Consider the following 55,700-nt stretch of genomic DNA (forward strand, 5'->3'; position numbering starts at 1 on the left):
CTCGCCGGTGCCCGCGCCCCGGGCGTCGGCGGCCAGCGCCCGGAGCATCCGCAGCACGCGCCGGGCATGGGCCGCCGCCCGCTCCCCGCCGGGCGTCGGCCGGGCGCCGAACCGGCCGCGCTCGAAGAGGACGACGCCCAGCTTGCGCTCGATGCCGCGCACGGCGTGGGAGACGGCGGACTGGGTGGCCCCGAGCCGGGCGGCCGCGGCCGAGAAGCCGCCCTCGTCGGCCACGGCGACGAGGATCCTCAGCTCCTGCGGGGTAAGGTCGGCTGCTGTCACTCGGGGCTCCCACCTGCGTCTATGAGGGCGATTCATGGATCAACGCGTTCCATGAGCGCAACCCTCTGCCCGGCCTGGGCATTCCTTCCTACGGTCCCTGCCATGACCGAGATCGCGCTCACCGTGCAGCAGACCGCCCGCCCGACCGGCTTCCCGACCGCCGGCCACTTCCGCTTCGTCGAGTCCCCCGTCCCGGAACCGGCCCCGGGTACGGCTCTGCTGGAGAACCTGTACTGGTCCGTGGACCCCTACCACCGCGAAATGATGGACAGCGACTTCGAGTTGAACGCCCCGCTGGAGGGCCGCACCCTCGGCCGGGTCGTCGCCTCCCGCACCCCGGCGCTCCCCGAGGGCGAGATCGTCTTCCACCGGCAGGGCTGGCGCACGCATTCCGTGGTCCGCCCCGAGGAGGTCAGGCGGCTCCCCCACCACGCGGGCGTGCCGCTGTCGGCCTACTTGAGCGTGCTGGGCGGCACGGGCCTGACCGCCTATGTCGGTCTCACCCGGATCGCCGAACTGCGCGAGGGCGCCGACGTGTTCGTCTCCGGCGCGGCGGGCGGGGTCGGCACGGCCACCGGCCGCTTCGCCCGGCTGCTGGGCGCGGGCCGGCTGATCGGCAGCGCGGGATCGGCGGAGAAGGTCAAGTACCTGACGGAGGAGGTCGGTTACGACGCCGCCTTCGACTACCACTCGGCCCCGGTCGCCGAACTCCTCACCGCGGCTGCCCCGGACGGCATCGACCTGTTCGTCGACAACGTCGGCGGCGACCACCTCGGCGCGGCGATCGGCGCGCTGCGGGAGCGGGGCCGGGTGGTGCGGATCGGCACGATCAGCACGTACAACACCCCGGACGCGCCACCGGTCGTCTTCAACCACTCGGACGTCGTGGAGAAGAGCCTGCGCATCGAGGGCTTCCTGGTGAGCGGCTACCGGGACGTGCAGGAGGAGCTGTACGACTTCGCCGTACCGCATCTGCGCAGCGGGGCGCTCGCGCTGGACGAGACGGTGGTGGACGGGTTCGAGCTGATCGTGGAGGCGTTCCTGCTGATGCTGCGGGGCGGCAACACGGGGAAGATCCTGGTCCGCAAGGTGTGATGTGCCGTCAGGCGATGTCCCCGTCACGCCAGTCGAGGACGAGGGCGTGGGCCGGGTCAAGGGGTCCGGCGAGTGCGGGCCTGACGTAGACGTCCCCTTCCTCCTCCGGCAGACGGACGATTCCGTCCGGCGAGAGGGCGCACACGTGACCGCTCCACCGCTGCCAGCCGCGAGCCGTGTACAGCGGGGCGCCGTCCTCGCTCGCGGAGAGCGCGCCGAGGTCGTAGGCCCGGTCGACGATCCGCTCCAGCTCGGCCATCACCCGCCCGCCGAGCCCGGTGCGGCGCACGTCAGCCCGTACGGCGACGGCCTCCACGTATCCGGTGCGCAGCCAGCGCCCCTGGTGCCGTATCCGGCGCATCACGACCGATCCGTGCGCGGCGAGACCGGCGCCGTCGTGGACGAGGGCGTGCATGCCGCCGAGGCCGTGGTCCCAGTCCTGGTCGGCGAAGTCCCCGTCGAAGGCCTCGTCCAGGAGGGCGCGGGCGGCGCGGAGGTCGGCGGGGTCGAGGTCGGCCGTGTGGGCGGTACGCAGGCGAAGGGTCATGGAGCAAGGATCGCACCTGATCTCTCATCTCTAACCTTTCAAAGTCTCTTGACTGGTTAGAGGTGGCCGTGGTGCACTGCTGTCATGTCGATTCACCAGGTTCACCACCGCACCGTCACCGTCCGCGGCCTCGACGTGTACTACCGCGAGGCGGGCCCGGAAGACGCCCCCGTCCTGCTGCTTCTGCACGGCTTCCCGAGTAGCTCGCACATGTTCCGCGAGCTGATCCCACTCCTCGCCGACAGCTACCGGGTGATCGCCCCCGACCACATCGGCTTCGGCCGGTCGGCGACCCCGGCGGCCACGGAGTTCACCTACCGCTTCGACGAGCTGGCCGCGATCACCGGCGAGTTCACCGAGCAGCTGGGACTCAAGGAGTTCGCCCTCTACGTCCAGGACTACGGCGCCCCGATCGGCCTGCGCCTGGCCCTCGCCCACCCCGACCGGGTGACGGCGATCGTCACGCAGAACGGCAACGCGTACGAGGAGGGGCTGGGCGAGCAGGCCTGGGCGCCGGTGCTCGCGATGATCGCGGAGCGGACGCCGCAGACCGAGGAACCGGTCCGGGAGCTGATCAGCCCGGACGGGATCAAGTGGCAGTACGTGCACGGGGTGCCGGACCCGTCACTGGTCAGCCCGGACGCGTACGAGCACGACACGGCCCGGATGGCCCGGCCCGGCCAGACGGAGATCCAGCTCGACCTGATCTCCGACTACGGCTCCAACATCGCCCTGTACCCGGCCTTCCACGAGTACTTCCGCACCAGCCAGGTGCCGCTGCTCGCGGTCTGGGGCGCACACGACGCGATCTTCGTGCCCGCCGGCGCGCTCGCCTTCCAGCGGGACCTGCCGAGGGCCGAGGTGCACCTGCTCCCGGCCGGGCACTTCGCCCTGGAGACGCACGCGGACCAGATCGCCGCGCTCATGCGGGACTTTCTCGGCCGAAATCTGCCCACTGCCACCACTGCCTGAGCGCCTCCCGGAAGCCCTTCGGGTCCTCCGCCCACGGCAGGTGCCCGGCGTCCGGGAGGATCACCCGGCTGGCACGGGGCAGGGCCTCGGCGAGGGAGTCGACGGCCGTGCGCGGCCGGATGTCCCGGGCGCCGTCGATGATCAGCACCGGCACGTCGAGCTTCCGGCAGGCGGTGTACAGCTCCGGGGTGCCCCAGACGCGCTTGCGTTCCTCGTTGAGCACCGTGTTGGACTCGGAGTTGATCCCGAACCATGGGTCGGCCATGCGCCCGGCGGGCTCCAGGGCCCCGTCCCGGTCCTCGAACTCCACGGACCACTGCAGGACCGCCCGCTCCCGCTCCTCCTCCTGCGTGCGCTCCGCGAGGGCGGTCAACTCCCGCCAGCGGGCCAGGCGTTCGGGGTGGTCGGCGAGGCGGGTGAGGAAGTTGCGGTGGAAGGCGCCGTACCAGTCGGAGTCCGGGCCGATGCCCGTGCCCGCGACGTACACCAGCGAGCCGATCCGGTCCGGATGCGCCAGGGCGTAGCTCAGCGCCAGCTGCGCACCCCAGGAGTGGCCGAGCAGCGCCATCCGCTCCAGCCCGAAGTGCCGTCGTACGGCGTCCAGGTCCGCGACGAACCGCTCGCTCGTCCACGGCCCGTCGCACCGCTCCGACCGCCCGCAGCCGCGCTGGTCCCAGCGGATCACCGGGGTCACGTCCGCGAGCAGCCCGGCCACCTCACCGAACATGTCCCACAGGCCCGGCCCGCCGTGGCACAGCACCAGTGGATCACCCGCACCGCCCGACCGCTGCGCCCACAGCCGTACTCCGTCGTCCGTCATGACCGTCATGACCGTCATGGGTCCAGTGTGACGGGGCGGGAGGACGGGACGGGAGAATTGGAAACGGGCCGGGAAGCCTGCTCGGATGTCAGGCTTCCCGGCCCGTCGTTCGGGGGGCTGAGGGTCAGCCCATGTGCGGGTACGTGTAGTCGGTCGGCGCGACCAGCGTCTCCTTGATGGCGCGGGTCAGGGTCCAGCGCATCAGGTTCTGCGGGGCGCCGGCCTTGTCGTTGGTGCCGGAGGCGCGGCCGCCGCCGAAGGGCTGCTGGCCGACGACGGCACCGGTCGACTTGTCGTTGATGTAGAAGTTGCCCGCCGCATAGCGCAGCTTCTCCATCGTGTGGGCGGCCGCGGCGCGGTCGTTGGAGATGACCGAGCCGGTCAGGGCGTAGTCGGAGACCGACTCCATCTGCTCCAGCATCTCGTCGTACTTGTCGTCCTCGTAGACGTAGACGCCGAGGAACGGGCCGAAGTACTCGGTGCGGAAGACCTCGTTCTCCGGATCCGTGGAGACGACGACGGTCGGGCGGACGAAGTAGCCGACCGAGTCGTCGTAGGTGCCGCCCGCGACGATCGTGCAGGTCGGGTCCTCCTTGGCGCGGTCGATCGCGGCCTTGTTCTTGGCGAAGGCACGCTCGTCGATCACGGCGCCGATGAAGTTCGACAGGTCGGTGACGTCACCCATGGTCAGGTAGTCGACCTCGGCCGCGAACTCCTCCTTGAAGCCCGAGTTCCAGATGGAGGCCGGGATGTAGGCGCGGGAGGTCGCGCTGCACTTCTGGCCCTGGTACTCGAAGGCACCGCGGGTCAGGGCGGTCTTCAGGACCGCGCGGTCCGCGCTCGGGTGGGCGACGAGGAAGTCCTTGCCGCCGGTCTCGCCGACCAGACGCGGGTAGGAGCGGTACTTCTCGATGTTGTTGCCGACCGTCTTCCACAGGTACTGGAAGGTCTTGGTCGAGCCGGTGAAGTGGATACCGGCGAGGTCACGGTGCTCAAGGGCGACCTTGGAGACCTCGATGCCGTCACCGGTGACGAGGTTGATGACGCCCTGGGGCAGGCCGGCCTCCTCCAACAGCTGCATGAGGAGGACGGCGGCGTGGGTCTGGGTGGGGGACGGCTTCCACACCACGACGTTGCCCATCAGCGCGGGCGCGGTGGGCAGGTTGCCCGCGATGGCGCTGAAGTTGAACGGCGTGATCGCGTAGACGAAGCCCTCCAGCGGGCGGTGGTCCATGCGGTTCCACACACCCGGGGAGTTCGCCGGGGGCTGCTCGGCGAGGATCTGGCGGGCGTAGTGGACGTTGAAGCGCCAGAAGTCGACCAGCTCACAGGGGCTGTCGATCTCGGCCTGCTGGGCGGTCTTGGACTGGCCGAGCATGGTGGAGGCGGCGATGGTCTCGCGCCAGGGGCCGGCCAGCAGCTCGGCGGCGCGCAGGATGATCGCCGCGCGGTCGTCGAAGGACATCGCGCGCCAGGCCGGCGCGGCGGCCAGGGCCGCGTCGATGGCGTCCTGCGCGTCCTGCTGGGTGGCGTTGCGCAGGGTGCCGATGACGGCCTTGTGGTTGTGCGGCTGGACCACCTGGATGGTCTCGCCGCCGCCCATCCGCCGCTCGCCGCCGATGGTCATCGGCAGGTCGATCGGGTTCTCGGCCAGCTCCTTGAGCTTGGCCTCCAGACGGGCGCGCTCGGGCGAGCCGGGGGCGTAGCCGTGCACCGGCTCGTTGACGGGGGTGGGGACCTGGGTCACAGCGTCCATGGGTTACCTCTTCCGAGTGATTCCCGGGCTTCAGCCGGGCGAAGCTGAAGCGGTTGCGTATGGTGAGCAGCGGTCAGGGCTTGACCGTCACGGACTCGCCGCGGCGAGTTCGCGAGAAGCCCCCTCGGGGGCGGAGTCACGAGATCCGTAACTCCTTTCCGGATCTGGGTCCGGCTCAGCCGGCCACGGGGCGGCGGCTGTCGGTTTCCGAGCACCGCTCGGCGACGGACAGCCGCGGCTCATCCAGCGCATCACCCCTTGCTGATCATCGAGCGGACGAAGAAGCGCAGGTTCGCCGGCTTCTCCGCGAGACGGCGCATGAAGTAGCCGTACCAGTCGGTGCCGTAGGCGGTGTAGACGCGCATGCGGTGGCCCTCGGCGGCCAGGCGCAGGTGCTCCTCGCCACGGATGCCGTAGAGCATCTGGAACTCGTACTCGTCCAGTTTGCGCCCGGCCTGGTGCGCCAGCTCCTGGGCGATGGCGATGAGGCGCGGGTCGTGGGACCCGATCATCGGGTAGCCCTCGCCCCCCATCAGCGTCTTCAGGATGCGCACGTAGGCCTTGTCGATCTCGTGCTTCTGCTGGTAGGCGACCTCGGCGGGCTCCTTGTAGGCGCCCTTCACGAGGCGGACGCGGCTGCCGGCCTCGGCGAGGCGGCGGGCGTCGGCCTCGGTGCGGAAGAGGTAGGCCTGGATGACGCAGCCGGTCTGCGGGAAGTCCTTCCGCAGCTCCTCGTGGATGGCGAACATCGAGTCCAGGGTGGTGTGGTCCTCGGCGTCCAGCGTGACGGTCGTACCGATGGCGGCGGCGGCCACGACGACGGGGCGGACGTTCGCGAGGGCCAGCTCGTGACCGCCCTCCAGCGCCTGCCCGAACATGGACAGCTTGACGGACATCTCGACCTTCTCACCGAGCTCCAGCTCGCGCAGCCGGTCGATCAGCAGCAGGTAGGCGTCCCGGGCGGCGCCGGCCTGCTCAGGGGTGGTGATGTCCTCGCCGACGACGTCCATCGTCAGCTCCAGGCCCTTGGCCGTCAGGTCCCTGATGATCGGGACGATGTCGTCGACGGTCTCGCCCGGGATGAAGCGGTCGACGACCTGCTTGGTCACCGGGGCCGCCGAGATCAGGCGTCGCATCCGGTCGCTGCGCGACGCGGCGAGAATCACGGGACCCAGCACGGGGCACCTCCACAGACAAGCATCAAAAGGGCCGCCACCCGACGATTCGGGTACGGCACGGAGAACCACCGTGAAACCTAAGGATCTCTCCGATCGTCGGCCATCGACAGCTGTCACGCATCCGTGCACTGGATCTCAGACAGATGTATGAAGGCGGCGCGGAAATGCGCGAGAATATCCGAGTGGCGGCGGAATTCAGAGCTGATTACCAGGAGCTGGTGGACGAGATCTCGGAGCTGCTGGGGGCGCCCGCGACCCTGGAGAACCGGGACTTCGAGCTGATCGCCTTCGGTGCGTACGACAGTGAGGGCGACCTTGATCCCTCGGCGCTGGACCCGGTGCGCACCCGATCGATCCTGACCCGGCGCTCCACGGCGACGGTGCGGGCGTGGTTCGAGGGCTTCGGCATCACGCGCGCGTCGGGGCCGGTACGGATCCCGCCGACCCCGGAGGCAGGCGTCTACCGCGGCCGCATCTGCCTGCCGGTACGCCATCGGGGTGTCGTCCTCGGCTACGTCTGGCTGCTGGACTACGACCCCGGCCCCACGGATGCCCAGCTGACCGCCGCCATGCAGGTGGCGGGCCGGATCGGCGCGCTGCTCGCCGACGAGGCGCAGGCGGGGGCGGGGCTGAGCCGGGAGCTGCGGGCGGTGCTGACCGCGGAGAGCGGGTGGCAGCGGGACTCGGCGGTGATGGAACTCCGCACCGCCCTCGGGACCCGCGCGGACGCCCCCCACACAGTGGTCTGCATCGCCCCGTGGCCCTCGGCCGACCCGGAGCAGGCCCCGTCACCGCGTACGGTGCCGCACGCCACGGCCCTGTGCACGGTGCCGTGGGGGACGACAGGTCAGAGCCTCGCGATCCTGGTGCGGCTGCGCTCGACGGATGTCGCGGTACCCGCGCTGACGGCGGCCTCCCGGCTGCTCAAGGAGGCGGAGGGGACGCGGTCGGGTGCGGCCAGGGCCGCCGCCGGTGTGGGCGAGCCCCGCAGCGGACTCGCCGACCTGGGCACGGTCTGGCAGGAGGCCTCCGCCGCCGCGCGCGCCGCGCTGGCCGAGCCGAGGTTCGGGCCCGTGGCCGAGTGGCGGCGCATCGGCCCGTACCGCCTGCTGACCGCACTGTCCGCGGAGGCGCCCCACGACCCGGCCGTCGCTCCCCTCCTCTCCCCCGCCCACCAGGAGCTGGCCCGCACGGCCGAGGTGTACCTCGACTGCGCGGGCCAGGCCGGCCGCGCGGCCGCTGCGCTGGGCATCCACCGGCAGACGTTGTACTACCGCCTGTCCCGCGTGGAGCAGCTGACCGGCCTCGACCTGGACGACGGCGAGGACCGGCTGCTGCTGCACATGGCGCTGAAGAGGGCGCGGCTCGATGGAAATCCCGATTGAGGTTGTCAGCGACCGACAGGAAGGGCCTCGACGGAGTTCAGCGCTGTGAAAGACGTGTCGTTCAAGCCGCCGAGGGCGTACATGCAGGTGCGGACGCTCTTGGCGCTCTTGGGGCACGGAGCGGTCGCGGCAGCCGGCTCGAAGCGGGCGGTGGCCAGGTCGGGCAGGGGGCTCCAGTCGTTCGCGGCCGGCGTGAAGAACTCCGCCGTGTCCGTGGCGAAGTCCGTGAAGTTCGTGAAGCCGGCGATGGCATGGACACAGGTCGCCCCCGCCTTACCGGCGGCTGTGGGGCATGGGGCTGAGGTCGCCCCCAGAGCGACCCGCGGGGCGTCCATCGCGGCCACCGTGTGCCATGAGTTCGTCGCCGGACTGTAGGCCTCCACCGAGTCGAGGACGCCGTCAGTGGGGTTGAAGCCGCCCACGGCGTACACGCATGCACCGCGCAAGTCCGCGACGGCCCGGGGACAGGGCGCGGTCGCCGCACCGGGAGCGTCGCGGCGGGTCTGGAGGGAGGGGAGCGAACGCCACACGTTGGTGACCGGGCTGTACGCCTCCACCGTGGCGCTGAGGGCGCCGCCGACGGCGTACACGCACGAGCCGCGCAGTCCCGCGACCGCCGGGGGGCACGGCGCGGTGGTCGCCGCCGCGAAGCTGCGAGTGGTGGGCAGCTGCGGCAGCGTCCGCCAGGTGTTCGTGGCCGGGCTGTACGCCTCCACCGTGCCCACGTCGTGCGCGGGGTCGGGCCACTGGGTGCCTGTGAAGCCGCCGATGGCGTAGACGCAGGTTCCCGCGAGCCCTCGCACTGCCTGCGGGCATGGCGCGGTCGTCGCCGTCACCGCGTAGCGCGGGGTGGGCAGTTGAGGCAGTGATCGCCAGGTGTTGGTGGCCGGGCTGTACGCCTCTACGGTGCCCAGGGCGGGCGAGTTGGCGTTCTGGCCCCCGATGGCGTAGACGCAGGTTCCTCTGAGCCCTTCCACCCCCTTGGGGCACGGTGCGCTCGTACCCCCGAGGCCGTTGCGGGCGGTGGGCATGTGAGGCACCGCGACCCAGGCGCTCTGGGCATGGGCCTGCGCAAGCGTGGCGGTCAGCGCGAGCAGCGGCGACAGCAGGACAACGAGCAGCCACCGCGTCCGACCGCGTCGCCCCCAGTGCGCGGCACCCGCATGCGTCGACAAAGTCTTCACCCGTGCTCCTTGCTCTCATACGCCGCCCGCTGTCCGTCTCTCACGCTTCAGCGGCACACCAGCCGGACGTTTGTGACGCTAGGTATCCGTACGGCCCGGCGCACCGCGGCTGCGGCAAACGGCCGAGCGCGCGGACTTCGGCCGGCGACCGCCGCCATGACCTGGTCTCGGTGAGAGTGACGCGGAGCGGACCTACCTGTCCGCCCGCCCGTCGCGGCAGGACGAGTTGGGGCGGTGCGAGCGCCCGTGACGCCCGGCAGCCGCTCATGCCGTACAGGCCGACGCGCCTGCTGCACATGGCGCTGAAGGGGTCCCGGCTGTAGCCGCCGGTGCCGTCAGGACGAGGTCTGGTCAGCCTTCCGGGCCTGCGGGGACGGCAGGCGGAACAAGCCTCTCAGCCTGTGCAGAGCCTCCTCGTCGCCGGATGCCGACGCGACACCGGTCTCGATCGCCTCGGCGAACGTGAGGCCTTGACCGGTCAGGCGGAGGAATGCCTCCTGGCTGATCACGACGGTCGCGTCCGGGTGCTGGGCCGGTCCGTGCAGCGCCTCGATCGCCCCGTCGTCGATCCGGGCATGGAACAGTTCGTCGTCGATACGGAATTCGTACACCGCGTGCAGTCCGGCGGCGGCGGCGGTGTCGAAGCAGGCTCGCAGGCCGAGCACCGCCCAGCCCGGATGGAACGTCTCGCTCGGGCGCCGTTCGCCCATCGCCCACTTCAAGCCCCACCGGGCCAGTTCGAGGATGGCCGGTCCGAGGTCCTCGCCTGCCTCGGTGAGGGCGTATGCGGGGGTCCGGGCGGGCGGGGGGAGCGTGATCTTGTGGGCCAGTCCCTCGCGTTCCAGGTGTTTCAGGCGGGCGGCCAGCAGTCCGGTGCCGAGGCCGCGCAGGCTGGCCTGCAGGTCGCCGAACCGTTTGGGTCCGGTCAGCAGCTCGCGGATCAGCAGCAGCGTCCAGCGCTCGCCGACGAGGTCGAGGGTGCGCGCGGTCGCGCAGTACTGGTTGTACGTTCGCTGTTCCACTTCGTCATTCTAGACTTCGCGCTTCCGCTTCTTGAATGAAGCAGGTGTCGAGGAGTAGAGGAGCACGTCGAGGAGCATTCGGGCGAGCGGCTTCGGATCGGTCAGCATCACGTCGTGCGGGCCGTCCAGGGCGTGTGTCCGGTATCCGAGGGCTTCGCCGAACCGGTCGAACGGGTAGGTCTGCGGCCGGCAGTAGACGGCGGTTCCGGGAATGCGGTCGACGGCCCCGCTCAGCCGAGTGGGCTCGGTGAACGAGCGCAGCGGTTGAGGGCGCATGCGCGCGGCCAGCCAGGCCGCGTGGTCGGTGTCGACGATGCCGAACGCCGCCGGGGGCGGGGCCGGGATCCGCCGACCGTCCCCCAGCGTCTCGGCCGCCGTACGGACCGCGTCGACGAAGGAGTCGGGGGCCAGGCTGAACATGCTGGCGCCGTCCGACCCCGCCCATCCGTCCACGAGGACGACATGGCCGATGGCATCGGGCCGTGCGTCGGCAGCCTCACGTACGACCAGGCCCGCGTAACTGTGCCCGACCAGCACAAGCTCGCCCTTCTCCGGCACGGCGTCGAGGGCGGCGACGACCGCCTCGGCGTGGTCGTGGAGCCCGTGGTCCCCAGCGGTGCCGAGGTCCGGGGTGAGCGTGTGCGCCCCGGCGGCATGCAGCAGCGGGACGATCCGGTCCCAGGCCCACGGGCCGTGCCAGGCGCCGTGGACGAGTACGAACGTGGTCATCGGTGGTCCTCCGCACGCGGTAGGGGCAGAACCCGGTCGTCGTGAGGTTCCCGACTGTATGCCATTGACTTCTCATTTTTGAAGTGACAGGTTCATTTTTTGATAGCAAAGAAGGGAGTTCACGATGACCAAGGCGCTCTACACGGCGCAGGCGCACGTCGCCGGAGGCAGGAACGGCCACGGGCGCACGAACGACGGACGGCTGGATCTGGACCTGCGGCAGCCCAAGGAGCTGGACGGGGACGGTGAGGGCGTAAACCCCGAGCAGCTCTTTGCGATCGGTTACGCCGCCTGCTTCGGCGCGACGCTCACTCTGGTCGGGCAGCGCGGCAAGCTGAAGGCGGACGACGCGGAGATCGACTCGTCCGTCTCACTGATCCCCGTCGACGGCGGCCGCTTTCAGCTCGGCGTCGAACTGCAGATCTCACTGCCCTCGGTCACCGACGAGGAGGCGGTCCAACTGGTCAGGACGGCCCACCAGGTCTGTCCGTACTCCAGGGCCACGCGCAACAACATCGACGTAGTGCTGGTGGTCAACGGAACCCGGCTGTGACATCGTCCCGCTCCCCTCGACGAGGGGAGCGGGACGGCAGGGTCAGCTCTTCGTGGCAGCCTCGATGACCTGGCGCAGACCTTCGGTGAGCGCGTCCCCGTCGGGTGCGGTCTTCGCGTCGAACGTCCACTGGGCGATCAGCCCGGTCATCAGCGTCAGATAGAAGCGGCCGAGCGTGTCCGCGGTCTCGTCGGAGACCTCCTCCTCCGGCACCCCCATCAGCAGCGACACCAGGCCGCGCCCGCCCTCGCGCTGGGCGCGGGACAAGTGATCGCACACCTCGGGCAGTTCGAGGGTCATGACCTCCATGCTGAGCCGCCAGACCGAGCCGGGCTCCCGCATGGTGGCGATGATGTTCGACCAGACCCATCGGAAGCGTTCCAGCGACCCGGGCGCGCCCTCCGGTTCGACGGCCCCCTCTTCGCCGAAGGCACCGGACATGTTCTCCACGAGCGCGACGTAGGCCTGCGCGAGCAGCGCGTCCTTCGAGCCGTAGTGGTAGCCGATGGAGGCGAGGTTGGTTCCCGACTCCTTCACGATGTCGCGCGCCGTCGTCCGCGCGAAGCCCTTCTCCAGCAGGCAGCGCTTGGCGCCTTCCAGCAGATCTTCACGGTGTCCCATGCGGGCCAGCCTACCGCCGCTTCATACAACCGTCCTAGACGAATGAATTATACAAACGTTCTAGACAAGCGTTTAAGACGCCCGTACAGTCACCGGTATGACGAACTCGACGAGCACCAACTCCCCCGCCGGGCGCGCCGGTCGGCGCGAATGGACCGCGCTCTGCGTGCTGATGCTTCCGCTGCTGCTGGTCTCCATGGACGTCTCGGTCCTCTACTTCGCCATCCCGGCGATCAGCGCGGACCTGGAGCCGAGCGGCACCCAGCAGCTGTGGATCTTCGACATGTACGGCTTCGTCCTGGCCGGCCTGCTGATGACGATGGGCGCGCTGGGCGACCGCATCGGCCGGCGCCGGCTGCTCCTGTTCGGCGCCGCCGCCTTCGGTGCCGCCTCCCTGGTGGCGGCCTACGCCAACAGCGCCGAGACCCTGATCGCGGCCCGCGCGGTCCTCGGCATCGGCGGGGCGACCCTGATGCCCTCGACGATGGCGCTGGTGCGCACGATGTTCACCGACCCCAAGGAGCGCGCGAAGGCGGTCGGCATCTGGTCCGGCGTGATGACCGGCGGCATCGCCCTCGGCTCCGTGCTGAGCGGAGTCCTGGTCCAGTACTTCTGGTGGGGCTCGGTCTTCCTGGTCAACCTGCCCGCGATGGTGCTGCTGCTGGTCCTCGGCCCGATCCTGCTGCCCGAGTCGAAGAACCCGCAGCCCGGCCGCTTCGACTTCGTGAGCGTGCCGCTGTCGATGGCGTCGGTGCTCCCCGTCATCTACGGCCTCAAGGAGATCCCGTCCGAGGGCTGGCACGCGCAGTACGTCGTCTCGATCACCGTCGGCCTGCTCTTCGCGGCCCTCTTCGTCCACCGCCAGCGCACGGCGGCCTCGCCGATGATCTCGCCGGCCCTCTTCCGCGGCCCGGGCTTCGCCCCCGCGGTCGTCCTGAACCTCGTCTCCTCGCTGGCGATCACGGGTTCGGCCTTCTTCACCACGCAGTACCTGCAGTCGGTGCTCGGCAAGAGCGCGATGGAGGCGGCCCTGTGGTCGCTGCTGCCGTCGGTGCCGATCGGGATGGCCGCCCCGGTGGCGACGGCCCTGGTCCAGAAGGGCGTCAACCGCGCCTACGTGGTCACCGCGGGCTTCGCGATCTCCGCGGCGGGCTTCGGCATGCTGGCCCTGGCCGGCACGGACTCCCTCTGGCTCGTCCTCGCCGCCTGCGGCGTCCTGTCCTCCGGCGTCGTCATGGTGATGTCGCAGATGACCGACCTGGCCATGGGCGCCGCCCCGGTGGAGCAGGCGGGCGCCGCCTCCTCGTTGCTGGAGACGGGCGCGGAGTTCGGCGGCGCGCTGGGCATGGCGGTCCTCGGCTCCATCGGTACGGCGCTCTACCGCCACGAGATGCCGTCCTCGGCCCCGGCCGAGGCCCGCGAGACCCTGGGCGGCGCGCTCGCGGTCGCCGGCCGGCTGCCGGGGCGCACGGGTGACGCCCTGGCGACGGCGGCCCGGGAGGCGTTCACCAGCGGCATGCACGGCGCGGCGATCGCGGGGGCGGTGCTGCTGGTTCTCGCGGCCGTCGGGGCGGCGACCACGCTGCGCCGGATCCACGTCCGGGAGACTCCGGCAGTGGAGGCCGTCGCAGCAGCGGAGGAGGCCGCGGCCTGAGCCTCACGCCTGCGGCACAAAAGCGCCGGGCGGGCTGAGAACTCCTCAGCCCGCCCGGCGCTTTGCGCAACGGAAACTCAGACCAGGTTCACCGAGCGGGCGGACGTCGCCCCGATCTCGGAGGCGACCTCGGCCAGAACCGCGGAGCCCACCGTGTCGTCCACGGTCAGCACGGCCAGCGCCTCCCCGCCGACCGCCGCACGGGCGACCTGCATGCCGGCGATGTTGATGCCCGCCTCGCCGAGGATGCGGCCGACGGTGCCGACGACACCCGGGCGGTCCTCGTAGCGCAGGACGACCATGTGGTCGGCGAGGGCGAGGTCGACGTCGAAGTCGCCGACCGCGACGATCTTCTGCACGTGCTTCGGGCCGGCCAGCGTGCCGGAGACCGACACCTCCTCGCCGCTGCCGAGCGTGCCGCGCACGGTCACCACGTTGCGGTGGTCGGCGGACTCGGAGCCGGTGGTCAGCCGCACCTCGACGCCACGCTCCTGCGCGAACAGCGGCGCGTTGACGTACGACACCGTCTCGTCGACGACGTCCTCGAAGACGCCCTTGAGCGCGGACAGCTCCAGCACCTTCACGTCGTGCTGGGTGATCTCGCCGTAGACCTCGACGTCGAGGCGGACCGCGACCTCGCCCGCGAGCGCGGTGAAGATGCGGCCGAGGCGCTCGGCGAGCGGCAGACCCGGCTTGACGTCCTCGGCGATGACACCGCCCTGGACGTTCACCGCGTCCGGCACCAGCTCACCGGCGAGCGCGAGGCGCACCGACTTGGCGACGGCGATACCGGCCTTCTCCTGGGCCTCGTCGGTCGAGGCGCCGAGGTGCGGGGTGGCCACGACCTGGTCGAACTCGAACAGCGGGGAGTCCGTGCAGGGCTCCTTGGCGTACACGTCCAGACCCGCGCCCGCGACGCGGCCCTCCTTGAGCGCCGAGTACAGCGCCTCCTCGTCGACGATGCCGCCGCGGGCCGCGTTGACGATGCGCACGCTCGGCTTGACCTTGCGCAGCGCCTCGTCGCCGATCAGGCCGAGGGTCTCGGGGGTCTTGGGCAGGTGGACGGTGATGAAGTCGGAGACCTCGAGCAGCTCGTCCAGGGAGAGCACCTTGACGCCCATCTGCGCGGCCCGCGCGGGCTGCACGTAGGGGTCGTAGGCGACGACCTTCATGCCGAAGGCGGACATGCGCTGCGCGACGAGGGCACCGATGCGGCCCAGGCCCACGACACCCAGCGTCTTCTCGGCCAGCTCGACACCCGTGTACTTGCTGCGCTTCCACTCGCCGTTCTTCAGTGCGGCGTTCGCCTGCGGGATGTTGCGCGCGGTGGCGAGGAGCAGACCACAGGCCAGCTCGGCGGCCGTGACGATGTTGGAGGTCGGGGCGTTGACGACCATCACGCCGGCCTTGGTGGAGGCGGAGACGTCGACGTTGTCCAGGCCGACGCCGGCTCGCGCGACGACCTTCAGCTTCTTCGCGGCGGCGATGGCCTCGGCGTCCACCTTGGTGGCGGAACGGATCAGGATCGCGTCGACGTCGGCGATGGCGGGGAGCAGCTCGGCTCGGTCGGCGCCGTTGCAGTGCCGGATCTCGAAGTCGGGGCCGAGCGCGTCGACGGTCGCGGGCGACAGCTCTTCAGCGATGAGTACGACGGGTTTCGAGCTCACGTGAGTCCTCACAAGTCCAATGCGGACGGCCGTCCCGACGGCCGCTGGCGGTGGAGGGGCTAGCCGCGGTAGACGCACGACGCTGTGGGCCTGACGCGTATGTTGTGCAGCAGTGTAGTGGCGTGTCGGAGGGCGTCTTGCGCCTCTGCGGAAGGATCACCCGTCCGTGGCTGGACGGGATGGACAAAGGGGGCCGGAGCAGTCTGCCCCGACCCCCTGACGTGGGGCTTACGCCTCCTCGTTCACCCAGCTCATCAGCTTGCGCAGCTGCTTGCCGGTGGTCTCCAGCAGGTGCTCGGAGTCCTGCTGCTTGTACTCGTTGTACTTCTTCAGACCGCCGTGGTACTCGTCCATCCAGGTCTGGGCGAAGGTGCCGTCCTGGATCTCGGCGAGGACCTGCTTCATCTCGGCCTTGGTGGCGTCGGTGATGATGCGCGGGCCGGTGACGTAGTCGCCCCACTCGGCGGTCTCGGAGACGGACCAGCGCATCTTCTCCAGGCCGCCCTCGTACATGAGGTCGACGATCAGCTTCAGCTCGTGGAGGCACTCGAAGTAGGCGATCTCCGGCTGGTAGCCCGCCTCGACCAGGGTCTCGAAGCCGGCCTTGACCAGGGCGGAGGTGCCGCCGCACAGCACGGCCTGCTCGCCGAACAGGTCGGTCTCGGTCTCCTCGGTGAAGGTCGTCTTGATGACACCGGCACGGGTGCCGCCGATGGCCTTGGCGTACGACAGGGCCAGCGGGAAGGCGCTGCCCGTGGCGTCCTGCTCGACGGCGGCGATCGCCGGAACGCCGCGGCCCTCCTCGTACTGGCGGCGGACCAGGTGGCCCGGGCCCTTCGGGGCGACCAGGGCGACGTCCACGCCGGCCGGGGGCTTGATGAAGCCGAAGCGGATGTTGAAGCCGTGGGCGAAGAACAGCGCGTCGCCGTCCTTCAGGTTCGGGGCGATGGACGCCTCGTAGACCTCGGCCTGGATCGGGTCCGGAATGAGGATCATGATGACGTCGGCCTCGGCGGCGGCCTCGGCCGGGCTCACCACGCGCAGGCCCTGCTCCTCGGCCTTGGCCTTGGACTTGGAGCCCTCGTGCAGACCGACACGGACGTCGACACCGGAGTCGCGCAGCGACAGGGCGTGCGCGTGGCCCTGGCTGCCGTAGCCGATGACCGCGACCTTGCGGCCCTGGATGATGGACAGGTCGGCGTCAGCGTCGTAGAACAGCTCGGCCACTTTGGGTTCTCTCCTTGGTGTGCAGGTTGTGCGTCCCACCGTATGCCGGTGAGCGGACGGAAAGTCTCAGGGTCTCGGCATACGGGCGACCGGCGATGTACCGACCGCCCGTATTCAGCCTTACGCGGATCGGTCGAGGGCGCGCAGCGAGCGGTCCGTGATCGAACGGGATCCGCGGCCGATCGCGATCGTGCCGGACTGCACCAGCTCCTTGATGCCGAACGGCTCCAGCATCTTGAGCATGGCGGACAGCTTGTCGCCGGATCCGGTGGCCTCGATGGTGACGGCCTCCGGGGAGACGTCGACGGTCTTGGCGCGGAACAGCTGGACGATCTCCACGATCTGGGAGCGGGTCTCGTTGTCGGCGCGCACCTTCACCAGAACGAGTTCGCGCTGAACGGCCTGACCGGGCTCCAGCTCGACGATCTTCAGCACGTTGACGAGCTTGTTGAGCTGCTTGGTGACCTGCTCCAGCGGCAGGTCCTCGACGTTCACCACGATGGTGATGCGGGAGATGTCGGGGTGCTCGGTGACGCCGACCGCGAGCGAGTCGATGTTGAAGCCGCGGCGGGAGAACAGGGCGGCGATCCGGGCGAGGATGCCCGGCGTGTTCTCCACCAGGACGGAGAGCGTGTGCTTGGACATGGTCTTTTTACGTCTCTCTCGCTCAGTCGTCTTCGTTGTCGCCGAAGTCGGGGCGAACGTCCCGGGCGGCCATGATCTCGTCGTTGGAGGTGCCGGCGGCGACCATCGGCCACACCATCGCGTCCTCGTGGACGATGAAGTCGACGACGACCGGACGGTCGTTGATGGAGTTCGCCTCTTCGATGACCTTGTCCAGGTCCTCGGGGCGCTCGCAGCGGATCGCGTAACACCCCATGGCCTCCGACAGCTTCACGAAGTCGGGGACGCGGGTGCCGGCGCTGGGCTGCTTGCCGTCCGCCTCCGGGCCGGAGTGCAGCACGGTGTTGGAGTAGCGCTGGTTGTAGAAGAGGGTCTGCCACTGGCGGACCATCCCGAGGGCGCCGTTGTTGATGATGGCGACCTTGATCGGGATGTTGTTCAGGGCGCAGGTGGTCAGCTCCTGATTGGTCATCTGGAAGCAGCCGTCGCCGTCGATCGCCCAGACCGCACGGTCCGGCCGGCCGGCCTTGGCACCCATGGCGGCCGGGACCGCGTAGCCCATCGTGCCCGCGCCGCCGGAGTTCAGCCAGGTGGCGGGCTTCTCGTACTGGATGAAGTGCGCGGACCACATCTGGTGCTGGCCGACGCCCGCGGCGAAGATCGTGCCCTCCGGGGCGAGTTGCCCGATGCGCTCGATGACCTGCTGCGGGGCCAGGGAGCCGTCCTCGGGCTGGTCGTAGCCGAGCGGGTAGGTCTCGCGCCAGCGGTTGAGGTCGCTCCACCAGGCGGTGTAGTCGCCCTTGTGGCCCTCGCTGTGCTCCTTCTGCACGGCCTGGACCAGGTCGGCGATGACCTCGCGGGCGTCACCGACGATCGGCACGTCGGCCTCGCGGTTCTTGCCGATCTCGGCCGGGTCGATGTCGGCGTGGACGATCTTGGCGTACGGGGCGAAGCTGTCCAGCTTGCCGGTGACGCGGTCGTCGAAGCGGGCTCCGAGGGCGACGATCAGGTCGGCCTTCTGCAGCGCGGTGACGGCGGTGACCGCACCGTGCATGCCCGGCATTCCCACGTGCAGCGGGTGGCTGTCGGGGAACGCGCCGAGCGCCATCAGGGTGGTGGTGACGGGCGCTCCGGTGAGTTCGGCGAGGACCTTCAACTCGGCGGTGGCCTGCGCCTTGAGGACGCCGCCGCCGACGTAGAGGACGGGCCGCTTGGCGGAGGTGATCAGCTTGGCGGCCTCGCGGATCTGCTTGGCGTGCGGCTTGGTCACCGGGCGGTAGCCGGGCAGGTCCATGGTGGGCGGCCAGGAGAAGGTGGTCTTCGCCTGGAGGGCGTCCTTGGCGATGTCGACCAGGACCGGGCCCGGGCGGCCGGTGGAGGCGATGTGGAACGCCTGCGCGATGACCCGCGGGATGTCCTCGGCCTTGGTGACGAGGAAGTTGTGCTTGGTGATCGGCATGGTGATGCCGACGATGTCCGCCTCCTGGAAGGCGTCCGTGCCGATCGACTTCGAGGCGACCTGGCCGGTGATCGCGACCATCGGCACCGAGTCCATGTGCGCGTCGGCGATCGGCGTGACCAGGTTGGTGGCGCCGGGGCCGCTCGTCGCCATGCAGACGCCGACCTTGCCCGTGGCCTGCGCGTAGCCGGTGGCCGCGTGGCCGGCGCCCTGCTCGTGGCGGACCAGGACGTGGCGCACCCGGGTGGAGTCCATCAGCGGGTCGTACGCCGGCAGGATCGCACCGCCGGGAATACCGAATACCGTCTCAGCGCCGACCTCCTCGAGGGAGCGGATGAGGGACTGCGCACCCGTGACGTGCTCGACGGGGGCGGACTGCTGTCCTCCGGATCGGGGCCGCGGCTGCGGATGGGCCCCGGTGGCCTGCTCGGTCATCGGCATTCTCTTCTCGATGCTGAGGGTTTTTGCGAGGTTTGTGCGGTGTACGTCTGCGGTACGACAGGTGCCTGTGCAACAAAAAACCCCTCGTGCCGTAGGGCAAGCGAGGGGAGCGCGCCGGTGTGGTCGCTGGGGATTCCGGATCGTCCTCCGGTCGTTCCCAGCTCAGCCGACGCGCTGTCCAAGTACGAGAATTCGGGTGCGCATGGCACTGACCCTCCCCCCGACGCGCACCACGTGTCAAGTGGGTGGGACGGGAGTCTCATTATGTGAGCGAAGGGCACTGCCACCTCCGAAGACGGCCGACACACCTCCGGTGTACACCCCCGCTGCCCCGCCCGCGAACGCCGGTTCGGCCGGGGCGTGCGGCACGGGGTAATGGCCTGATCCGAGCGCCCGGCGCAGCCGGTACTCGTCCAGCGGTCCCGCGAAGGCCATGCCCTGCCCGTGGGTGCAGCCCATCGCGCGCAGCGCGATCACCTGCTCCGGCAGGTCGACGCCTTCGGCGACGGACTGCAGTCCGAGATCGCCGGCGATGCGCAGCAGCCCGCTGGTGATCTTGTGCAGTCGCGCGGACTCCACGACACCGTCGACCAGGCTGCGGTCGAGCTTGAGGATGTCGACCGGGAGCCTTCTGAGGGCCGTGATCGCCGCGTAGCCGCTGCCGAAGCCGTCGAGCGCGATCCGCACCCCGAGCCGGCTGAGCGCGGACAGCCGCCGCTCCAGCTCGTCCAGCGAGGTTCTGGGGTCGGTCTCGGACAGCTCGACGACCAGCGCGCCGGGCGGCAGTCCGTGCCGGGTCAGCAGCGCCTCCAGGGAACCGAGCGGCGTCGAGCGGTCCAGCAGCCGCCGGGCGCTCGTCCGGACGGCCACCGGCACCACGTTCCCGGTGGCGGCCCGCTCGGCCGCCTGCTCCACGGCCTCCTCGAGGATCCAGCGGTCCAGCTCGGCGGTCTTGTCGCCGTCCTCGGCCACCCGCAGGAACTCGGCCGGGGTGAACAGCACCCCCTGGGAGGAGCGCCAGCGAGCCTGCGCGGAGACCGATGTGATCCGGCCGTTCTCCAGGCAGACCACTGGCTGGTGCAGCAGCGCGAACTCGCCGTCGTGCAGCGCGGCGCGCAGCCGGGTGGCCAGCTCCGCCTTGCGTACGACGTCCTGCTGCATCTGCGGTTTGTACAGCTCGACGCGGCCCTTTCCGGCCGACTTCGCGCGGTACATCGCGAGGTCGGCGTTGCGCAGCAGCTCGCCCGCGCCGAGGCCGGGTTCGGCGAAAGCGACCCCGATGGAGGCGTTGACACGGACATCGTTGCCGTCGATCGCGTACGGCTGGGAGAGGGTCACCCTGAGGCGGTCGGCGAGCTCCAGGATGTTCCGCTCCCGGGCGGCACGGTCACGGGTGCCGTCCCCGACGATCAGGGCCGCGAACTCGTCGCCACCCAGCCGGGACGCGGTGTCCCCGTGCCGGACCGCGTCCTGGAGTCTGCGGGCGGCCTGGACGAGCAGCTCGTCCCCTGCCTGGTGCCCGATCGTGTCGTTGACGGCCTTGAAGCCGTCCAGGTCGATGAAGAGCACGGCCGTGCCGCGCAGGGCGGCGCCCCGGTCGGTGGCCCGGCGGCCGGAGAGGGCCTGCTGGACGCGCTTGGTGAACAGAGCGCGGTTGGGCAGGTCGGTGAGCGGGTCGTGCTCGGCGTTGTGCTGCAACTGGGCCTGCAGCCGTACGCGTTCGGTCACGTCCCGGCTGTTGAAGATCAGGCCGCCGTGATGCCGGTTGACGGTCGACTCGACGTTGAGCCAGCCGCCCTCGCCCGAGCGGAAGCGGCACTCGATGCGCGTGGTGGGTTCCTCCGGCGGGCTGGCGGCGAGGAAGCGGCGCACCTCGTGCACCACGCAACCCAGGTCCTCCGGGTGGATCAGGGCCGCCAGTTCGGTGCCCACCAGATCCTCGGCGGGCCGTCCGTAGACCCCGGCGGCGGCCGGGGAGACGTACCGGAGGATGCCGTTGGGCGCGGCGATCATGATGACGTCGCTGGAGCCCTGCACCAGGGAGCGGAAGTGGTTCTCCTTCTGCGCCAGTTCCTGGGTGAGGGTGATGTTGTCCAGCAGCATGATGCCCTGGCGCATGACGAGCGCCAGCACGACGCCACCCGCGGTGATCAGCACGACGTGGTCGGGCCGGCGGCCGTTGAGGACGTTGTACAGGATGCCCAGGGTGCACACGGCGGCGGCGAGGTACGGGGTGAGCGCGGCGAGGGAGCCGGTGAGCGGCCGGCCGGCCGGGTACCGGGTGTGGTCGCCGCCCGGCGCGGGCACGTGGGGGTGGCCGGTGCCGCGCTGGCCGGGCACGTGCTCGTGGACGACGCGTGTGTGCCCGTCCGGCACGTGCCGTTCGCCGTCCTGCGCTCCGGGGCGCCGGGGGGCGGCCCAGGGGGCGTAGGCGAGCAGCAGGGAACCGGCGAACCAGCCCGCGTCCAGCAGCTGTCCGGAGTGGTAGCTGCTGTGCAGCAGTGGCGAGGTGAACAGCGCGTCGCACATCACGGTCAGGGCGAGCGCGCCGATCGCGGTGTTCACCGCCGTGCGGTTGCCGGGGGTGCGGCGGAAGTGGAGCGCGAGCACCATGCTGACGAGCGCGATGTCGAGCAGCGGGTACGCCAGGGAGAGCGCGGTGTGCGCGACGCTCGGCCCGTCGAACCGGGCCGCCTGGGCGAGGGCGAGGCTCCACGACAGGGTGAGCAGGGAGCCGCCGATCAGCCAGGCGTCCAGCGCCAGGCAGATCCAGCCCGCCCGGGTCACCGGCCGTTTGGCGAGGACCAGCAGGCCCACGATGGCGGGCGGCGCGAAGCACAGGAAGAACAGGTCGGCATAGCTGGGGCTGGGCACGGGTCGTCCGAGGACCACCTCGTACCACCCCCAGACCGCGTTGCCCAGGGCCGCCATCGCCGAGGAGAGCGCGAACAGCAGCCAGGCCGGCCGGAAGCGGACCCGCGGGCTGCGTGCGTAGAAGAAACAGGAAACTGCGGCGGTGCCCGCCGCGGCGGTCAGCCCGAAGTCGCCCATGATCAGCGCGAGCTGGCCCGAACCCCAGTCGAACACGGAGCCGATGACATAGGCGCCGCAGACCAGGGCCAGGACGAGCTGACGGACCAGCCGCCTCCCGTCGCCGGCGGCCGACGGACGGGGCGGCAGCGGGGCCCCCGGCGGGTGCGGTGTGCGCAGCGCGCCGTCGAGGGTGGTCGTCACGGAAGGCGGCGCGTTCACCGGGGCCTCCCGGTCCGCGCCGCTCCCGGGCCCCGTGGGTCCCGGTGCGCATTCCTCCTGCGGCCGCCCGGCCTGCGGTGGTGGCTGTGATGGCTCGTGTGGTGGCCGCGTCTGCGCGCCGCCGTGCGCCAGGGTCGCCGTCGGCGGCTCCGCCGCGTCGGATCGTTCGTCCATAGGCCGTGCATCGCCCGTCGCCCCCCTCACAAATCTGAAATGTCCGTCCCCGGCGCCGAACGTCACCGGCGCAGCCCCTGTCGGGACGATACACCAGTATCGTCACTCAGGGACATAGCTTCTCTACGCTCCGTGACGATCAATGGATATGCCAGTACCGCTCGCATTCGGAAGATTGCGGAGGGTACCGGAAGCGGATTACGCCCTTGTTGTGAGGATCACGTTCCGCAGGGGTTCTTGGTTCACGAAGCGGTTCAACTGGTCCACGAGCAGCCGCTTGGCGCGCGGCAGAAAGGCCGACGTGGGCCCGCCCACATGCGGGCTGATGAGCACGCCGGGCGCCTGCCACAAGGGGTGTCCGGGCGGCAGTGGCTCGGGATCGGTCACGTCGAGGGCCGCCGTGATGCGCCCGTTCTCCAGCTCCGCGAGCAGCGCCTTCGTGTCGACGACGGCTCCCCGGGCGACGTTGACGAGCAGCGCCCCGTCCTTCATCCGGGCCAGGAATTCCGCGTCCACCAGACCCTGGGTTTCCTCCGTCAAGGGCGTGCAGAGGATCACGACATCGGCTTCCGGAAGCAGTGAGGGCAATTCGGTGAGCGGGTGCACCAGACCGCGCGCCGTGGTGCGCCGGGAGCGCGCGACGCGCGCCACCCGCGCTACTTCAAAGGGCACGAGCCGGTCTTCGACGGCCGAGCCGATGGCGCCGTAACCGACTATGAGGACGCTCTTGTCGGCGAGTGCGGGGTAGAACGCGCTCTGCCAGCGCTCCGCCTGCTGCGCCCGGACGAACTGGGGGATGCCGCGCAGGGAGGCCAGAGTCAGGGTCAGCGCGAGTTCGGCCGTGCTCGCCTCGTGCACACCGCGCGCGTTGCACAGCTGGACCCCGGGCACGATCGCCGACAGCCGGGCGGTGACGTCGTCCACGCCCGCGGTGAGTGTCTGGATGACCTGAACGTTGGTCAGATGCTCCAGGGGGCGCACCTTGACCGGCCATCGCTTCATGTACGGCACCACGTACACGACACAGTCCGCGGGGTCGCCCGGAAACTCCTCGTCGCCGCTCTCGCCCCCGTCCCAGAACAGGTACCGGAGCCCCTCGGGAAGCCCCTCGATCTCGTCCGGCGGGATGGGAAGCCACACGTCTGCACTCATGCCAGGAGGCTATGTCAGTCGTACAGGTGTGCAGAGGTTAGGTTGGGGGCCGGCAGAGGGAGGTTCACGAGCAGGTGGAGCGCAGGACGATCGGCGCGGGGGCGCTCGCGGTGGGGGCCGTCGGACTCGGGTGCATGCCGATGAGCTGGGCGTACAGCGGATCCCGGCAGCGGGGCGACGCATCGCTCAGAACCGTGCATCGGGCTCTGGATCTGGGCTCGACCCTCCTGGACACGGCGGACATGTACGGCCCGTTCACCAATGAGCTGCTGCTGGGGCGGGTACTCAGGGAGCGGCGTGCGGACGCCTTCGTGTCGACGAAGGTGGGGCTGCTCGTGGGCGAGCAGCACATCGTGGCCAACGGCCGCCCGGGGTATGTGCGGCGGGCCTGCGACGCCTCGCTGCGGCGCCTGCAGACGGACGTGATCGACCTCTACCAGCTGCACCGCGCGGATCCCGAGGTCCCGGTCGAGGAGACGTGGGGCGCGATGGCCGAGCTGGTGCAGGCGGGGAAGGTACGGGCGCTGGGTGTGTGCGCGGTGGGTGCGCGCGGCGGGCGCCGCTCCGGATCCCGGCTGCACGACGCGACCCTGCGCCAGCTCCAGCGGATACAACAGGTCTTCCCGGTGAGCGCGGTGCAGGCGGAGCTGTCGGTCTGGTCGCCGGAGGCGCTGGACGGGCTGCTGCCGTGGTGCGCGGCGCGGGGCGTGGGCTTCCTGGCGGCGATGCCCCTGGGCAACGGCTTCCTGACCGGCACGCTCACCCCGGGAGAGGGCTTCGAGCCGGACGACCTGCGCGCCCGCCACCCCCGGTTCACGGCCGAGATGATGGCGGCCAACCAGCCGATCGTCGCCGGACTGCGCCGTGTCGCCCGCCGGCACGGCGAGGACGTCACCGCGGCCCAGGTGGCGCTGGCCTGGGTGCTCGCCCAGGGGCGCCAGGTGATCGCGCTGCCCGGCACCAAGCAGGAGCGCTGGGCCGAGGAGAACGCGGCGGCGGCCGCGCTCCGGCTGACCGCACAGGACCTGGCGGAGGTGTCCCGGCTGCCGACCGCGCGGGGATCCTGGGACTGAGGGCCCGAGCGGGGCGAGCAGTGGTGAGATGGGAGAAGCTGCCGCTGGATCACCGCCCCGAAGGGACCATGATCGTGCAACGTCGAGTTGTGACGGCCGTGTTGGCCGCGACCGCGCTCCTGCTCACGGCGGGCTGCTCCGCCGACGGCGGTGGCTCGCCGAACGGCAGCGGGAGCGCGACGTCGCCGGGCGCCGCCGCGTCCTCCGCCCGGGCCACCGAGACGGCCGCCGCGGCCAAGGGCTCGGTGAAGGTGCTGCGCACGGTGGCCGAGGGCCTGAAGACGCCGTGGGGCCTGGCCCCGCTGCCCGGCGGCGGGCTGCTGGTCTCCTCCCGTGACGAGGGCACGATCACCCGGATCGACGAGAAGACGGGCCGCAAGACCGAGCTGGGCAAGGTCTCCGGGGTCTCCCCGGCCGGCGAGGGCGGCCTGCTGGGCATCGCCCTGTCGCCCGACTACGCCTCGGACCACATGATCTACGCCTACTTCACCTCGGCCTCGGACAACCGCATCGTCCGGATGCTGTACGACGAGCAGAAGCCGGCCGGCGAGCAACTGGGCGCCCCCGACACGGTCTTCAGGGGCATCCCCAAGGGAATCATCCACAACGGCGGCAGGATCGCCTTCGGCCCCGACGGGATGCTCTACGCGGGCACCGGCGAGAGCGGCAACCGCGGCCTGGCCCAGGACAAGAAGTCCCTGGGCGGCAAGATCCTGCGGCTGACCCCCGAGGGCGAGCCGGCCCCGGGCAACCCGTTCCCCGGCTCCCCCGTGTACTCGTACGGCCACCGGAACGTCCAGGGCCTGGCCTGGGACTCCAGGCAGCGCCTGTTCGCCTCGGAGTTCGGCCAGGACACCTGGGACGAGCTGAACGCGATCAAGCCGGGCGACAACTACGGCTGGCCGGAGGCGGAGGGCAGGTCCTCGCAGGCCGGCTTCCACAACCCGATCGCCCAGTGGCACACCGACGACGCCTCCCCCAGCGGGATCGCCCACGTCGACGGCGTCATCTGGATGGCCGGCCTGAAGGGCAAACGCCTGTGGCGCATCCCACTGCGGGGAACCGAGGCCGCGGCGGCCCCCCAGGCCTTCCTCACCGGCGAGTACGGCCGTCTGCGCACGGTGGTCGCGGCGGGCGGCGACAAGATGTGGCTGGTCACGAGCAACACGGACGGCCGGGGCACGCCGAAGAAGGGCGACGACCGGGTGCTGGAGGTGGAGGTGAAGTAGCCTCCCGGCTCATCCGTGGCTCACTCGCCGTCCTCCGAGTCCTCCGCCCCCGCTTCCGTGGAGGGCGGTTCGGGCCGGCGGACGACGACCTTTCCCGAGGCGAGGTCTATGGGTCCCCGGCTCGGGTCGTTGTCCCCGACGTCCTCCCGGGTCAGCTCCAGGCGCTTCTCTTCGTCATGGGTGTGCTTGCGACCGGGTGCGAACAGTTCCTCGAAGGCGTTGAACACGGCTTCTCCCCCTTGCCGGTTTTCTCCAGCGTACGGGTCAGCCCGGCGCTTCGGCCGTGAGCGGTTCGGTCGGGAACAGCCCCAGCCGGTGCGCCACGGCCGCCGCCTCGCCCCGGCCCGCGACGCCGAGCTTGGACAGGATGTTGGAGACGTGGACGCTCGCGGTCTTCGGGGAGATGAAGAGTTCCTCGGCTATCTGGCGGTTGGTGCGGCCGGCCGAGACCAGGCGGAGGACGTCCCGCTCGCGGCTGGTGAGGCCGAGGCGCTCGGCGGGGTCGAGGGCCTTGCGGGGCGTGTGGGTGAGGGTGAGGCGGGCGCGCTGGGCGAGCCGGGCGACGGCCTCGGCGAGCGGGCGGGCGCCCAGGTGGTCGGCGACCGCCCCGGCCAGGCGGAGCAGCTCCGTGGCACGGTCGCGTTCGTCGTCGCCGGCGGCCTCTTCGAGCAGGGCCTGGGCGAGCCGGCGGCGGACGCGGGCCAGGTCGTAGGGGCGGTCCAGGCACTCGAAGTCGGTGACCACGTCCGACCAGACCGCTGCGGTGTCGGTGCCGTGGGCGCGATGCAGTTCGGCGCGGGTCCAGCGCTCGTAGGCGTCCCAGACGGGTGCTCCGGTGGTGAGCTTCCGTGCGGCTTCGGCGAGCTTGTCGAGGACGTCGGCACGGCCGTCGGCCGCCGCGGGCAGGGCGCGGGCGTCGGCCTCGGCGGTGGCGGCGGCCAGCAGCAGGGGCCAGCCGTAGCGCTGGGTGCCGGGCGGGAAGCCGAGCTCCAGAGCGCGGTCCAGCTCGGCCCGCGCGTCGAGGAGCCGGCCCTCCTCGGCGGCGACACCGATGGCGATGCGGGCGATGGGCAGCAGCTGCTGGGGCATCGGGTCGTGGGTCCCGTAGTGGGCGTGGGAGATGGCCAGCTGGCGGCCTGCCTCGGCGGCGTCGCCCCGGGCGAGGGCGATGTGGGCCAGGCGCAGCGCGCCGGAGCCCCGGGGCTTGGCGCTGGCCGCGGAGCCCAGGGCGCCCGACGCGGCTTCGGCTGCCTCGTCCCACTGGCCGAGCGCGTACAGCGAGTCGGAGAGGTTGCCCCAGATCCACGCCTCGGAGTCCAGCAGCCCGTACTTGCGGGTGAAGGCGATGCCCTTGCGCAGGACGGGCACCGCTTCCCGGGGGCGGCCGACCGCCTCCAGCTCGGAGGGCAGGTTCACATAGGCCCGGCCCACGACATGCGCCACGCCTTCCGCCAGCGCGGCCTCCATGGCCCGGGTCGTCTCCGCCAGCCCGGCCTCGACGTCACCCGCGTCGACCATCAGGCAGCCGAGCGTGATGCGCGCGTTGAGCTCGATCTCACGGGCGCCGACCATCCGCGCGTACTCCACGGCCCCCTCGGCGGCGGCGAAGGCCTCGGGGCCTGGCTGGTGGAGCATGGACCAGCCGGCCACGTTGGCCAGCACGTCGGCGTGCACCTCCGAGGGCGGCAGGCCGCGCACCAGGTCCTGGGCGTTGGCGAGTTCCTGCCAGCCGTCGCCCCGGGCCAGGGCCTGGACCAGCCGGGAGCGCTGCACCCAGAACCAGGCGGCGCGCAGCGGGTCGTGCTCGTCCTGGAGGATCCGCAGCGCCTTCTTGGCGATTTTCAGGGCGCGTTCGCGCTCCCCGCAAAAACGGCCCGCGACCGCCGCCTCCGCCATCAGGTCGAGGTAGCGCAGCGGGGCGGTGGCCGGATCGCAGCCGCACGGAGGGTAGACGTCGGTGTAGTCGACCGGGCGCAGGGCGGCGCGGACCTCTTCCGGGGCGGTGTCCCACAGCTCCATCGCCCGCTCCAGGAGCCGCAGTTGCTCCGTGTAGGCGTGCCGGCGGCGGGCCACGACGGAGGCGTCCAGGACGGCGGGCAGGGCCCGGGCGGCGTCGTGGGCGTGGTACCAGTAGCTGGCCAGGCGCATCACGCGGGCGTCGGCGGGGACGAGCGTGGGGTCGGTCTCGACGGCCTCGGCGTAGCGCCGGTTGAGCCGGGAGCGTTCGCCCGGGAGCAGGTCGTCGGCGACGGCCTCGCGGACCAGGGAGTGCCGGAAGCGGTAGCCGTCGCCGCCGGTCGTGGCGGTGAGGATGTTGGCGCCGACGGCGGCCCGCAGCGCCTCGATGAGGTCGTCCTCGGCAAGCTGGGCCACGGCGGCCAGCAGCCGGTACTCGACGGTGGAGCCGCCCTCGGCGACGATCCGGGCGACCCCCTGGGCGCTCTCGGGCAGCGCCTCGACCCGGACCAGGAGCAGGTCGCGCAGGGAGTCCGTGCGCCCGGTGCAGCAGCCCTCGGTGGCGGCGACGGCGAGTTCCTCGACGAAGAAGGCGTTGCCGTCGGACCGCTCGAAGATCTCGTCGACCTGAGCGGGATCGGGTTCGGCGGCGCGGATGCCGGCGATCTGGCGGCCGACCTCCTCGCGGGTGAACCGGGCGAGTTCGAGACGGCGGACGGTGCGCAGCCGGTCGAGTTCGGCGAGCAGGGGGCGCAGCGGGTGGCGGCGGTGGATGTCGTCGGCGCGGTAGGTGGCGAGGACGAGGAGGCGGCCGGTGCGCAGGGTGCGGAAGAGATAGGCGAGGAGGTGGCGGGTGGAGGCGTCGGCCCAGTGCAGGTCCTCCAGGACGAGCACGACGGTGTGCGCGGCGGCGACCCGCTCCAGCAGCCGGGCGGTGAGTTCGAACAGGCGGGCCATGCCCTGCTCGTCGTGGCGGCTGGAGGTGGCCTCCCCCAGCTCGGGCAGCAGCCGGGCCAGTTCCTCCTCCTGTCCGGCGCCGGCGGTGGCGAACTCCTCGGGCAGGGCGTCGCGCAGGGCGCGCAGCGCGGTGGAGAAGGGGGCGAAGGGCAGCCCGTCGGCACCGATCTCCACACAGCCGCCCACGGCGACGACGGCGGCACGACGGCAGGCGGCCGCGGCGAACTCCTCGACGAGGCGGGTCTTGCCGACCCCCGCCTCTCCGCCGAGCAGCAACGCCTGCGGCTCGCCCGCGGCGGCACGGGCGAGCGCGTCGTTCAAGGTGTCCAACTCGTCGGTACGGCCGACGAACACGGGACTCACGGACCTGGTCTCCACGGGCCCGAGCATCGCACGAGGTCCGGACGGCGGTGCACCCGTTTTCCACAGCTCCGGTGCGATGGTCGTACGAATCTGGGGCAGAGGACGGCCGACCCCCGTACGGCCGCCCTCTGCCCTGCCCGCGCTCACGCGATGCGCGGGAGCCGGTGCCTGCGGGGGCGGTCGGTATGGGTCTCGGCACCCGCGGTGCCGTGCAGTGCGGCCCCCTCGCGGCGGGCGGTGCGACGGGAGCGCCGGACCTCGCGGGCGAGGCGCTCCTGTGCGGCCTCCCGGCGCAGCTCGGCGGAACGCACCCGGTGGAGTTCGTACTCGTACATGCCTGTCCTTCGGGAGAGGTGGTTTCGTGCTTCGCTTTCTGCGATGCCTCCACCTTCGTCTCCCCGGGGGGTGCGCCACATCGGGAGAGTTCCGCATCTTCGCGCGCGTGGGCACCCGTTGACGCGCATAAGGGGCCTCAGAGGCTCCGTAAGGTACCTACGGATTCCCTAAGACCCCATGGGACCTGCGGTTTCTCAGCCCGTCGAGGGCAGGGCCAGCAGCGCGTCGGAGTACTTCAGGACGGCCAGGAGCAGGCCGATGACGCCGAGCGAGACGCCCGCCCAGGCGACCGACTTGATCCACGCGGCCTGCGGGCGGCCGGGGACGCCGAACGCGGGCCGGGCGAGCACGACCACGCCGGTGATCAGCGCGGCCAGCGCGAACAGGCCGGCCCACAGGGCGGTGGTGTGCCAGGCGTCGCCGTAGACCTCCTTGACCTGCGTGGCGACGTTCGCCGTGGACGAGGTCTGGAGCTGGCCGATGAGGGTCTCGCGGGCGGCGGCGACCGTGCCGATCCAGCCGCCGCTGAGCGAGACCAGGCCCAGCGCGGCGGAGACGACGGCACCGGCGCCCAGGCCGACCCCGGAAGGCGTCTTCTCCTGAGGCGCCCCCTCGGACTCCCCGCTCTCCCCGGTGCTTTCCTCGGCGCTCTCGTCGGTCAGCTGCTCGTCCGGTTCCGCAGCGTCCGTCCTGGCCTCCGCCTCGGCAGCCGCGGCCGCCTCCTGCGGTGCCTGCTCGTCGTCGGTCTTGGTGAGGTCCTCAGTCTTCGTTGCCATGCCCGGCACCGTACGGACGTAGTCTGAGAGGTCTCTTAATGATCGTTGTGCGCGCCACGCGCGCGTGCGGCACGCCACTCCGGGGCCAGCACCGCCCAGATCTCGGTGTCCGCGCGCACGCCCCGGTGCGGGTAGTTCTCCCGCAGGACGCCCTCGCGGCTCATGCCGAGCCGCCTGGCCACGTTGATGCTGCCCTCGTTGGCGGAGGAGGCGTACCACTCCACGCGGTGCATGCCGCGCTCGTCGAACGCCCAGTCCAGCAGCACCCGCATGCCGCGCGTGACGAGGCCGCGCCCGGCCGCCGCCGGTTCCAGCCAGCAGCCGGCCTCGCAGACCCCGCTCGGGGTGTCCCAGACGCGGAACAGCAGGCCGCCGACGAGCTTTCCGTCCAGCCAGATCCCGTGCAGGCTGCCGGCGTCCGCGGCGCGCTTGTCGGCGTACGACTTCACCCAGGACCTGGCACCCGCCAGGTCGGACACCACGTCCGGCATACCGATGTGCCGGCCGATGTACTCCCGCCCCCGGTCGATGTTGGCGAGGACCTCCTCGGCGTGCCAGACCTCCAGGGGGCGCAGTTCGGCGCCGTCCTCACCCAGGGATATCGCGTACATCGCGCTGCTGCTCCTCCCGCAGTTCCTCCATGGACACCCTGCTGAGCCTCTCATGTGCGGCGCGGCACTCGGGCGGTTCGATGCTGATGCGCGGCAGCCGGCGCTCCAGCCAGGCGGGCAGCCACCAGTTGGCGGCGCCGAGCAGGTGCATCAGGGCGGGCACGAGCAGGGTGCGCAGGACGAAGGCGTCGAGGGCCACGGCGGAGGCGAGCGCGATGCCGAACATGGCGATCACGCGGTCGCCGCTGAGCACGAAGGCGAGGAAGACGGAGATCATGATGACCGCGGCGGAGTTGATCACCCGGCTGGTCTCGGCGAGTCCGACGCGCACGGCCCGTCGGTTGTCGCCGGTCTCCAGCCACTCCTCGTACATCCGGCTGACCAGGAAGACCTGGTAGTCCATGGAGAGCCCGAACAGCACCGAGACCATGATCACGGGCAGGAACGGCTCGATGGGGCCCTCCCGGCCGAGGCCGAGCAGTTCGCTGCCCCAGCCCCACTGGAAGACGGCGACGACGATGCCGAAGGCGGCGGCCACGGCGGCGATGTTCATCGCGGCGGCCTTCAGCGGGATGCCGAGCGAGCGGAAGGCGACGAGCAGCAGCAGACAGCCGAGCCCGATCACCACGCCGACGAACAGCGGCAGTTTGCCTACGATCACATCCGCGAAGTCGTCGTAGCTCGCCGTCACTCCGCCGACGTGCACGTCGAGGGAGGTTCCCGTCTCCGCGCGCGGGAGCACCTCGGTGCGCAGCCGGTCGACGAGGTCGCTGGTGCGCTGCGACTGGGGCGCGGAGTCGGGGACGACGGTGAGGTAGGCGGTGTCGCCGCCGGAGGCGTAGGTCACCGGGGCGACCGAGGCGACGCCCCGGGTGGAGCGCAGGGTGGTGTCGAGGCCGTCCAGGACGAGCTTGTCGTCGCCGCCGTCCACCCGGGTCACCAGGGTCAGCGGACCGTTCACGCCGGGACCGAAGCCCTGCGCGAGGAGGTCGTAGGCCTGCCGTGTGGTGGACGAGTGCGGGTCGTTGCCCTGGTCGGAGGTGCCGAGGTGGAGGGAGAGCGTGGGCAGCGCGAGCAGGGCGATGACGGCAACGGCGAGGGAGCCGAGCAGCTTGGGCCGGCGCTCCACGAACGCGGACCAGCGGGCGGCGAGACCGGTGGGCAGCTCGGGCCGTGGGCCGCGCCGGGCGAGCCGGCGCCGCTCGCGGCGGCTGAGGGCGCGCGGTCCGATGCAGGCCAGCAGGGCGGGCAGCAGGGTGACGGAGGCCGCGACGGTGAGGACGACCGTCAACGACGCGGCGACGGCCACCCCGTTGAGGAAGCCCAGGCGCAGGATCAGCATGCCCAGCAGGGCGATGCACACGGTCGCACCCGCGAACACGACCGCGCGTCCGGTGGTGGCCACGGCGTTCGTGGCGGCTTCGGTGACGCTCAGGCCGCGTTTCAGACCGCGCCGGTGCCGGGTCACGATGAAGAGCGCGTAGTCGATGCCGACGCCGAGCCCGATCAGCAGGCCGAGCATGGGCGCGAAGTCGGCGACGGTCATGGCGTGTCCGAGCAGCCCGATGCCGGCGTACGCCGTGCCGACGCCGATCAGCGCGGTGGCGATCGGCAGCAGCGAGGCGGCGAGCGAACCGAAGGCGAGGAACAGCACCACGGCCGCGACCGCCACACCGACCACCTCGGCCGTGTGCCCGCGCGCGGACTCGGTGAGCCCGATGGCGCTGCCGCCCAGCTCCACCTGCAGCCCGTCCCGTTCGGCGGCCCTGGCGGTGCGCACGACCGCCTCGGCCTCGGACTTGCCGATGTGCTCGGCCCCCTGGGCGAAGGTGACGGTGGCGTAGGCCGTGTGCCCGTCGGCGCTGATCCGGTGGGCGCCCCGACGGCCGTACGGGCCGGACACGGAGGCCACTCCCGGCAGGTCGGCGATCCGGTCCAGGGTGCGGGTCATGGTCCGCCGCACGCCGTGCGCGCGGACGGTGCCGTCGGTGGTGTGCCAGACGACGGTGTCACTGTCGCCGCCCAGGCCCGGGAAGCCCTCCTGGATCAGCCGCGTCGCGCGTCCCGACTCGGTGCCGGGGACCTCGTAGTCGTTCGAGTACGCCGAACCGGCCGTGGCGGCGGCCGCACCGACCCCGCCGAAGGCGAGCAGCCACAGCAGGACGGTGATCAGGCGGTGGCGGACACACCAACGCGCGAGGGCTGCCAACGGACGTGCTCCCAGGGGACGATTTGTGGATCTTTGGCCGGGAACCATCGTCCATGAACTGAACAGCCCGCAAAGAACGAATGAGCAACGCGAGACACTCTTGCAGGCGAAAGTGATCGTTTGCCGCGTTCATGGGCTTATTCACAGGAGTGCGAGGGACGTCACAGGACAATCCGGTGAACTATGTCGTCCCCGCGGGTACTTTGGTGCGCTTCGCGACGCCTCAGTCGAACTGGTCGCCGAGCGCCATGACCATCGTCCCCAGGATCAGCAGCCACAGCGCACGGCGGGTACGGCCCCGCGAGCCGAGAACCGCGGCGAGGGCACAGACGGCGGCGCCGAGGGCGTACGCGGCGGGTACGAGGGCCGGGGCGGAGCCGGTGAGCCGCAGCACCGCGGCGGCCAGCCCGGCCAGACACAGCAGCACCCCGGTGCCGGAGGCGACCCAGCGGGCCCGGCGGGCGTCCGAGACGTCGTCCGCCGGCTCCTCCACGTCGTCCACGTCGGATATGACGGGTTCGGCATCGGTAGCGGTGTCGGAATCGGTGCGTCCACTCATGGCGGGCGAGCGTAGCGCGTCCGGCCGGGAAATCTGACGCGGGGCCTTCGCCCGTAGGCACATGCCTGGGGGGACACACCCGTTCCGGTGTGTCCCCCCAGGGAGTTCACGAACGTCAGCCCTCGCTGACGCCCAGCTTCTCCAGGATCAGTTCCTTGACGCGGGCCGCGTCGGCCTGACCGCGGGTCGCCTTCATGACCGCGCCGACCAGGGCACCGGCCGCGGCCACCTTGCCACCGCGGATCTTGTCCGCGATGCCCGGGTTGCCGGCGATGGCCTCGTCGACGGCCGTGCCGAGGGCCGAGTCGTCGGAAACCACCTTGAGGCCGCGCTTCTCGACGACCTCGTCCGGGGTGCCCTCGCCCGCGAGGACGCCCTCGATGACCTGGCGGGCCAGCTTGTCGTTCAGGTCGCCGGAGCTGACCAGCTCGGTGACCCGGGCGACCTGCGCCGGCGTGATCGACAGCTCGTCCAGCGACTTGCCCGACTCGTTGGCGCTGCGTGCCAGTTCGCCCATCCACCACTTGCGGGCGGAGGCCGCGTCGGCACCGGCGTCGATCGTGGCGACGATCGGGTCCAGCGCGCCGGCGTTGAGGATCGCCTGCATGTCGGTGGCCGAGATGCCCCACTCCGCGAGCAGGCGGGTGCGGCGGGCCAGCGGCATCTCCGGCAGCGCGGCGCGGATCTCCTCGACCCACTCGCGCGAGGGCGCCACCGGGACGAGGTCGGGCTCCGGGAAGTACCGGTAGTCCTCGGCCTCCTCCTTCACACGGCCCGAGGTCGTCGACCCGGTGTCCTCGTGGAAGTGGCGGGTCTCCTGGATGATCGTGCCGCCGGAGGAGAGCACGGCCGCGTGGCGCATGATCTCGAACCGGGCCGCACGCTCGACGGAGCGCAGCGAGTTGACGTTCTTCGTCTCGGAGCGCGTGCCGAACTTCTCGCTGCCCTTGGGCATCAGCGACAGGTTGACGTCGCAGCGCATCTGGCCCATCTCCATGCGGGCCTCGGAGACACCGAGGGCACGGATGACCTCGCGCAGCTCACGGACGTACGCCTTCGCCACCTCGGGGGCACGGTCGCCGGCGCCGACGATCGGCTTGGTGACGATCTCGATGAGCGGGATGCCCGCGCGGTTGTAGTCGAGGAGGGAGTGCTGCGCGCCGTGGATACGGCCCGTGGCACCGCCGACGTGCGTCGACTTGCCGGTGTCCTCCTCCATGTGGGCGCGCTCGATCTCCACGCGGAAGGTCTCGCCGTCCTCCAGCTGCACGTCGAGGTAGCCGTTGAAGGCGATGGGCTCGTCGTACTGGGAGGTCTGGAAGTTCTTCGGCATGTCCGGATAGAAGTAGTTCTTCCGGGCGAAGCGGCACCACTCGGCGATCTCGCAGTTCAGCGCGAGACCGATCTTGATCGCGGACTCGACGCCGGTCGCGTTGACGACCGGTAGCGAGCCGGGCAGGCCGAGGCAGGTCGGGCAGGTCTGCGAGTTGGGCTCGGCGCCCAGCTCGGTCGAACACCCGCAGAACATCTTGGTCTTGGTGCCGAGTTCGACATGGACCTCAAGGCCCATGACGGGGTCGTACGACGCCAGTGCGTCCTCGTACGACACCAGGTCGGTCGTGGTGGTCACGGTGAAAACTTCCCTCTCAGCCCAGCAGGACGTCGTCGTCGCCCAGCCGCTTCAGCTCGCGGTAGAGGATGGCGAGGCCGGTGACGATCGCGACGGCGGACACGGTGGCGTCGATCAGCCGCAGCGTGTCGTGCTCGGCGCGCGCCTTCTTGATCTGCTTGGCCACACCGAACGCGCCGAACGCGGTCCCGGCCATCGACAGGTACGTGCCGGACTTCGACTTCTTGAAGCCCTTGGCCTTGTTCAGTGCACTCACAGCGACGGAGCCTCCTCGAGCAGCGGGTGCCCCCACTTTTCCACGAAGGCGGCCTCGACGGCGGCGCCGACCTTGTAAAGGCGGTCGTCCTTCAGCGCCGGGGCGATGATCTGCAGGCCCACCGGGAGGTTGTCCTCCGGGGCGAGGCCGCAGGGCAGCGACATGGCCGCGTTGCCCGCCAGGTTGGTCGGGATGGTGCACAGGTCGGCCAGGTACATCGCCATCGGGTCGTCGGCGCGCTCGCCGATCGCGAAGGCGGTGGTCGGCGTCGTCGGGGAGACGATCACGTCGACCTGCTCGAAGGCCTTCTCGAAGTCGCGCGTGATGAGCGTGCGCACCTTCTGCGCGGAGCCGTAGTAGGCGTCGTAGTAGCCGCTCGACAGCGCGTACGTGCCGAGCATGATGCGGCGCTTGACCTCGGGGCCGAAGCCCGCCTCACGGGTGAGGGAGGTGACCTCCTCGGCCGAGTGGCTGCCGTCGTCGCCGGTCCGCAGGCCGTAGCGCAGGCCGTCGAAGCGGGCGAGGTTGGACGAGCACTCGGACGGGGCGATCAGGTAGTACGCCGACAGCGCGAGGTCGAAGGACGGGCAGTCCAGCTCGACGATCTCGGCGCCCAGCTCCTTGAGCAGCGCGACCGACTCGTCGAAGCGCTGGATGACGCCGGCCTGGTAGCCCTCGCCGCGGAACTGCTTGACCACGCCGACCCGCATGCCCGCGACGCTGCCGTTGCGGGCGGCCTCGACCACCGGCGGGACGGGGGCGTCGATGGAGGTGGAGTCGAGCGGGTCGTGCCCGGCGATGACCTCGTGCAGGAGGGCCGCGTCCAGGACCGTACGGGCGCAGGGGCCGCCCTGGTCCAGGGAGGACGAGAAGGCGACCATGCCGAAGCGGGAGACCGCGCCGTACGTCGGCTTCACGCCGACCGTGCCGGTGACGGCGGCCGGCTGGCGGATGGAGCCGCCGGTGTCGGTGCCGATGGCCAGCGGGGCCTGGAAGGAGGCGAGAGCGGCGCTGGAACCGCCGCCGGAGCCGCCGGGGATCTTGGTGAGGTCCCACGGGTTGCCGGTCGGGCCGTAGGCGCTGTTCTCGGTGGAGGACCCCATGGCGAACTCGTCCATGTTGGTCTTGCCGAGGATGACGACGTCGGCGGCCTTCAGCCGCTTGGTCAGCGTCGCGTCGTACGGCGGGATCCAGCCCTCGAGGATCTTCGAGCCGACGGTCGTCGGCACGCCCTCGGTGGTGAAGATGTCCTTGAGCGCGAGCGGGACGCCGGCCAGCGGGCCGAGCTTCTCGCCGCGGGCCCGCTTCTCGTCGACGGCGCGGGCCTGTGCGAGCGCGCCCTCGCGGTCGACGTGCAGGAAGGCGTGGACCTTCTCGTCCACGGCCTCGATGCGGGCCAGGTGGGCCTCGGTGACCTCGACGGCCGTCAGCTCGCCGGAGGCGATCTTCTCGGCGGTCCGGGCCGCGGTGAGCTTGATGATGCTGTCCGTCATGGTCAGTCCTCCCCCAGGATCTGCGGCACCTTGAAACGCTGCTGCTCCTGGGCCGGGGCGCCGGAGAGCGCCTGCTCGGGGGTGAGCGAGGGACGGACCTCGTCCGGCCGCATGACGTTCGTCAGCGGGAGCGGGTGCGAGGTCGGCGGTACGTCTTGGTCGGCGACCTCGCTGACGCGGGCGACCGCGCCGATGATGTCGTCGAGCTGGCCTGCGAAGTGTTCGAGTTCTTCGGGCTTCAGCTCCAGACGCGCCAGCCGGGCGAGGTGGGCGACCTCCTCGCGCGTGATGCCAGGCATGCAGCGTTCCTCTGGGGTGAGTGTGTGTGGTTAGGGGCTGGGGCTAGTCGTCCCATTCCCGTCGTCCGCCCGAAGGGCGGGTCGCGCGGCGTCTGGCGCGTGCGATCGCAAGGCGCCGGAGCGTCCTCGTGGCGGAGCCACGTGGACGGTTCGGCAACGCGGCGAGCGTGCGTGCCAGACGTCGCGCGACAGACGGGAATGGGACGACTAGCCCCAATCCTATGGGGCGGGCCCCGGTGCCCGTGAAACGGTTTGCCGGGGCCCCTCCGTCAGCACGCCCTCAGCGCCGCCTCGCGTCCCATACCTCACTGCTCAAGAAGTGGTTGTCGTACAGCTCCTGCACGTCCAGGAGGCTCTCCGGGGGGACCTCGCCGAGGGCGATGCGCTGTAGGTGGCGGAAGTACTCGAAGCGCTCGACGCCCGGTGTGATGACGATGAGCAGGTCGGCGTCGGCGCCGGGTACGGCGGCGAAGGCGTGCGGCTTGCCGGGCGGGACGATGACGAGGTCGCCCGGGCCCGCGGTGACGACGTCCTCGCCGGAGAGGATGTCGGCGGCGCCGTCCAGCAGGAAGAACATCTCGGCGGAGTTGTCGTGCCAGTGCGGCTTGGCGCCGTCGGCGCCCGCCGTGAGGGTGACGCGCTGGGTGGACAGCGCGCCGCCGGTCCGGCTGCTGTCGGCCAGCAGGCGCACGGTGGTGGGCGCGCGGCCGACGACCTCGGCCTCGGCCTCTCGGACGATCACGGACTCGTCGAACTTCGGAACGAACAGCGACATCTCAAAACCCCCTGGTGACGGTGGTGCCGTGGTCAGACGAGGAAGAGCAGTGCGGCGCTGATCAGTACAACGACCGCGGTGGCGAAGTGGATCCCGAAGGCGACGGCCTTCGTGCCGCCGTTGCGCAGGACTATCAGCGTGTCGCCGAGCGGGACAAGGGCCACGCAGAGCATGAACCAGGCCTCGGCCTGCGCTCCGACGAAGGCCAGCAGCGCCAGACCCAGCAGGCCGAAGGTGCCGTCCTTCAGGCCCTTGACCGTGAGGTAGGCGCCGGCGTCGCCTTCCGGCCGGGCGGGCACGCCGTAGCCGGCCGCGGCGGAGGCGGGCTGGAACAGGAAGCGGTATCCGAGGAACACGCAGAACAGGTCGAGCACGACGGCCAGGGTGTACGCGGTGACGGTCACGTCTCTTCTCCTCGCTAGCAACGCTAGGGACAAGAGCGAAGCTAGCAGAGCATCGAAAGAAACGCTAGCGGTGCTAGAATTGCGGTCATGACGATCCAGACGCGCCGAGAGCGCGAACGAGCGGAACGCGAGCGGCTGATCGTGACGACCGCGCGGGAACTGGCGGAGGCGGAGGGCTGGGACGCGGTGACCACGCGTCGGCTGGCCGCCGAGATCGAGTACAGCCAGCCGGTCCTCTACAGCCACTTCAAGGGCAAGGGCGCGATCATGGCGGCGGTCGTGGTGCAGGGCTGCGCGGACCTGGCGGCCGAGCTGGCCTCGGCGCGGGCCGAGGCACAGGGCGTGCGTGAGTCACTGGCGGCGGTGGCGGAGACGTACACGTCCTTCGCGCAGCGCCGGCCGGCTCTCTACGACGCGATGTTCACCCACCTCGTGGACCTGCCGTTCGCCACGGAGGAGGCTCCGGAGCCGTTGCGGGCGGCGTTCGGCGAACTGTTCTCCGCCGTCCAGCCGATCGCGGCCGAGGGCGACGACCCCGGCCTGCTGACGGAGACGTTCTGGGCGGGGCTGCACGGGTTGGTGACGCTGATGCGCAGTGGTCGACTGCCGGAGGAGGCGCATGAGCGCAGGCTGGCCCTGCTGATCGGGCACTTCACCGGGCACTGACACCCGCAGCCGCCGGCGGCGATGGCCCCCCGCGGGAAGCGGCAACGGTCCAGCCGAGCTGAACGGGCGGGCGGTCGGGAAGACTACTCGGCAGCCGGCAGAGCCGCCCGCGGCCGCTGCCACCCGCGGGACCCCCGCGCCAGCAGCCACGCCGTCGTCTCCTCGGGGGGCATCGCCGCGGCGACCAGCCACCCCTGCACCGCGTCGCATTTGAGGTCGCGCAGCCGCTCCCAGGTCTCGTCGTCCTCCACTCCCTCGGCGACGACCAGCAGCCCCAGCGAGTGCGCCAGGTCGACCGTGCAGCGCACGATCTCGGCGTCCTCGGCGTCCACGGCCAGCCGGGCCACGAAGGACCGGTCGATCTTCAGCTCGCTCACCGGCAGCCGCCGCAGATGCACCAGCGAGGAGTACCCGGTGCCGAAGTCGTCCAGGGACATCTTCACGCCGTGCCCGGTGAGCCCGGCGAGGGTGTCGGCGGCCCGCTGCGGGTCCTCCAGCAGCACGTGCTCGGTTATCTCCAGCTGGAGCGCTCCCGCGGGGACTCCGTGCCGGGCCAGCCGGGCGGCGACGGAGCCCGCGAAGCCGGGCGTGTGGACGTCGCGCGGGGAGACGTTCACGGCCACCGGCACCCGCAGCCCCTGGGCCCGCCACCGGGCGACCTGTGCGAGCGCGGTCTCCAGCACGTACTCCGTCAGATGGGGCATCAGCCCCGAGGACTCGGCTATCGCTATGAACTCGTCCGGCGGCACCTTCCCGCGCTCGGGATGCACCCACCGCACCAGCGCCTCCAGGCCGGCGACCTGTCCGTCGAAGCGGACCTTCGGCTGGTAGTGCAGCTGCACCTCGTGCGCGTCCAGCGCCCGGCGCAGATCGCCCAGCAGGCCCAGCCGGTCCGGGGTGTTGGAGTCCCGCTTGGACTCGTAGACCTCGACGCCCGTACGGTCCCGCTTCGCCTGGTACATCGCCACGTCCGCCCGCCGCAGCAGCCCCTCGGCGTCCAGCGCGTGGTCCGGGAAGACGGCGACGCCGGCGCTGGCCTCCAGGACGAGGGTGAGCCCGTCGAGGTCGAGCGGGGAGCTGAGGGCGGCGACGAGGCCGCGGGCGACCCGCGTGGCGGACGTGGTGGAGTCCGCGACCGGCAGTAAGACGGCGAACTCGTCACCGCCGAGCCGGGCGGCCTCCGCGCCGCGCGGGAGGGCGATCCGCAGCCGGTCGGCTATCTGCAGCAGCAGCCGGTCACCGGCGAGATGACCGAGGGTGTCGTTCACCGACCGGAATCGATCGAGGTCGATCAGCATGAGGGCGGTGCGGGCGCCGATGCGCTCGGCGTCGTCGAGGGCGGTCCAGATCCGCTCCAGCAGCCACTGCCGGTTGGGCAGTCCGGTCAGCGGGTCGCGCAACTGCTCCTCGGCGCGGGCCCGGGCCATCCACAGCGTGGAGTCGAGGGCTATCAGCGGGATGGCGAACAGCGGGAGCAGGATCGGCTGGGCGTCGGCGACCACGCACACCAGCGGGGCGATGCCGAGCAGCGCGACGGCAACCAGACCCTGTCTGACCAGGGCGGTACGGGCGACGGTGGGCAGTCCGCCGCCGCGCGGTGCGTGCAGGTACCACAGCAGGCCGCGGCTGACCAGGAGATAGGCGGCGGCGACCAGCACCACCTCGGGCACGGTGGCGATGCCCCAGCTGTCGGGGCTCCAGGGATCCTCGACCGTCGGTACGCGCCCGAAGGCGCCGAGCACCAGGGCGCCGGCGCTGATCCCGAGGATGTCCACCGCGCCGTGCAGCACGCCCTGCCGCCAGCGGTTGCGCCTGGCTATGCCGACCAGGACGACGACGGTGAGGCTGACCATCGCGGCGGGCACCCAGCCGTACAGCAGCAGGACGGCGAGGGTGAGGGCCGCGCCGGAGCCCGTGCCGCCCCACCAGCGGGCGCGGCCGAGCATCACGAGGTGGCCGACGATGGTGCCGGTGAGCACGGCCAGCGACCAGCCGAGCGTGCCGCCCGGGAAGAGGGCGTGGTTGTCGCTGAAGGCGCGGTAGAAGCCCGCGCCCAGGGCGAATCCGGCGGCCGCCACGAGGCCCGCGGGCAACGCGGGCCAGGACAGGTGCCGTTCGGGGTCGCTGCCGGGCAGCGCGGGGGCGGCCTCGATGGCCGGCGGGATCGGTGTGTGTGCCTCGGTCGCGGTGCCCGGTCCGACCGGGCGCGCCCGAGTGCCCGTGCGCTCGGCGCCCCACCCGGTCCACCGGATCCCCCGCCACGCGACCGCACGGCGGCGCAGGCGCAGCCGTGAGTCCGGGGCGGCGCTCTCGGTCGGTTCCATTCCCGTCCCTCTCACAGCCGGCGGTGCCCACGCCACGCGGCCCGATGCCCGACAACCATCAGCGGCTCCGCGTCGAAGAAACCTTCCCCGTGCCCTTCGCAGGCAGGGGGATGCCCCAGCCGCAGCTGGGCACGGCAGGCGCACACCTCAACAGTAGGCCGCGGAAGGCTTCCTCGGGCAGCGGTCGTCGACGGTTGCCCGAATGCGCCCGGGCCACCCGTATGCAACTGATATGCACCGAACGGGTGGCCTTCAACCGCTACTCCCCGGTCGGAAGCGCGACTTCCGTCGCCGCCTCGGGCCCCTGCTCCAACAGGACGCCGAAACCGTCCTCGTTCAGAACCGGAACCTTGAGCTGCATGGCCTTGTCGTACTTCGATCCCGGATTGTCGCCCACCACGACGAACGAAGTCTTCTTCGAAACCGAACCGGTCACCTTCGCACCGCGGCTCTGCAGCGCCTCCTTGGCGCCGTCCCGGGTGAAGTTCTCCAGCGTGCCGGTCACGACGACGGTGAGACCCTCCAGCGGGCGCGGCCCCTCGTCCTCGCCGGACGACTCGTCCTCCAGCGGGACTCCGGCCGCCTTCCACTTGCGGACGATCTCGCGGTGCCAGTCCTCGGCGAACCACTCCTTGAGGGCGGCGGCGATGATCGGGCCGACGCCGTCGGTGGTGGCCAGCTCCTCCTCGGTGGCCTGCTCGATGCGGTCGACGGAGCGGAACTCGCGCGCGAGGGCCTGCGCCGCCACCGGGCCGACGTGCCGGATCGACAGGCCGTTCAGGAAGCGGGCGAGCGGGCGGGCCTTGGCCGCCTCGATGTTCTCCAGCAGCGCGAGGGTGTTCTTCTTCGGCTCGCCCTTCTGGTTGGCGAAGACCGTGACGACCTTCTCCTCGCCCGTCTTGGGGTCCCGCTTGGGCAGGCCGCTGTCCGGGTCGAGGACGTAGGCCTTGATGGGCAGCAGCTTCTCCACCGTCAGGTCGAACAGGTCGCCCTCGTCCACCAGCGGCGGGTCGGCCGGCTCCAGCGGGCGGGTCAGCGCGGCGGCGGCCACCGCGCCGAAGTTCTCGATGTCCAGGCACTCACGGCCCGCGAGGTAGGAGACGCGCTCGCGCAACTGGGCCGGACAGGTACGCGCGTTGGGGCAGCGGAGGTCGATGTCGCCCTCCTTCATGGGCCGCAGCGGCGTCCCGCACTCGGGGCACTCGCTGGGCATCACGAACTCCCGCTCGGCGCCGTCCCGCAGGTCGACCACCGGGCCGAGGATCTCCGGGATGACGTCACCGGCCTTGCGGATCACCACGGTGTCGCCGATGAGCACGCCCTTGGCCTTGACGACCTCCTGGTTGTGCAGAGTGGCGAACTCGACCTCGCTGCCCGCGACCGTGACCGGCTCGACCTGGGCGTACGGCGTGACGCGGCCGGTGCGGCCGACGCCCACCTTGATGTCGATGAGCTTGGTGTTGACCTCTTCCGGCGCGTACTTGTAGGCGATCGCCCAGCGCGGGGCCCGGGCGGTGGAGCCGAGACGGCCCTGGAGCCGGATCTCGTCCAGCTTGACGACGGCGCCGTCGATCTCGTGCTCCACGGAGTGGCGGTTCTCGCCGTCGTAGTGGGCGATGAACTCCCGTACGCCGCCCAGGTCGTCGACCACCCGGTTGTGCGGGGACGTGGGCAGGCCCCAGGTCTTCAGCAGGTCGTAGGCCTGGGAGAGGCGGGTCATGCCCGTGAAGCCCTCCAGGGCGCCGATGCCGTGGACGACCATGTGCAGCGGGCGGGTGGCGGTGACCCGCGGGTCCTTCTGGCGCAGCGAACCGGCTGCGGCGTTGCGGGGGTTGGCGAAGGGCTTGTCGCCTGCCGCGACCAGCCGGGCGTTCAGCTCCTCGAACTTCTCCATCGGGAAGTAGACCTCGCCGCGGATCTCCACGAGGTCGGGGACGTCGTCGCCGTGGAGGTGGTCCGGGATCTCCGCGATCGTGCGGACGTTCGGGGTGATGTCCTCGCCGGTGCGGCCGTCGCCGCGGGTCGCCGCGCGCGTGAGACGGCCCCGTTCGTAGGTGAGGTTGACGGCCAGGCCGTCCACCTTCAGCTCGCACAGGAAGTGGTACTCCTGGTCGCCCAGCTCCCTGGCGATGCGGGCGGCCCAGGCCGCCAGCTCCTCGTCGTTGAAGGTGTTGTCCAGGGAGAGCATCCGCTGGCGGTGCTCGACCGCCGTGAAGTCCGTCTCGTACGACCCCGCGACCTTCTGGGTCGGCGAGTCCGGCGTGCGCAGCTCCGGGTACTGCTCCTCCAGCGCCTCCAGCGTCTTGAGGAGCTGGTCGAACTCCGCGTCGCTGATGACGGGAGCGTCCTTCACGTAGTACCGGAAGCGGTGCTCCTCGACCTGCTCCGCGAGCAGGGCGTGCTTCTCGCGGGCCTCGGCGGGCACCGTCGTCGTCTCCGCTTGCTTGTCGCCGGCCACCGTGTGGTCCTCCCGTTACTCTGGGTTGTCCGCGAGCGATCTCGCCGCCCGGACGCAGTGGGCGAGCACCTGGCGTGCGTAGGCGGGGGAAGCGCCCGCGAGACCGCACGCCGGGGTGATCGTGACCGCCTCCGCGAGCAACCCCGGATGCAGCCCCAGCCTGCGCCACAGCGTCCTGACACCCATGACGCTACCGGCAGGGTCTGACAATGGGCCGTCCGTGCCCGGGACGACACCGGCGAACAGCCGCGTGCCGCCTTCCACGGCCTCGCCGATGGCGTCGTCGTCACGTTCGGTGAGGAGCGAGAAGTCGAAGGAGAGCGCGGCGGCTCCGGCCCGGCGCAGCAGGGCGAACGGGACGTCGGGCGCGCAGGAGTGGACCACGACGGGTCCGCCGTCGTGCACCCCGATGACGTCGCGCAGGGTGGCCTCCACGACCTGCCGGTCCACGGCCCGGTGCGTGCGGTAGCCGCTGGCGGTGCGGACCTGTCCGCGCAGTACGGCGGTGAGGGAGGGCTCGTCGAGCTGGAGGACGAGCCGGGCGCCCGGGACACGGCGCCGCATCTCGGCGAGGTGCAGCCGCAGGCCCTCCGCCAGCGAGCCGGCGAGGTCGCGGCAGGCGCCGGGGTCGGACAGTGCGGACTCGCCGTTCCTCAGCTCCAGGGCGGCGGCCAGCGTCCACGGGCCGACCGCCTGCACCTTGAGGTCGCCCTCGTAGTCCTGGGTGAACTCCTCCAGGGCGTCGAGGTCTTCGCCCAGCCAGGACCGGGCCCGCTTGGTGTCGCGGCCCGGCCGGTCGCCGATCCGCCAGCCGCTGGGCTCCACGCGCGCGTACAGCTCGACGAGCATGCCCGCGGTCCGTCCGATCATGTCGGCGCCGGGGCCGCGGGCGGGCAGCTCGGGCAGGAACGCGAAGTCCTCGAAGCTGCCGGTGACGGTCTTGGCGGCCTCCCGCGCGTCCCCGCCGGGCATGGACCCGATGCCGGTGGCGGAGCTGAAGGTGAAATGGCTGGTCTCACTCACCCCGGAAGCGTATGCCGTACGACGCACCAGGGGGCTCCGCCCCCTGGACCCCCGGCCTATGCCCACCCACCACCCGGCTCGGTCGGCTGACAGGCGAAGGCAACAGCTTCACCGCCCCGGTCGCACCGTCAGGTCGTTGACCTCCGCGTCCCTGGGCAGGTCCAGGGCCATCAGGATCGTCGTCGCGACGGACTCGGGGTCGATCCACCGGGCCGGGTCGTAGTCCTTGCCCTCCTGCTGGTGGACCTTGGCCTGCATGGGGCTGGCCGTGCGGCCGGGGTAGACGGAGGTGACGCGGACGCCGTTGCCGTGCTCCTCGTGGCGCAGGGAGTCGGCCAGGGCCTTCAGACCGTGCTTGGAGGCGGCGTACGCGGACCAGCCGGCGTGGGCGTTGAGGCCGGCACCGGAGTTGACGAAGATCACATGGCCGCGGGCGGCGCGGAGCTGGGGCAGGAAGTGCCGGGTCAGCTCGGCCGGGGCGACCAGGTTGACGTTGAGCTGGTGGCGCCAGGTCTTGGGGGTCAGCTCGCCGACCTCGCCGAGGTCCACGACTCCGGCGATGTGCAGCAGCGAGTCGACCCGGTCGGGGAGCGCCTGGTGGGAGAAGGCCCAGGAGAGCTTGTCGGGGTCGGCCAGGTCGCCCACCAGGGTGCGCGCCCCGGGGTACTCGGCGGCCAGCTCCTTCGCGCGGCCGGCGTCGCGCGCGTGCAGGACGATGTCGTCCCCGCGCGCGTGCAGACGGCGGGCGACGGCCGCGCCGATGCCGGAACCGGCCCCGGTGATCACATGTGTAGCCATGCCCGCCATGCTCGCATCATCGGGCGTGCAAAGACTCCTCCAGGTAGGCCAGTGCGGCGGCCGGCTCGTCGGCGAAGAAGACCAGCTCGGACAGCGGGCGGGGCAGGAAGCCCTCGGCCTCCATGCGGCGGAACTGCTCCTGGAGGCCGTCGTAGAAACCGGCCGTGTTCAGCAGCACCACCGGCTTCTTGGTGTGGCCGTGCTTCTTCAGCTCCAGGATCTCGGTGGCCTCGTCGAGCGTTCCGGTGCCGCCCACCATGATCACCACGGCGTCCGCCTTCTCCAGGAGCAGCCTTTTGCGTTCGGCGAGGTCGGCGGCGACGACCATCTCGTCGGCGTCGGGGCGCACCTTCGCCGCGAGGAACTCCACGGAGACGCCCAGCAGCCTGCCACCCGCCTCGTGCACCCCGTCGGCGACCACCTTCATCAGACCGACGTCGGAGCCGCCCCAGACCAGGGTGTGCCCGCCCTTGCCGAGCAGTTTCGCGAAGTCGCGCGCGGGGCGCGTGTAGCGCTCGTCGAGGTCGGCGGCGGAGAGGAAGACGCAGATGTTCATGTCACCCACCGTATGTGGGAAGAAGTTCGGGCCCGCGCGCGCTGTCAGGACATGACCACAGGACACACGATCACCATCGAACAGGGCGAGCAGCACGTGCGCGTGGTGCACGGCGACCAGGTGCTCGCGGAGACCGACCGTCCCCTCGTACTGCGCGAGACCGGCTCGCCGGTGCGCTACTACATACCCGCCGAGGACGTCCGCCTCGATCTGCTCACGCCCTCCGACACCCACACGGTCTGCCCGTTCAAGGGCACCGCGTCCTACTGGTCGCTGTCGGACGCGCCCGACCTGGTGTGGGCGTACCCGGATCCGAAGCCGGGCGTGGCGGAGATCAGGGACCACTACTGCTTCTACGAGGTCGACGTGTCGTGACCGCTGAATTCTGTGCCGTACGGCAGTCTGCACCGGCATGGACAAGATGACGACTTCCCGCGACGGCACCTCTCTTGCGTACGGAGTGATCGGCCAGGGGCCGACGGTGATCCTGGTGAGCGGCGCGATGTCCACCGGCGGCACCGTGACGCCCCTGGCGCACCGGCTCGCGGACCGCTGCACGGCCGTCGTCTACGACCGCAGGGGCCGCGGCGGGAGCGGTGACACGGCGCCGTACGCGGTGCGGCGCGAGGTCGAGGACCTGGCCGCACTGATCGAGGCGGTGGGCGGCGCGCAGGCGCTGTTCGGGGTCTCCTCGGGCGGTGCGCTGGTGCTGGAGGCGGTGGCGAGCGGCCTGCCGGTGCATCAGGCCGCCGTGTACGAGGTGCCGTTCGCGGACTTCCTGGACGGCGGTGCCGAGCGGGAGGCCGCGTACAAGGAGAACCTGCACAAGGCGCTCGCCGAGGGCCGGCGCGGGGACGCGGTGGAGCTGTTCCTGCGGCTGACGGGCCTGGGCGAGGAGATGATCCGGGGCGCGCGTGAGTCGCCCATGTGGGCCGGCATGGAAGCCGTCGCACCGAGCCTGGCGTACGACGACGCGGTCATGGGCGACGGCCTGCTGCCGCGCGAGCGGCTGGCCGGGATCTCCGTGCCCGTCCTCGTGGCCGCGGGCGGGGCGAGCCCCGCCTGGATGCTCGAGGCGAACCGCGCGCTCGCGGGGGCGCTGCCCCAGGGCACGTACCAGGTGCTGGAGGGCCAGACGCACATGGTGGAACCGGGTGTGCTCGGCCCGGTGCTGGCCGAGTTCCTCACCCGGTGAGCGGGCCGGTCAGACCGCCGCTGCCGCCGCGCGTGTGGTCGACGCGATCGTCGCCGAGCCGACCACACGCGTGCCGTCGTACAGGACGATCGCCTGGCCGGGGGCGACACCCCGGACCGGCTCGGTGAAGCTGACCCGCAGTTCGCCGTCGACGAGTTCCGCGGTGACCTCGGTCTCGCCGCCGTGGGCACGGAGCTGGGCGGTGTAGGTGCCGGGGCCGGACGGGGCGCTGCCGCACCAGCGCGGCTTGATCGCCGTCAGCGCGGTGACGTCCAGGGCGGCGACCGGGCCCACGGTCACCGTGTTGTTCACCGGCGATATGTCGAGGACGTATCGCGGCTTGCCGTCGGCGGCCGGGGTGCCGATGCGCAGCCCCTTGCGCTGGCCGATCGTGAAGCCGTACGCGCCCTCGTGCGTGCCCACCTTGGCGCCGGACTCGTCGACGATGTCGCCCTCGGCCTTGCCGAGCCGCTGGGCCAGGAAGCCCTGGGTGTCACCGTCGGCGATGAAGCAGATGTCGTGCGAGTCGGGCTTCTTGGCGACCGCCAGGCCCCGGCGTTCGGCCTCCGCGCGGATCTCCTCCTTGGTGGTGACCGTGTCGCCGAGCGGGAACAGCGCGTGGGCGAGCTGCCTCTCGTCCAGGACGCCGAGGACGTACGACTGGTCCTTGGCCATGTCGGAGGCGCGGTGCAGCTCGCGGGAGCCGTCCTCCTTGAGGATCACCTTCGCGTAGTGACCGGTGCAGACGGCGTCGAAGCCGAGGGCCAGCGCCTTGTCCAGCAGCGCGGCGAACTTGATCTTCTCGTTGCAGCGCAGGCAGGGGTTGGGGGTGCGGCCGGCCTCGTACTCGGCGATGAAGTCCTCGACGACGTCCTCGCGGAAGCGGTCGGCGAGGTCCCACACGTAGAACGGGATGCCGATGACGTCGGCGGCGCGGCGGGCGTCGCGCGAGTCCTCGATGGTGCAGCAGCCCCGCGCGCCGGTGCGGAACGACTGAGGGTTCGCGGAGAGCGCGAGATGGACGCCGGTGACGTCGTGGCCGGCTTCCGCGGCCCGCGCGGCGGCGACGGCGGAGTCGACCCCGCCGGACATGGCGGCGAGGACGCGGAGGGGGCGGGGGCGCTGCGGGGTGTCAGTCATAGCCCTTCCAGAGTACGGGGGCGCGGGAACCGGGGCCGCCGGATATGCGTTGACGATCACATGGGGGCGACGACTGAGGAGACGACCGAGGCGCCGGCGAAGGACGCGGGCCGGCGGCTGGGGCGGCGTGCCCTGCTCATCGGCGGGGCCGCGGTCGCCGTGGGCACGGCCGTGCTGGCCCGGGACGAGCTGTCCCGGCTGTGGTGGCGGCTGCCCGGGGTGGAGAAGCAGCGGGTGGCCGGGGCCGTCGACTTCCGGGGCGCGCGCTGGGTGCCGGCCTCGGCGGCGAACTACCGGCGGGCGGACCGACCGGACGACTACCGCATCGACCGGGTGGTCATCCATGTCACCCAGGGCGGGTACGCGTCGGCGGTGAAGGTCTTCCAGGACCCCGCGCACCGCGCCGCGGCGCACTACATCGTGCGCAAGGACGGCCGGATCACCCAGCTGATCCGCGAGCTGGACGTGGCGTTCCACGCGGGCAACCGGGAGTACAACGAGCGCAGCGTAGGCATCGAGCACGAGGGCTTCGTGGAGGACGCCTCCTCCTTCACGGACGCGATGTACGCGGCCTCGGCGCGGCTGACGGCGGCGATATGCCGGCGCTACGGCATACCCGTCGACCGGGAGCACGTCATCGGGCACGTGGAGGTGCCGGGGACGGACCACACGGACCCGGGGCGCCACTGGGACTGGGACCGCTATCTGGGGTTGGTGCGGCAGGCGCGGGCCTGAGGCGTCACGCCGGTCCCGCGTCGGCTCCGCCGGTCCTGCGTCGACTCCGCCGCCGCTACGTCAGCCCCGCCGCCCGGGCCCGCTCCACGGCCGGCCCGATCGCCTTCGCGAGGGCCTCGACGTCGGCCTCCGTGGAGGTGTGGCCGAGGGAGAAGCGCAGGGTGCCGCGGGCCAGGTCCGGGTCGGTGCCGGTGGCCAGCAGGACGTGGCTGGGCTGGGCCACGCCCGCGGTGCAGGCGGAGCCGGTGGAGCACTCGATGCCCTGGGCGTCCAGCAGGAGCAGCAGGGAGTCGCCCTCGCAGCCCGGGAAGGTGAAGTGGGCGTTGGCCGGGAGGCGGCCCCCGGGTGCCGGGTCGCCGCCGAGGATGGCGTCCGGCACCGCCGTGCGGACGGCGTCGATCAGCCGGTCTCTCAGTGCGCCGATCTCGCGGACGAACCACTCCTGTTGCGCGGCGGCGACGCGGGCGGCCACCGCGAAGGAGGCGACGGCGGGGACGTCGAGGGTGCCGGAGCGGACGTGGCGTTCCTGGCCGCCGCCGTGCAGGACGGGTACGGGGGTGTACTCGCGGCCGAGGAGCAGCGCCCCGATGCCATAGGGGCCGCCGATCTTGTGGGCCGACACCGTCATCGCGGCGAGGCCCGAGGTGCCGAAGTCGACCGGGAGCTGGCCGAAGGCCTGGACCGCGTCGGCGTGCAGGGGGATGCCGAACTCGCCTGCGACGTCGGCGAGTTCACGGACCGGCATGACCGTGCCGATCTCGTTGTTGGCCCACATCACGGTGGCCAGGGCGACGTCCTCGGGGTTGCGGGCGATGGCCTCGCGCAGGGCCTCTGGGTGGACGCGGCCGTAGGAGTCGACGGGGAGGTACTCGACGGTGGCGCCCTCGTGTTCACCGAGCCAGTGCACGGCGTCGAGTACGGCGTGGTGCTCGACGGGGCTGGCCAGGACACGGGTGCGGGCCGGGTCGGCGTCGCGGCGGGACCAGTACAGGCCCTTCACCGCGAGATTGTCGGCCTCGGTGCCACCCGAGGTGAGGACGACCTCGCTGGGGCGGGCGCCCAGTGCTTCGGCGAGGGTTTCGCGGGACTCCTCGACCGTCCGGCGGGCCCGGCGGCCGGAGGCGTGCAGGGAGGACGCGTTGCCGGTGATGCTCAGCTGGGCGGTCAGGGCCTCTGCCGCCTCCGGGAGCATCGGGGTCGTGGCGGCGTGGTCGAGGTAAGCCATGGTGAGCCCGATTCTACGAGGCCTTGCAGTTGGGCTTGGCCTCGGAGTGGGTGCAGTTGCCGTGCGGCGCCTTGCGGGGGGGGCGAGTGCGGCTTGCCTCGGCTGCTGATGTGGCTTGCGTCGAGTGCGGGTGCGGCTTACGTCGGGTGCTGATGTGGCTCACGTCGGCTGCGGGTGCGCCTTGTGTGAGCTGCACCTGGCGGCGTTGGCGGCGCGCCCGGCACTGTCGGCCGTGCCCACCCGTTCCGCCCTGCGGAACGTCTGCCCACGGCGGGGGGCGATACGTCGCCACGGCGATACGTCGCCACGGCGGTCGGCGGTCGGCGGTCGGCGGTCGGCGGTCGGCGGTACGACGGTCGGCCACACGACGTCGAGGCACGACGTCGAGGCACGACGTCGAGGCACGACGTCGACGGCACGGCAGTCAGCGATACGACGGCCTGCGGTGCGTCGCCACAGCGGTCGACGGCACGACGGTCGGCCACACGACGGTCGGCGGTGCAGCGATCAGCGACACGGCGGTCGGCAGTGCGGCGCCACAACGGTGCGGCGATCGGCGATACGGCGGTCGACTGCACGACAGCCTGCACTGCGGCTGTGCGGCTGTGCCCCGTCGTCCTCGGGGCCCTGGTGCCTTCGGGCGGTGGTGCTTGGGCTCAGAGACTCCAGGACACCGTGTGGGACATCTCCATGGCGATCACCAGGACTGCCAGGTCCGCGATGCCCAGGGTCAGGCCCAGGTAGGCGCGGCCGCGGCGGGTCGTGCCGCGCCAGAGGGCGACGGCGGCCAGGGCGATGGCGATCGGGCCGAGGAAGATGTTGAGGACGAGCAGGCCGAGAAGGCCGAGGATGAAGGACGCCACGGCCATCCCGTCGGCGTCCCGCGCCTGCGAGCGGGTGTCGGTGCGGCCGGTGGCCGGTGCGGTGAGTTGCATGGTGCTCAGCTCCTGGAAGTCGTTCCGGAAGGTCAGTTGACCGAGGTGCCGCGGCGGCGGCTGTGGCGCTCGCGGATCGCGAAGACGGCGAGCCAGGCGGCGATGAAAGCGGCCGCGGTGACGGTGACGGTCAGCGGTACGTGAGCGACGGTGCCCAGTACGACGCCGAGCAGCATGAGTGCGACGACGAGGAACAACATGGGATCAGATCCCCCCTCCGAGGTGCCTTGGGTCTGGCCTCTGTGAAGTTTCGGTGAACAGTTGTAGTAACAGTTGTTCACTGACTTCGAGTCTAGCGCCTCCCACGGCTTTAAAATTCCAGAGAACAGTTGTTAACTGGATGACATGAGTCACACCCTCGGCATCCGGCAGGCCCAGAAGCAGAAGACCCGGCAGGCTTTCCTGGACGCAGCGCTCGCGCTGCTGGAGGAACAGAGCCTGAGCAGCCTCGGTCTGCGCGAGGTCACCCGCGCCGTCGGTGTCGCCCCGACCGCCTTCTACCGGCACTTCCGCTCCACCGCCGACCTCGGCGTCGCCCTGGTCGACGAGGCTCTCGGCAGCCTGCACCCGATGGTGCGGACGACGGTGTCCACGGCGGGCGACAGCGAGGAGCGCATCACGCGCGCGATCGAGTTGATCGCGCACCACGTGGACGCCCATCCCGCCCACGTCCGCTTCATCGCCCGCGAGCGGCACGGCGGGGTGCAGCCCGTGCGCGAGGCAATCCAGTCCCAACTGGCCCGGTTCGCCGAGGAGGTGAAGGCCGAGCTGGCCAAGGACCCGCAGGCCGAAGGCTGGAGCGACGACGACGTGCTGATGCTCGCGCATCTCTACGTCGACCAGATGCTCATCACCGCCTCGCTCTTCCTCGAGACCCTGGAGGGATCCGCGGACGAGCGGGAGCGCGTCGCCCAGCAAGCCACTCGGCAGATGCGGCTCATCAGCATCGGCCGCCGGCACTGGCTGGACTGAGCTGGACTGAGCTGGACCGACCGGCCGCGGCACACGCGCAGGGGCGGTGCGCCCGTCCCGCCGAGCGCACCGCCCCTGTCGCCGTACGGAAGTACGGCCATGCTTCCGTACGACCCCGTCGATCAGCCCTGCTGATCCTGTCCCCCGCCCTGCGCCCCGGCCTGTGCCCCGCCCTGCCCTGCACCCTGTCCCCCGCCCGGACCGCCGCAGCCACCGCCCTGGCCGCCGCCCTGGCCGCCCCCGGGACCACCCTGGCCGCCGCCGGGCGCGCCGCTCGGCATGCCCGAGGGTGCTCCGCTCGGCCGGGCCGACGGCGAACCGGTCGGCTTGGCCCTGGCGGCACCCGAAGGCGCCCCGGACGGTGCCCCGCTCGGCCGGCGGCCCGTGCCGCCGGTCGGCATGCCGGACGGCGCCTGGCAGGCCTGCCCGCCGGAGTTGCCGCGGGTCGAGGAGGAGGAGTCGCCCGAGCCGCACGCGGTGAGCAGCAGCGGGGACAGCGCCAGCAGGGCTGCGGCGGGGACGAGGCGTGCACGCTTCATGAGAGTCAACTCCGCGGAAGATGAGGGAATCCTGAGGCGGGCACTCAACCAACGGCGGTTAGGGCGTTCTTGGGACCGCCCTGTCCGCCGCCTGTCAATCGGGTAAAGCACACCTCAAGTACCGCCGCCCACCTGGGATTTCATCCCTCGCCCCGGCCCGCCCCCTGGTACAAGGCCGTGACAGAACGGACCGCCCGCAGCAGCTCCGCGCGCGCCTCGGGCGGGTCGAGTACCTCCACCTGGTCGGAGAACGCGAGCAGTTGGCGCACGGCGCGCAGCACCGGGTACGACAGCCGGGCGGTGACCCAGTCGCCCTCGCCGTCGTCGTCGGGGAGTTCGGTCAGCTGCCCGGCGGCCATGCGCTGGAACATGTCGAGCCGCTCGCGCCGGAGCCGTACCGTGACGTCGATCCCGTCCTCCGGGCGTTCCTCCACCTGGCGGCGCAGCACCTCCCAGACGTCGCCGAGTTCGACACCGGGCCGGCGCCGCACCGGGTCGTCCAGCAGGCGTGCCGAGCGCACCCGGTCGGCGCGGAACAGCCGGGGGGCGCCGCGCCGGTCGGCGACCAGGTACCAGACCCCGGCCTTGGCGACCAGGCCGTACGGGTCCACGGTGTACGTCCGCGGCTCCCGCTCCCCGCTGTGCCGGTAGCGCAGCTTGAGCCGCCGGTCGGAGAACACCGCGTCCTGGAGCACCTCAAGGTCGACGGCCTGTTGCGGGCCGCTCCGCCAGCGGGTGGCGTCGACCAGGATGCGGCGGCTGGTGACCTCGGCGGCGGGCCGGTGGGGGGCCGGCAGGGCCGCCATCACCTTGCGCAGGGCCGAGCCGAGCGCCGCGTCGAGGCCGAGTGCGGCGTGGGCGCCCTGGGCGGCGAGGATGAACAGGGCGCGGGACTCGTCGGCGGTGAGGCCGGTGACGTCCGTGCGGAATCCGGCGAGGAGTTCGATGCCGCCGTGCCGGCCGCGCTCGGCGTACACGGGGACGCCGGAGGCCGACAGGGCCTCGATGTCCCGGTAGATGGTGCGGACCGACACCTCCAGCCGGTCGGCGAGTTCGTGCGCGGGGACGCGGCCCCGGGTCTGCAGGAGCAGCAGGATCGACAGCAGCCGGTCGGACTTCACGCCGACAGGATCCCGCCGAGCGGGTGGCCGGAGCAATTTCACGGCGGCGGTGCCGGGTCGTCCGGGGAGAGTTCTGACGCGAAAAACCCTGACGAAAAAACCTGACGGAAACTGTCAAGTTATCGAGGGAACCTCACTGCACCGACCTACGGAGAGGCATCCCATGAACACCATCGACCCGCGCCCCGTCTACACCCGCGCCACCGAGCAGGCGGCCGCGCTCATCAAGACGGTGCGCCCCGAACAGCTCGACGGCCCCACGCCCTGTACCGAGTTCGACGTACGGACCCTGCTGAGCCACATCGTCGGCGGCACCCGGCGGATCGCCGTGGTCGGCGAGGGCGGCGACGGGCTCGCGATGCACCCGTTCGCCGAGGGCGTCGCGGACGACGGCTGGGCGGCCGCCTACGACGAGGTGCGCGTCCGCGTCCTGAAGGCCTGGGAGGCCGACGAGCGGATGACGAGCGCGGTGCGCGTGCCTTGGGGCGAGGTCCCCGGCCACGCGGCACTCTCCGGCTATGTCATGGAGATCGTGACCCACACCTGGGACCTCTCCGAGGCCCTCGGTCACCCCGGGGAACTCGACCCGGAGCTGGCCGAGTTCGCGCTGGCCACCGCCCGCCAGGTGCTGCCCGACTCCCGCCCCCGCGACGAGGACACTCCCTTCGACGCCCGCCACGAGGCACCCGAGGGAGCGGACGTCTACGAGCGGCTGGCGGCCTGGATGGGCCGCCGGCCCCTGGACCGGGCCTGACCGGCCCGCACCGGTCAGGTGAGTCGGGCTCGGGCGAGCTGGCGGGACTGGGCGACCAGGCGGTCCTCGCTGTCCCAGACCTCCGCGTCCTCCTCCAGGAAGCCGCCGGCCAGGTTGCGCGTGGTGATCGACACGCGCAGCGGGCCGGGGGCCGGGCGGTGGCGGACGTGGACGGTGAGTTCGACCGTGGGCACCCAGCCCTTGATGCCGATCTCGAAGGCGGTGGGCGGGAGGGCATCCACCGCGAGGAGCAGGGAGAGCGGGTCGGCGTCGCGGCCGTCGGCGAGGCCGAACCAGGCCCGCATCTCCCCCTTGCCGGAGGGTGCGCCCAGCGCCCAGCCGAGGGTGGCGGGGTCGAGCTTCAGCATGAGCCGGTCGGTGATGGCCGAGCTGCCCGGGATCGGGGCGGGCGAGTCGTCCGGGCCGAAGCACTGGTCCAGCGGCGGGATCGCGGGCGGGGTCGCCGTGGTACGGACGTCGTCGGGCAGGGCGGCGAGGTCGCCGTAGGAGGCGAGGACGCGGATGCGCTCGACCTCGTT

The 55,700-nt window shown here is 71.5% G+C and carries 53 protein-coding genes (2 of these 53 running past the window's edge); 13 read left to right on the top strand and 40 right to left on the bottom strand.

All coding sequences use genetic code 11. The annotated features are described in order from the left end of the window. Window positions 1–318, bottom strand: partial view of a LysR family transcriptional regulator gene (locus ACFY3C_RS23795; protein WP_386576565.1) — the 5' portion only. It extends 624 nt beyond the left edge of the window; the window shows 318 of its 942 coding nt (coding positions 1–318); it begins with the start codon at window positions 316–318; the stop codon falls past the left edge of the window. A 66-nt stretch (window positions 319–384) separates the two neighbouring features. On the opposite strand from ACFY3C_RS23795, the gene ACFY3C_RS23800 reads away from it, so the two are divergent. Then, window positions 385–1,377: an NADP-dependent oxidoreductase gene (locus ACFY3C_RS23800; RefSeq protein ID WP_390772139.1), complete on the top strand. Its 993-nt coding sequence runs from the start codon at window positions 385–387 to the stop codon at window positions 1,375–1,377. A 7-nt stretch (window positions 1,378–1,384) separates the two neighbouring features. Here the strand turns inward: ACFY3C_RS23800 and ACFY3C_RS23805 are convergent, their stop codons facing one another. Then, window positions 1,385–1,924 (bottom strand): GNAT family N-acetyltransferase, encoded by a 540-nt coding sequence (locus ACFY3C_RS23805; RefSeq protein WP_390772140.1) that lies wholly within the window; start codon window positions 1,922–1,924, stop codon window positions 1,385–1,387. An 84-nt stretch (window positions 1,925–2,008) separates the two neighbouring features. Between ACFY3C_RS23805 and ACFY3C_RS23810 the strand changes: the two genes are divergently transcribed. Next, window positions 2,009–2,896, top strand: a complete 888-nt coding sequence (locus ACFY3C_RS23810) for an alpha/beta fold hydrolase (protein ID WP_390772141.1) — start codon at window positions 2,009–2,011, stop codon at window positions 2,894–2,896. On the opposite strand, the gene ACFY3C_RS23815 is transcribed toward ACFY3C_RS23810, so the two are convergent. The 3 genes from ACFY3C_RS23815 to ACFY3C_RS23825 form a co-directional block, all read right to left on the bottom strand. After that, window positions 2,847–3,734: an alpha/beta fold hydrolase gene (locus ACFY3C_RS23815; protein ID WP_390772142.1), complete on the bottom strand. Its 888-nt coding sequence runs from the start codon at window positions 3,732–3,734 to the stop codon at window positions 2,847–2,849. The two genes, ACFY3C_RS23810 and ACFY3C_RS23815, sit on opposite strands and share 50 nt — an antisense overlap. Window positions 3,735–3,840: 106 nt before the next feature. Further along, the gene (gene pruA / locus ACFY3C_RS23820; RefSeq protein WP_390772143.1) at window positions 3,841–5,472 is read right to left on the bottom strand and encodes an L-glutamate gamma-semialdehyde dehydrogenase; all 1,632 of its coding nucleotides are present in this window, start codon (window positions 5,470–5,472) and stop codon (window positions 3,841–3,843) included. A 251-nt stretch (window positions 5,473–5,723) separates the two neighbouring features. Continuing rightward, a complete protein-coding gene (locus ACFY3C_RS23825) occupies window positions 5,724–6,650 on the bottom strand; it encodes a proline dehydrogenase family protein (RefSeq protein ID WP_386576571.1) in 927 nt (308 codons plus the stop codon). Window positions 6,651–6,814: 164 nt separating this feature from the next. Between ACFY3C_RS23825 and ACFY3C_RS23830 the strand changes: the two genes are divergently transcribed. Next, window positions 6,815–8,035, top strand: coding sequence for a PucR family transcriptional regulator (locus tag ACFY3C_RS23830; RefSeq protein ID WP_390772144.1), 1,221 nt, complete (start codon window positions 6,815–6,817; stop codon window positions 8,033–8,035). Between the two features lie 5 nt (window positions 8,036–8,040). Here ACFY3C_RS23830 and ACFY3C_RS23835 read toward each other — a convergent pair whose 3' ends face one another. The 3 genes from ACFY3C_RS23835 to ACFY3C_RS23845 all read right to left on the bottom strand — a co-directional run bounded on the left by ACFY3C_RS23835 (window position 8,041) and on the right by ACFY3C_RS23845 (window position 10,970). Continuing rightward, window positions 8,041–9,219: a Kelch repeat-containing protein gene (locus ACFY3C_RS23835; RefSeq protein ID WP_390772145.1), complete on the bottom strand. Its 1,179-nt coding sequence runs from the start codon at window positions 9,217–9,219 to the stop codon at window positions 8,041–8,043. Window positions 9,220–9,554: 335 nt separating this feature from the next. Next, window positions 9,555–10,241: a winged helix-turn-helix transcriptional regulator gene (locus ACFY3C_RS23840; protein WP_386576575.1), complete on the bottom strand. Its 687-nt coding sequence runs from the start codon at window positions 10,239–10,241 to the stop codon at window positions 9,555–9,557. A gap of 9 nt (window positions 10,242–10,250) precedes the next feature. After that, window positions 10,251–10,970: an alpha/beta fold hydrolase gene (locus tag ACFY3C_RS23845; RefSeq protein ID WP_390772146.1), complete on the bottom strand. Its 720-nt coding sequence runs from the start codon at window positions 10,968–10,970 to the stop codon at window positions 10,251–10,253. A 124-nt stretch (window positions 10,971–11,094) separates the two neighbouring features. Between ACFY3C_RS23845 and ACFY3C_RS23850 the strand changes: the two genes are divergently transcribed. Next, window positions 11,095–11,523, top strand: a complete 429-nt coding sequence (locus ACFY3C_RS23850) for an organic hydroperoxide resistance protein (protein WP_390772147.1) — start codon at window positions 11,095–11,097, stop codon at window positions 11,521–11,523. A 42-nt stretch (window positions 11,524–11,565) separates the two neighbouring features. Here ACFY3C_RS23850 and ACFY3C_RS23855 read toward each other — a convergent pair whose 3' ends face one another. After that, on the bottom strand, window positions 11,566–12,144 hold the full coding sequence (locus ACFY3C_RS23855) for a TetR/AcrR family transcriptional regulator (RefSeq protein WP_390772148.1): 579 nt from the start codon (window positions 12,142–12,144) through the stop codon (window positions 11,566–11,568). A 97-nt stretch (window positions 12,145–12,241) separates the two neighbouring features. Between ACFY3C_RS23855 and ACFY3C_RS23860 the strand changes: the two genes are divergently transcribed. Then, entirely contained in the window at window positions 12,242–13,798 is a 1,557-nt protein-coding gene (locus tag ACFY3C_RS23860) for an MFS transporter (RefSeq protein ID WP_390772149.1), read from the top strand. A 77-nt stretch (window positions 13,799–13,875) separates the two neighbouring features. Here the strand turns inward: ACFY3C_RS23860 and serA are convergent, their stop codons facing one another. The 6 genes from serA to ACFY3C_RS23890 all read right to left on the bottom strand — a co-directional run bounded on the left by serA (window position 13,876) and on the right by ACFY3C_RS23890 (window position 23,794). After that, on the bottom strand, window positions 13,876–15,465 hold the full coding sequence (serA, locus tag ACFY3C_RS23865) for a phosphoglycerate dehydrogenase (RefSeq protein ID WP_390772150.1): 1,590 nt from the start codon (window positions 15,463–15,465) through the stop codon (window positions 13,876–13,878). 228 nt (window positions 15,466–15,693) lie between these two features. Further along, complete coding sequence (ilvC, locus tag ACFY3C_RS23870) at window positions 15,694–16,692, bottom strand: ketol-acid reductoisomerase (RefSeq protein WP_386576582.1); 999 nt, start codon at window positions 16,690–16,692, stop codon at window positions 15,694–15,696. Between the two features lie 120 nt (window positions 16,693–16,812). Beyond that, window positions 16,813–17,337: an acetolactate synthase small subunit gene (ilvN, locus tag ACFY3C_RS23875; RefSeq protein WP_386576583.1), complete on the bottom strand. Its 525-nt coding sequence runs from the start codon at window positions 17,335–17,337 to the stop codon at window positions 16,813–16,815. Between the two features lie 22 nt (window positions 17,338–17,359). Further along, window positions 17,360–19,210, bottom strand: coding sequence for an acetolactate synthase large subunit (locus ACFY3C_RS23880; RefSeq protein ID WP_390772151.1), 1,851 nt, complete (start codon window positions 19,208–19,210; stop codon window positions 17,360–17,362). A 243-nt stretch (window positions 19,211–19,453) separates the two neighbouring features. Next, window positions 19,454–22,468 (bottom strand): putative bifunctional diguanylate cyclase/phosphodiesterase, encoded by a 3,015-nt coding sequence (locus tag ACFY3C_RS23885; RefSeq protein WP_390772152.1) that lies wholly within the window; start codon window positions 22,466–22,468, stop codon window positions 19,454–19,456. A 372-nt stretch (window positions 22,469–22,840) separates the two neighbouring features. Beyond that, window positions 22,841–23,794 carry a 2-hydroxyacid dehydrogenase gene (locus ACFY3C_RS23890; RefSeq protein ID WP_390772153.1) on the bottom strand — a complete coding sequence of 318 codons (954 nt, stop codon included), beginning with the start codon at window positions 23,792–23,794 and terminating at the stop codon, window positions 22,841–22,843. Between the two features lie 74 nt (window positions 23,795–23,868). Here ACFY3C_RS23890 and ACFY3C_RS23895 point away from each other — a divergent pair, with 74 nt between their 5' ends. Both ACFY3C_RS23895 and ACFY3C_RS23900 read left to right on the top strand, forming a co-directional pair. Beyond that, complete coding sequence (locus ACFY3C_RS23895) at window positions 23,869–24,867, top strand: aldo/keto reductase (RefSeq protein WP_386576587.1); 999 nt, start codon at window positions 23,869–23,871, stop codon at window positions 24,865–24,867. 68 nt (window positions 24,868–24,935) lie between these two features. Then, complete coding sequence (locus ACFY3C_RS23900) at window positions 24,936–26,096, top strand: PQQ-dependent sugar dehydrogenase (RefSeq protein WP_390772154.1); 1,161 nt, start codon at window positions 24,936–24,938, stop codon at window positions 26,094–26,096. Between the two features lie 20 nt (window positions 26,097–26,116). Here the strand turns inward: ACFY3C_RS23900 and ACFY3C_RS23905 are convergent, their stop codons facing one another. From ACFY3C_RS23905 to ACFY3C_RS23965, 13 genes are all read right to left on the bottom strand, one after another. Beyond that, window positions 26,117–26,323: a DUF6191 domain-containing protein gene (locus ACFY3C_RS23905; protein ID WP_390772155.1), complete on the bottom strand. Its 207-nt coding sequence runs from the start codon at window positions 26,321–26,323 to the stop codon at window positions 26,117–26,119. A gap of 37 nt (window positions 26,324–26,360) precedes the next feature. Next, a complete protein-coding gene (locus ACFY3C_RS23910) occupies window positions 26,361–29,399 on the bottom strand; it encodes an AAA family ATPase (protein WP_390772156.1) in 3,039 nt (1,012 codons plus the stop codon). A gap of 116 nt (window positions 29,400–29,515) precedes the next feature. Next, a complete protein-coding gene (locus ACFY3C_RS23915) occupies window positions 29,516–29,707 on the bottom strand; it encodes a hypothetical protein (protein WP_386576591.1) in 192 nt (63 codons plus the stop codon). Window positions 29,708–29,902: 195 nt separating this feature from the next. Then, window positions 29,903–30,484 carry a hypothetical protein gene (locus tag ACFY3C_RS23920; protein WP_390772157.1) on the bottom strand — a complete coding sequence of 194 codons (582 nt, stop codon included), beginning with the start codon at window positions 30,482–30,484 and terminating at the stop codon, window positions 29,903–29,905. A 35-nt stretch (window positions 30,485–30,519) separates the two neighbouring features. Beyond that, complete coding sequence (locus ACFY3C_RS23925; RefSeq protein ID WP_390772158.1) at window positions 30,520–31,095, bottom strand: GNAT family N-acetyltransferase; 576 nt, start codon at window positions 31,093–31,095, stop codon at window positions 30,520–30,522. Further along, entirely contained in the window at window positions 31,073–33,304 is a 2,232-nt protein-coding gene (locus ACFY3C_RS23930; RefSeq protein ID WP_390772159.1) for an MMPL family transporter, read from the bottom strand. The genes ACFY3C_RS23925 and ACFY3C_RS23930 overlap by 23 nt, the downstream gene beginning before the upstream one ends. 223 nt (window positions 33,305–33,527) lie before the next feature. Beyond that, on the bottom strand, window positions 33,528–33,863 hold the full coding sequence (locus tag ACFY3C_RS23935) for a hypothetical protein (RefSeq protein WP_389182107.1): 336 nt from the start codon (window positions 33,861–33,863) through the stop codon (window positions 33,528–33,530). A 115-nt stretch (window positions 33,864–33,978) separates the two neighbouring features. Beyond that, the gene (gatB, locus tag ACFY3C_RS23940; RefSeq protein WP_386576596.1) at window positions 33,979–35,493 is read right to left on the bottom strand and encodes an Asp-tRNA(Asn)/Glu-tRNA(Gln) amidotransferase subunit GatB; all 1,515 of its coding nucleotides are present in this window, start codon (window positions 35,491–35,493) and stop codon (window positions 33,979–33,981) included. A 16-nt stretch (window positions 35,494–35,509) separates the two neighbouring features. Next, complete coding sequence (locus tag ACFY3C_RS23945) at window positions 35,510–35,749, bottom strand: hypothetical protein (protein ID WP_020942391.1); 240 nt, start codon at window positions 35,747–35,749, stop codon at window positions 35,510–35,512. Then, complete coding sequence (gatA, locus tag ACFY3C_RS23950; protein WP_390772160.1) at window positions 35,746–37,242, bottom strand: Asp-tRNA(Asn)/Glu-tRNA(Gln) amidotransferase subunit GatA; 1,497 nt, start codon at window positions 37,240–37,242, stop codon at window positions 35,746–35,748. Before gatA ends, ACFY3C_RS23945 begins: the two co-directional genes overlap by 4 nt. A gap of 2 nt (window positions 37,243–37,244) precedes the next feature. Continuing rightward, a complete protein-coding gene (gene gatC / locus ACFY3C_RS23955; protein WP_030231941.1) occupies window positions 37,245–37,541 on the bottom strand; it encodes an Asp-tRNA(Asn)/Glu-tRNA(Gln) amidotransferase subunit GatC in 297 nt (98 codons plus the stop codon). A gap of 280 nt (window positions 37,542–37,821) precedes the next feature. Continuing rightward, window positions 37,822–38,316, bottom strand: coding sequence for a cupin domain-containing protein (locus ACFY3C_RS23960; RefSeq protein ID WP_386576598.1), 495 nt, complete (start codon window positions 38,314–38,316; stop codon window positions 37,822–37,824). 32 nt (window positions 38,317–38,348) lie between these two features. Further along, a complete protein-coding gene (locus ACFY3C_RS23965; RefSeq protein ID WP_389182099.1) occupies window positions 38,349–38,720 on the bottom strand; it encodes a DUF4267 domain-containing protein in 372 nt (123 codons plus the stop codon). An 87-nt stretch (window positions 38,721–38,807) separates the two neighbouring features. On the opposite strand from ACFY3C_RS23965, the gene ACFY3C_RS23970 reads away from it, so the two are divergent. Beyond that, window positions 38,808–39,386 carry a TetR/AcrR family transcriptional regulator gene (locus ACFY3C_RS23970; RefSeq protein WP_386576600.1) on the top strand — a complete coding sequence of 193 codons (579 nt, stop codon included), beginning with the start codon at window positions 38,808–38,810 and terminating at the stop codon, window positions 39,384–39,386. Window positions 39,387–39,469: 83 nt separating this feature from the next. Here the strand turns inward: ACFY3C_RS23970 and ACFY3C_RS23975 are convergent, their stop codons facing one another. The 5 genes from ACFY3C_RS23975 to ACFY3C_RS23995 all read right to left on the bottom strand — a co-directional run bounded on the left by ACFY3C_RS23975 (window position 39,470) and on the right by ACFY3C_RS23995 (window position 46,545). Continuing rightward, entirely contained in the window at window positions 39,470–41,710 is a 2,241-nt protein-coding gene (locus tag ACFY3C_RS23975; RefSeq protein WP_390772161.1) for a putative bifunctional diguanylate cyclase/phosphodiesterase, read from the bottom strand. Window positions 41,711–41,969: 259 nt separating this feature from the next. Then, window positions 41,970–44,168 (bottom strand): NAD-dependent DNA ligase LigA, encoded by a 2,199-nt coding sequence (gene ligA, locus ACFY3C_RS23980; protein ID WP_390772162.1) that lies wholly within the window; start codon window positions 44,166–44,168, stop codon window positions 41,970–41,972. A gap of 15 nt (window positions 44,169–44,183) precedes the next feature. After that, window positions 44,184–45,191 (bottom strand): methionine synthase, encoded by a 1,008-nt coding sequence (locus tag ACFY3C_RS23985; protein ID WP_386576603.1) that lies wholly within the window; start codon window positions 45,189–45,191, stop codon window positions 44,184–44,186. Between the two features lie 108 nt (window positions 45,192–45,299). Continuing rightward, entirely contained in the window at window positions 45,300–45,989 is a 690-nt protein-coding gene (locus ACFY3C_RS23990) for an SDR family oxidoreductase (RefSeq protein ID WP_390772163.1), read from the bottom strand. A 16-nt stretch (window positions 45,990–46,005) separates the two neighbouring features. Further along, a complete protein-coding gene (locus tag ACFY3C_RS23995) occupies window positions 46,006–46,545 on the bottom strand; it encodes a TIGR00730 family Rossman fold protein (protein WP_390772164.1) in 540 nt (179 codons plus the stop codon). Window positions 46,546–46,596: 51 nt separating this feature from the next. Between ACFY3C_RS23995 and ACFY3C_RS24000 the strand changes: the two genes are divergently transcribed. Both ACFY3C_RS24000 and ACFY3C_RS24005 read left to right on the top strand, forming a co-directional pair. Next, window positions 46,597–46,920 carry a DUF427 domain-containing protein gene (locus ACFY3C_RS24000; RefSeq protein WP_390772165.1) on the top strand — a complete coding sequence of 108 codons (324 nt, stop codon included), beginning with the start codon at window positions 46,597–46,599 and terminating at the stop codon, window positions 46,918–46,920. Window positions 46,921–46,957: 37 nt separating this feature from the next. Continuing rightward, complete coding sequence (locus tag ACFY3C_RS24005; protein WP_386576607.1) at window positions 46,958–47,740, top strand: alpha/beta fold hydrolase; 783 nt, start codon at window positions 46,958–46,960, stop codon at window positions 47,738–47,740. A 9-nt stretch (window positions 47,741–47,749) separates the two neighbouring features. On the opposite strand, the gene mnmA is transcribed toward ACFY3C_RS24005, so the two are convergent. Next, entirely contained in the window at window positions 47,750–48,880 is a 1,131-nt protein-coding gene (gene mnmA, locus ACFY3C_RS24010; protein WP_390772166.1) for a tRNA 2-thiouridine(34) synthase MnmA, read from the bottom strand. 60 nt (window positions 48,881–48,940) lie between these two features. Between mnmA and ACFY3C_RS24015 the strand changes: the two genes are divergently transcribed. After that, the gene (locus tag ACFY3C_RS24015) at window positions 48,941–49,615 is read left to right on the top strand and encodes an N-acetylmuramoyl-L-alanine amidase (protein ID WP_390772167.1); all 675 of its coding nucleotides are present in this window, start codon (window positions 48,941–48,943) and stop codon (window positions 49,613–49,615) included. Between the two features lie 55 nt (window positions 49,616–49,670). Here the strand turns inward: ACFY3C_RS24015 and ACFY3C_RS24020 are convergent, their stop codons facing one another. The 3 genes from ACFY3C_RS24020 to ACFY3C_RS24030 form a co-directional block, all read right to left on the bottom strand. Continuing rightward, on the bottom strand, window positions 49,671–50,840 hold the full coding sequence (locus ACFY3C_RS24020) for a cysteine desulfurase family protein (protein ID WP_390772168.1): 1,170 nt from the start codon (window positions 50,838–50,840) through the stop codon (window positions 49,671–49,673). Between the two features lie 656 nt (window positions 50,841–51,496). Further along, window positions 51,497–51,775 carry a DUF4190 domain-containing protein gene (locus ACFY3C_RS24025; RefSeq protein ID WP_386576611.1) on the bottom strand — a complete coding sequence of 93 codons (279 nt, stop codon included), beginning with the start codon at window positions 51,773–51,775 and terminating at the stop codon, window positions 51,497–51,499. Between the two features lie 32 nt (window positions 51,776–51,807). Continuing rightward, the gene (locus ACFY3C_RS24030) at window positions 51,808–51,975 is read right to left on the bottom strand and encodes a hypothetical protein (RefSeq protein WP_386576612.1); all 168 of its coding nucleotides are present in this window, start codon (window positions 51,973–51,975) and stop codon (window positions 51,808–51,810) included. Window positions 51,976–52,120: 145 nt separating this feature from the next. Here ACFY3C_RS24030 and ACFY3C_RS24035 point away from each other — a divergent pair, with 145 nt between their 5' ends. Continuing rightward, entirely contained in the window at window positions 52,121–52,747 is a 627-nt protein-coding gene (locus ACFY3C_RS24035) for a TetR family transcriptional regulator (protein ID WP_390772169.1), read from the top strand. Between the two features lie 122 nt (window positions 52,748–52,869). Here the strand turns inward: ACFY3C_RS24035 and ACFY3C_RS24040 are convergent, their stop codons facing one another. Both ACFY3C_RS24040 and ACFY3C_RS24045 read right to left on the bottom strand, forming a co-directional pair. Further along, on the bottom strand, window positions 52,870–53,286 hold the full coding sequence (locus ACFY3C_RS24040) for a hypothetical protein (protein WP_390772170.1): 417 nt from the start codon (window positions 53,284–53,286) through the stop codon (window positions 52,870–52,872). Between the two features lie 140 nt (window positions 53,287–53,426). Further along, window positions 53,427–54,407 carry a helix-turn-helix transcriptional regulator gene (locus tag ACFY3C_RS24045; RefSeq protein WP_386576615.1) on the bottom strand — a complete coding sequence of 327 codons (981 nt, stop codon included), beginning with the start codon at window positions 54,405–54,407 and terminating at the stop codon, window positions 53,427–53,429. A 163-nt stretch (window positions 54,408–54,570) separates the two neighbouring features. On the opposite strand from ACFY3C_RS24045, the gene ACFY3C_RS24050 reads away from it, so the two are divergent. After that, on the top strand, window positions 54,571–55,161 hold the full coding sequence (locus tag ACFY3C_RS24050) for a TIGR03086 family metal-binding protein (protein ID WP_386576616.1): 591 nt from the start codon (window positions 54,571–54,573) through the stop codon (window positions 55,159–55,161). 14 nt (window positions 55,162–55,175) lie between these two features. On the opposite strand, the gene ACFY3C_RS24055 is transcribed toward ACFY3C_RS24050, so the two are convergent. Beyond that, on the bottom strand, window positions 55,176–55,700 hold the 3' portion of the coding sequence (locus ACFY3C_RS24055) for a thioesterase family protein (protein WP_386576617.1). It continues 339 nt past the right edge of the window; the window shows 525 of its 864 coding nt (coding positions 340–864); its start codon lies beyond the right edge, outside the window; its stop codon occupies window positions 55,176–55,178.

The sequence above is a fragment of the Streptomyces sp. NPDC001410 genome, from assembly GCF_042895235.1.
Lineage (GTDB): Bacteria > Actinomycetota > Actinomycetes > Streptomycetales > Streptomycetaceae > Streptomyces.

Bases quoted from the DNA above. Each gene is read 5' to 3' on its own strand.
- ACFY3C_RS23800 (WP_390772139.1), top strand. From the start codon at position 385: ATGACCGAGATCGCGCTCACCGTGCAGCAGACCGCCCGCCCGACCGGC.
- ACFY3C_RS23805 (WP_390772140.1), bottom strand. From the start codon at position 1,924: ATGACCCTTCGCCTGCGTACCGCCCACACGGCCGACCTCGACCCCGCC.
- ACFY3C_RS23810 (WP_390772141.1), top strand. From the start codon at position 2,009: ATGTCGATTCACCAGGTTCACCACCGCACCGTCACCGTCCGCGGCCTC.
- ACFY3C_RS23815 (WP_390772142.1), bottom strand. From the start codon at position 3,734: ATGACGGTCATGACGGTCATGACGGACGACGGAGTACGGCTGTGGGCG.
- pruA (WP_390772143.1), bottom strand. From the start codon at position 5,472: ATGGACGCTGTGACCCAGGTCCCCACCCCCGTCAACGAGCCGGTGCAC.
- ACFY3C_RS23830 (WP_390772144.1), top strand. From the start codon at position 6,815: ATGCGCGAGAATATCCGAGTGGCGGCGGAATTCAGAGCTGATTACCAG.
- ACFY3C_RS23845 (WP_390772146.1), bottom strand. From the start codon at position 10,970: ATGACCACGTTCGTACTCGTCCACGGCGCCTGGCACGGCCCGTGGGCC.
- ACFY3C_RS23850 (WP_390772147.1), top strand. From the start codon at position 11,095: ATGACCAAGGCGCTCTACACGGCGCAGGCGCACGTCGCCGGAGGCAGG.
- ACFY3C_RS23855 (WP_390772148.1), bottom strand. From the start codon at position 12,144: ATGGGACACCGTGAAGATCTGCTGGAAGGCGCCAAGCGCTGCCTGCTG.
- ACFY3C_RS23860 (WP_390772149.1), top strand. From the start codon at position 12,242: ATGACGAACTCGACGAGCACCAACTCCCCCGCCGGGCGCGCCGGTCGG.
- ilvN (WP_386576583.1), bottom strand. From the start codon at position 17,337: ATGTCCAAGCACACGCTCTCCGTCCTGGTGGAGAACACGCCGGGCATC.
- ACFY3C_RS23880 (WP_390772151.1), bottom strand. From the start codon at position 19,210: ATGACCGAGCAGGCCACCGGGGCCCATCCGCAGCCGCGGCCCCGATCC.
- ACFY3C_RS23890 (WP_390772153.1), bottom strand. From the start codon at position 23,794: ATGAGTGCAGACGTGTGGCTTCCCATCCCGCCGGACGAGATCGAGGGG.
- ACFY3C_RS23900 (WP_390772154.1), top strand. From the start codon at position 24,936: ATGATCGTGCAACGTCGAGTTGTGACGGCCGTGTTGGCCGCGACCGCG.
- ACFY3C_RS23910 (WP_390772156.1), bottom strand. From the start codon at position 29,399: ATGCTCGGGCCCGTGGAGACCAGGTCCGTGAGTCCCGTGTTCGTCGGC.
- ACFY3C_RS23915 (WP_386576591.1), bottom strand. From the start codon at position 29,707: ATGTACGAGTACGAACTCCACCGGGTGCGTTCCGCCGAGCTGCGCCGG.
- ACFY3C_RS23920 (WP_390772157.1), bottom strand. From the start codon at position 30,484: ATGGCAACGAAGACTGAGGACCTCACCAAGACCGACGACGAGCAGGCA.
- ACFY3C_RS23925 (WP_390772158.1), bottom strand. From the start codon at position 31,095: ATGTACGCGATATCCCTGGGTGAGGACGGCGCCGAACTGCGCCCCCTG.
- ACFY3C_RS23935 (WP_389182107.1), bottom strand. From the start codon at position 33,863: ATGAGTGGACGCACCGATTCCGACACCGCTACCGATGCCGAACCCGTC.
- gatA (WP_390772160.1), bottom strand. From the start codon at position 37,242: ATGACGGACAGCATCATCAAGCTCACCGCGGCCCGGACCGCCGAGAAG.
- gatC (WP_030231941.1), bottom strand. From the start codon at position 37,541: ATGCCTGGCATCACGCGCGAGGAGGTCGCCCACCTCGCCCGGCTGGCG.
- ACFY3C_RS23960 (WP_386576598.1), bottom strand. From the start codon at position 38,316: ATGTCGCTGTTCGTTCCGAAGTTCGACGAGTCCGTGATCGTCCGAGAG.
- ACFY3C_RS23970 (WP_386576600.1), top strand. From the start codon at position 38,808: ATGACGATCCAGACGCGCCGAGAGCGCGAACGAGCGGAACGCGAGCGG.
- ACFY3C_RS23975 (WP_390772161.1), bottom strand. From the start codon at position 41,710: ATGGAACCGACCGAGAGCGCCGCCCCGGACTCACGGCTGCGCCTGCGC.
- ACFY3C_RS23990 (WP_390772163.1), bottom strand. From the start codon at position 45,989: ATGGCTACACATGTGATCACCGGGGCCGGTTCCGGCATCGGCGCGGCC.
- ACFY3C_RS23995 (WP_390772164.1), bottom strand. From the start codon at position 46,545: ATGAACATCTGCGTCTTCCTCTCCGCCGCCGACCTCGACGAGCGCTAC.
- ACFY3C_RS24000 (WP_390772165.1), top strand. From the start codon at position 46,597: ATGACCACAGGACACACGATCACCATCGAACAGGGCGAGCAGCACGTG.
- ACFY3C_RS24005 (WP_386576607.1), top strand. From the start codon at position 46,958: ATGGACAAGATGACGACTTCCCGCGACGGCACCTCTCTTGCGTACGGA.
- mnmA (WP_390772166.1), bottom strand. From the start codon at position 48,880: ATGACTGACACCCCGCAGCGCCCCCGCCCCCTCCGCGTCCTCGCCGCC.
- ACFY3C_RS24015 (WP_390772167.1), top strand. From the start codon at position 48,941: ATGGGGGCGACGACTGAGGAGACGACCGAGGCGCCGGCGAAGGACGCG.
- ACFY3C_RS24020 (WP_390772168.1), bottom strand. From the start codon at position 50,840: ATGGCTTACCTCGACCACGCCGCCACGACCCCGATGCTCCCGGAGGCG.
- ACFY3C_RS24025 (WP_386576611.1), bottom strand. From the start codon at position 51,775: ATGCAACTCACCGCACCGGCCACCGGCCGCACCGACACCCGCTCGCAG.
- ACFY3C_RS24030 (WP_386576612.1), bottom strand. From the start codon at position 51,975: ATGTTGTTCCTCGTCGTCGCACTCATGCTGCTCGGCGTCGTACTGGGC.
- ACFY3C_RS24035 (WP_390772169.1), top strand. From the start codon at position 52,121: ATGAGTCACACCCTCGGCATCCGGCAGGCCCAGAAGCAGAAGACCCGG.
- ACFY3C_RS24040 (WP_390772170.1), bottom strand. From the start codon at position 53,286: ATGAAGCGTGCACGCCTCGTCCCCGCCGCAGCCCTGCTGGCGCTGTCC.
- ACFY3C_RS24050 (WP_386576616.1), top strand. From the start codon at position 54,571: ATGAACACCATCGACCCGCGCCCCGTCTACACCCGCGCCACCGAGCAG.